Source organism: Bacteroides pyogenes DSM 20611 = JCM 6294, from assembly GCF_000428105.1.
Classification (GTDB): Bacteria; Bacteroidota; Bacteroidia; order Bacteroidales; family Bacteroidaceae; genus Bacteroides; species Bacteroides pyogenes.
Genome location: NZ_ATZH01000028.1, coordinates 1 through 57,671 on the forward strand (window position 1 = coordinate 1; position 57,671 = coordinate 57,671).

A 57,671-nucleotide genomic window follows, 5' to 3' on the forward strand; every position below is an offset into this window, starting at 1 on the left:
AATTGCCCGTATTCTTTCTTTTCCGGGGTTTTTCCTTTGGATTTATTTTACTCCCTTTTTGTTTGGTATATTCTTTTAGCCTCGTTTTTTTTCTTTTTTCTCATGTCATAACCTTTTTCAGGTGGTTATAGCGCGAGGGTTCCACCTCTTCCCATTCCGAACAGAGCCGTTAAGCCTCGCCGCGCCGATGGTACTGCGTCACAGTGGGAGAGTAGGTCGCCGCCTTTTTTTTCTTGTATTCCCCTCTTTTCCCCTCAGAAGGAAGAGAGGGGAATCTTTTTTTTTACCCACCTTTCACTGCCGGTCGCTGTATACAGGCTGTTGGCCCACCCGATATTTCGGGTGAGCGCCTGTTTTTGGCTCTGTCATTATTCTTGGGGATTTAATAATTCATGCAAATATCTTTGCGCTCCATCTTTTGCTCCACCAAAATCGGTAATATTCTGGGCTCACCCGACAAACTAGGGGGATTAAGCATATAGTTTTGTCAGTCTGAAAAGGAAACCTGATATCCGTCACTCCTCTTACTGAAGCTCCGAATGATTTGATCTTTGCGTTGAATGATTCGGAGAAACGGATTTGAAAGTTTGTTCTCTTTTATTGCTGTACGGTAACACTTTTTCTCCAATCCGTGTAAGGTACAACGGCTTAAACATGTTGATTTCTTATGTTATTCTGTTATCACCGCTCTTTGATTTTATTTCCTGCCAACAAGGATGTTGAAAGAAAACCGTGTAGTCGACAAATCTTACAGCCGGCTGTTCGGGCTGCGCTGTCATTTCATCCTTTCTTTTCCAATTAGTAGTTGGCCCGTTGGAGGGGGATCAGTCATCGATGACGGCTATCCCCATTTTCTTCATCAGGAAGCAGGCGTTCATGTTCTGCGCCACCCCTTCCCTCATTCGATACGAGAAAGTGAGTTCGTTGTTTGCAATGTCGGCTTCGAAGCAGTAATTCCGTATATTCTCCGGAAAGGCATCCGCCAAAGTGCTTAGGAGCAAGTCGTGCGTGGCGATGATTCCGTTCGCGTTCATCGATATGAGTTGCTTGATCAGCGCGAAAGAGCCTTTCTGCTTATCCGTCGAGTTGGTTCCTTTCAATATCTCGTCCAGAATGATGAAGAGCTTTTCTCCGTTCCGGAGCTTGTCGATAATCAGCTTCAGACGCTTAAGCTCGGCGAAGAAGTAAGACTCGTGATCGGTGAGCGAATCGCTCGTGCGCAAACTCGTGACGAGGCGCGCCGGGGTGAAGATCATCTTCCTCGCCCATACCGGCGAACCGATGCTTGCCAGCAGGTAATTCACGCCGACGGTGCGCAGATAAGTACTTTTGCCCGCCATGTTGGCCCCCGTGACGATGATAAACGAAGGGCGTTTCTCTATGTTTATGTCGTTACATACACACCGTTCGGGCGCCATCAACGGGTGTCCCAACGCTTCGGCTTCCAGTTCGAAGGGAAGTGTGGACACATCCGGATAGATGTAGTCCGGATGATTGTATGCAAAAGTGGCGAGCGAGCAGTACGCATCCATCTCGCCGATTGCCTCCAGCCATTGCGGAAGTTCCGCGCCGTTCTCTTCCTTCCACTGCTCTATGCGCATCACCTGCCGCAACTCCCAGAAGAAAAGTCCGTTGAGAATGGTGCTCACCAATATGTTGTTTCGCTGATCGAGCCCGTTGAGCAGGTGCGACAAGCGGTGAAGCGCTTGCGACGCTTTTTTCCCATGCGCCGTCAGTTCGTTTTGCAGAGCCCGCAGATTCTCGCTCCGCATTTCTTTGCGTTCGGTGAGCAGAATCTGGTCGGCATAGGCCGAAAGAATCTGCAACTTCTTGCCGTAGGTGATTTGCAGCTTGGTGATGCCTTGAGTGAACACGAAGCTGAATGTGACACAGCCTACGAATACGATGCCCGCAAGGGTGAAAGGAAGCGCGTCGGCAATGGCGGCTCCGATGAAGCACGCGTTCAGCAAGGCGATACAAGCGGGCAGAATCCGTAGCAGCAAGTGTTTGCGGTAGCGTATCGGAGCATTCGCCCACTCATAGATTTCGTTTGTTCTCGTGGCGTTCGCGCTGTTCAGAAGCCCGAAAAGCCGGAAGTTCTGGCGGTATTCCAACTCCTTCGAAAGTTCGCCGACGGCTTCCTGCCGTTTCACGATGCGCTCTTTCTCTTCCAGCGGATGTTTGAACCAATCTGCCAGATGCCGGCTCCCGATGTTTGTGGACGTGCGGTTGGCGGCTTGAAACAGCGACTTGTCTCCAAACACATCCAAATCGAAAGAGTACAGATGCGTCGGGTCGATGTATTCGTTTCCGGCGTCGAACGCCGTGAAGTCACCGTGCAGTGCCTTTAATTCCTGTCGGTTGATTTCTATCTTTTTCTTCAGGTAATCTTTCCGGTAAAACCAGCGATTGTGTATTTTCACCAGCCAGATGAAGACGAAAAAAGGAAGCACGGACAGCGGAAGTATATAATTCCATCCTCTGTTGTAGAAAAGAAAGAAAGAGACGACAGCTTCGGTGAAAAGAATAACGCGCAGAAAGCTGATCCGTGCAATATGTTTTCTTGCTTTTTGTAAATGTTGTTCAGATTCGCTTACAATCTTGCGGTATGTTTCTTCGATGCTTTTTATCTTGTTATTCATGGGATATTGCTGTTTACTATTGGTTGGCAAAGATAAATATTATTCTTTATAGAGACAATAGCGCGCGAGTGTGTAATGTTCGGAAGAGTCGGGGTGCACGGGGTGAATAAGCCGTCGTTTGCTTTCGGACGTTCTGTCGCCGGACGAAACAAGAACCCCCTTGCGGCACGTTTCATCAGTTGCTCGAACGAGGTAGGCTGTAAAGAGCGTTGTCGATCGTACGTTAACGACCTTCGTTATATGAGTCCTCGTGGAATGACTCCAATGGGGATCGACCTTGTGCCGGGGGGGAAGATTCATCAGGAACGCCCCAATTGTAGGGGAATTGCACTCAAGAACATGTGTGCTTGAGATAGAAACAGTATTGCCCGGAGACAGTTGCGCTTACGGATAATGCAGAAAAAGGTCCTACTGACAAAGTTAAATCACCGTTTCCTGCCAACGGGGCAAGGGTTCTGTTTTGATGAATCAGAGGTTTTCTTTCAATGGAGCCGAGATTTTCTTTCGATCAATCAAAAGCTCTTTTTCAATGAATCAGAGGTCTTGTTTTGATGAAACAGAGATTTCATTTTGATAAAATAGGGGCTTCTCTTTGAATGCTGCTAATAAGCCGGGAATCTTGCAAAAGTTTTCTTTTGATGGAGGAAGGGTTGCTTTTCGATAAATCAGAAGCTCTTTTTCAATGGGTCAGAGGCTCTGTTTTGATGAAACAGAGATTTCATTTTGATAAAATAGGGGCTTCTCTTTGAATGCTGCTAATAAGCCGGGAATCTTGCAACAGTTTTCTTTTGATGGAGGAGGGGTTGCTTTTCGATAAATCAGAAGCTCTTTTTCAATGAATCAAAGGTTCTGTTTTAATGAATCAGAGTTTTCATTTTGATGAAGCAGGAGCTTCTCTTTGAGTATAGCTAATAAGTGAGAATCCTGCAACAGTTTTCTTTTGATGGAGGAGGGGTTGCTTTTCGATAAATCAAAAGCTCTTTTTCAATGAATCAGAGATCTCATTTTGATAAAACAGGAGCTTCTCTTTGATGAACCGAAGGTTTTCTTTTAATGGAGTTGAGATTTTCTTTCGATAAATCAGAAGTTCTCTTTTGATGAAACAGAAGCTCTGTTTCGATGAATCAGAACTTCTCTTTTAATGAGTTAGGAGCTCTCTCTTGATGAAATAGAACTTTTCTTTTGATGAAACAGAAGCTCTGTTTTAATAAACCGGCCCTCCCCACTGATTAACCCAAACTTCCCCACTGATGCACCCAAAGTTTCCCACTGATGAAACAAAAGTTTCCCACCGGGGAAACAAAAGTTTCCATACGGGGAAAATAAAGTTTCCCCGGTGGGAAACTAATTATCTCTTACGATGTTTTCAACGGTGGATAACTATGTCGTCTATCGTCTCCCTTAATGATACGCCTTTGCTCTCATGCTGTGCGCGAAACTCCTATCTCCCGTTTTTTGATGAAATTCATTGCGCTTGACGACGTTCTTCTTGCTTTCGTGCTGCTTCGCGCCGGGTCCGGAATAAACCATTTGGCGGCTAAACAAAGTTTATCGACTTCGAAATGAAAACGCCCGAAGGTCCGGAATAAACCATTTCACGGGTAAACGTGTTGAATATATCGAATCGGCAGACGTTCATCCGTCTCTTACGAAGCGCGGCAGCAAAAAAGGATATTTCGGCAGATGGTGCGGGAATGTGCTGCGAGACAGGTCGCCGGGTCGCGGGAAAATAGTTTGATACACTGAAAAAATAAAGGATAAGTTTGCTTAATTCTGTCGAAATGAGTATTTTTCCACTCGAAAAGCATGAAATCTTTCAAAAAAGGGAAAGTATGAAGAAAGTATATCTTTTGGCATTGTTAATGAGTTTTCTGAGCCTTCCGTTATTGGCGCAACAGCATATTGTCTATGTGAACCTGAAGAATCTGCTTGCCCAGAAAGGCGATACTGTGACTACGTTGCGTATCGAAAAGCGTTCGAAGAGCCAGATACTGCTGACGGGCGGAGCCGATTACCGGATTACGGCGGGCGACAACGAACTCCTTTGCCATGTATTGAAGAAGCGCTGCTTTGCCGTGCTCAGCGATGAGGGCGATCTGTATCTCAACTGCCGCAAGCTGCGATACAAACGGCTGCGATTCGGCGGTTGGTTTGCCCCGGCTGTCCGTTTGGGAAACAACATTTATTTTTCCGCTATGCCCGTAGGCTCTGTTGTCGGAAGCCTGTTTGTCGGTGAAGAAGACCAGAAATTAGGCGGTCAGGTGGGAGACGCCCTCGCAACCTCCGGTTTGGTGAATAAACGGGTGTGTTACGAGCTTAACGGAGAAACCGGTAAAGTCGATTTCGTAGGCAAAGAACGGATGCTTCAGCTGCTTGAAGGATATCCGGAATGGCGGCAGGCATATTTGAAAGAGAACTGCCAGGAAACCAAAACCACGTTTAAATACATCATGATGCTGAAAGAAGTGAAAGAATAAAGCCGCTTTTTCTTGTATCACGCATGGAATCCTCTTGTTTTAGCTTTAATTTGTAACAATTCAGGGCTAAAACAAGAGGATTTTTTCAATTGCCGGGCGCAGGCGCCACAGACTTTCTTTCTTGCCGGATATCATTCCGATAATTGTTTTTTGCCTTTATGCCAATCTTTTTATCCCGATTCTTTTCTTTTTTCTTCTTTTTTCTCTATATTGCGGGAGTTATCAAGCGAAATTGCTTACAGTTTGCAATCTTAATTCTGAGTTATGATGAACAAGACTATTTGCGACACACTTCCCGTATACCCTGATTTTGCAGAAGGTATTCGGAGGGCTCCCGATCGCGGGTACACGCTTACCCCGTCGCAAACGGCTACAGCCCTGAAAAACGCATTGCGATACATTCCTACGGAATGGCACGAACAATTGGCTCCGGAATTTCTGGAAGAACTACGCACGCGCGGGCGGATCTACGGATACCGCTTCCGTCCCGCAGGCGATTTGAAAGCGAAACCCATCGATGAATATCGCGGACGCTGCATCGAGGGAAAAGCCTTTCAGGTGATGATCGACAACAACCTCTGCTTCGATATCGCCCTTTATCCCTACGAACTCGTCACTTACGGAGAAACCGGACAGGTTTGCCAGAACTGGATGCAATATCGTCTCATCATGCAATATCTGGAAGAGCTTACCCAAGACCAAACGCTGGTAATCGAATCGGGACATCCGCTGGGTTTGTTCCGTTCGCGTCCCGACGCGCCGAGGGTCATCATCACCAATTCGATGATGGTGGGCATGTTCGACAATCAGCACGACTGGCATGTCGCGGCTCAAATGGGTGTTGCCAATTACGGACAGATGACTGCCGGCGGATGGATGTATATCGGTCCGCAAGGCATCGTGCACGGTACATTCAATACGCTGCTGAATGCCGGAAGAATGAAATTGGGAATTCCGAAAGATAAAGATTTGCGCGGACATCTCTTCGTTTCTTCCGGGCTGGGTGGCATGAGCGGCGCGCAGCCCAAGGCGGCGGAAATCGCAGGAGCGGCATGTATCATTGCCGAAGTCGACTCGTCGCGCATCGAAACCCGTTATAATCAGGGCTGGGTGGGGCACGTCACAGAGAGTTTGCCGGAGGCTTTCCGGATGGCGCAAGCGGCTTTGGAAAAACGAGAGCCTTGTTCCATCGCTTATCATGGCAATGTGGTGGACCTGCTGGAGTATGCCGAACAGAAAGGCATTCATATCGAGCTGCTTTCCGACCAGACTTCCTGCCATGCCGTATATGAAGGCGGATACTGTCCCGCCGGACTGACATTCGACGAACGCACACGCTTGTTGCACGAGTCGCCGGAGGAGTTCAGAAAGCTGGTGGACATCTCCCTGCGCAGGCACTTTGAAGTGATTCGCAAGCTCGTGGCGCGCGGCACTTACTTCTTCGATTACGGCAATTCGTTCATGAAAGCCATGTACGATGCGGGCGTGAAGGAGATTTCGCGCAACGGCACAGACGAGAAAGACGGCTTTATCTGGCCCAGCTATGTAGAAGATATTATGGGGCCCGAGCTGTTCGACTACGGATACGGCCCCTTCCGTTGGGTTTGCCTGAGCGGAAAGCATGAAGACCTGATCAAGACCGACCGGGCGGCGATGGAGTGTATCGACGTGAACCGCCGCGGACAGGATAGGGATAACTATAACTGGATACGGGATGCCGAGAAGAACCGGCTGGTTGTCGGCACGCAGGCGCGCATCCTTTATCAGGATGCGGTAGGAAGAATGAACATCGCCTTGCGATTCAATGAGATGGTGCGCAAGGGCGAGGTAGGCCCCATCATGCTGGGCCGCGACCACCACGATGTGAGCGGCACGGACTCTCCCTTCCGCGAGACATCGAACATAAAAGACGGAAGCAACGTGATGGCGGATATGGCTGTGCAATGTTTCGCCGGCAATTGCGCGCGCGGAATGAGCCTCGTGGCTTTGCACAACGGTGGAGGCGTAGGCATCGGCAAGGCGGTGAACGGCGGGTTCGGCATGGTGTGCGACGGCAGCGAACGGGTAGACGAAATTCTCCGTTCGTCCATGTTGTGGGATGTGATGGGAGGAGTGGCGCGCCGTTCGTGGGCACGAAACGAACATGCGATGGAGACCATCGACGCTTTCAACCGTTCGCATTCCGAAGGCTACCGTATCACGATGCCTTATCTGGCGGATGAAAAATTGATAGAACGGCTAAACAAATTAAACTAATAACTTAAAGACATGAATTGGAATAAAATTGTAGAATGCGTGCCCAACTTCAGCGAGGGACGCGACTTGGCGAAAATAGATCAGATTGTATCTCCGTTCCGGGGAAAGAGCGGCGTGAAGTTGCTCGACTATAGCAACGACGAAGATCACAACCGGCTGGTGGTGACTCTGGTAGGCGAACCGGAAGCATTGCGCGATGCGGTGGTGGAAGCCATCGGCATAGCCGTTCGTCTGATAGACCTGAACAAGCATCAGGGACAGCATCCCCGCATGGGAGCGGTAGATGTAGTACCTTTTATTCCGATAAAAAACGTCACGATGGAAGAAGCCGTCGCTCTTTCGAAAGAGGTGGCGGAGCAGGTTGCCCGGCTTTATAATCTTCCGGTCTTCCTGTATGAGAAGTCGGCTTCGGCTCCTTACCGTGAAAATCTTGCCACAGTGCGCAAAGGGGAGTTCGAAGGCATGGCGGAGAAGATAAAGCTTCCCGAATGGGCGCCCGACTTCGGCCCCGCCGAACGGCATCCTACGGCAGGAACAGTAGCTATCGGGGCACGCATGCCGCTGGTGGCCTACAACATCAACCTGAATACTCCCGATCTGGAGATTGCCGGCCGTATTGCCAAAAACATCCGTCACATCAACGGCGGGTTGCGTTTTGTGAAAGCGATGGGGGTGGAACTGAAAGAGCGGAACATCACGCAGGTTTCCATCAACATGACCGACTATACCCGCACCGCGCTTTACCGGGCTTTCGAGCTTACACGCATCGAAGCCCGCCGCTACGGAGTGAGTATCGTGGGAAGCGAAATTATCGGACTGGTACCAATGGAGGCGTTGATCGACACGGCATCGTACTATCTCGGATTGGAGAACTTCTCCATGCAGCAGGTTCTCGAAGCACGTATCATGGAATAAAAAACGGCGTATGAGTGAAAACCTGATTATATTCAATGCCCGCATCGTGACACCGATAGGATTTACGGCGCGTCGCGGTGCGGAAATGTCGCAACTGCGCATTATCGAAAACGGAACGGTGGAGGTGACCGATGGTATCATCACTTACGTAGGGGAGAATCGCGGGGAGTCGCGCGACGGCTACTACCAGAACTACTGGCATTACAATGCCCGGGGGCATTGTGTGTTGCCCGGTTTTGTCGACTCGCATACGCATTTTGTATTTGGCGGCGAACGTTCCGAAGAATTCTCCTGGCGTTTGAAGGGCGAAAGCTACATGTCTATCATGCAGCGCGGAGGCGGAATTGCCAGTACCGTAAAGGCTACGCGCGCGCTTAACTTCCTCAAGCTCCGTTCCGCAGCCGAAGGCTTTCTGAAGAAGATGAGCGCCATGGGGGTGACCACGGTGGAAGGGAAAAGCGGATACGGCTTGGATCGCGACACCGAGCTGCTCCAGCTTAAAGTGATGCGCAGCCTGAACAACTCGGAGCATAAGCGGGTGGATATTGTGTCTACCTTTTTGGGCGCTCACGCCCTCCCCGAGGAGTATAAAGGCCGGGGCGACGAATACATCGACTTCCTGATCGATGAGATGCTTCCGCTTATCCGCAAAGATGACTTGGCGGAATGCTGCGATGTGTTCTGCGAGAAAGGGGTATTCTCTGTAGAGCAGTCGCGCCGCTTGCTTTCGGCCGCCAAAGAGGAAGGCTTCCTGCTGAAACTTCATGCCGACGAGATTGTCTCTTTTGGCGGAGCCGAGCTGGCTGCCGAACTGGGCGCTTTGTCGGCCGACCATTTGCTTCAGGCATCCGATGCCGGCATTCGGGCAATGGCGGAGGCGGGTGTGGTTGCCACGTTGTTGCCGCTGACTGCGTTCGCGCTGAAAGAACCCTATGCGCGTGGCCGCGAAATGATCGATGCCGGTTGTGCCGTAGCGCTTGCTACCGATCTGAATCCGGGAAGTTGCTTCTCCGGTTCCATACCGCTGACCATCGCGCTTGCTTGCATTTACATGAATCTCAGCATCGAAGAGACGATTACCGCCCTCACGCTCAACGGTGCCGCTGCTTTGAATCGCGCGCATCGCATCGGAAGTATCGAAGTGGGCAAACAGGGCGATTTCGTCGTTCTGAATTCGGACAACTACCACGTTCTACCTTATTATATAGGTATGAATTCCGTGGCGATGACAATAAAGGAAGGGGTGCTATATCCCGTAAATTGATTAACTAAAAACTTAATACTATGTTAGTAGAATTAACCGTAAAAGATTTCTTAGATAAAGTAGCCGGCAGCGATCCCGTTCCCGGAGGTGGAAGCGTCGCCGCCCTGAGCGGGGCATTGGCTTCGGCGCTTGCCACGATGGTAGCCAATCTGACAATCGGCAAGAAGGGCTATGAAGACCATGAGGAAATAATGTTGCACGCACGGGAAACCACCGCGCAGCGGTTGCAGGAGTTCGTCGGTCTGATTGATAAAGATTCGGAAGCGTATGATAAAGTGTTTGCTTGCTTCAAGATGCCCAAAAGCACCGACGAAGAGAAGGCGGCAAGGAGTGCTGCCATTCAGGAGGCAACGAAGCATGCAGCCCTTGTTCCCATGGAGGTGGCCCGCAAAGCTTTGGAAATGATGCCGGTGATAGCCGATGTGGCTCGTCTGGGAAACCGCAATGCCGTGACGGACGCTTGTGTGGCGATGATGTCTGCCCGCAATGCGGTGTTGGGCGCGTTACTTAATGTGCGCATCAATCTGGGCGGACTGAAAGATAAAGAGTTTGCGTCATCTTTGCAGGCAGAGGCCGACCGGATGGAGCAGACTGTTCGCGAACGGGAAAAAGAGTTGTTGGATGCCGTTAATCAAGATTTACGCGTATGAGTGCCAATGTCTATCAAGTCGGTTCCGGAGATCTGACCTTCGAGATCATCGAACGGATTGTCAATGAGAATTTAAAGCTCGAGCTGGCTCCCGAGGCCAAGCTCCGCATTCAGAAATGCCGTGATTACCTCGACCGGAAAACCGTTTCGTCGAAAGAGCCTTTGTATGGCATTACGACCGGATTCGGCTCGCTGTGCAACAAGAATATTTCGCCGGACGAACTGGGAACTCTTCAGGAGAACCTGATTAAAAGCCATGCTTGCAGCGTGGGTGAAGAGATCAGTCCGGTCATTATCAAGCTGATGATGCTGCTCAAGGCACATGCCCTTTCGCTGGGACACAGCGGTGTGCAGCTCATCACCGTTCAGCGCATTCTCGACTTTTTCAACAACGATGTGATGCCCATTGTCTACGATCGCGGTTCGCTCGGAGCTTCGGGCGATCTGGCTCCGCTTGCCAATCTGTTTCTGCCGTTGATCGGCGTAGGCGATGTATATTATAAAGGTAAGAAGCGCGAAGCCATCAGCGTGCTCGATGAGTTCGGGTGGGAACCCGTGAAACTGATGAGCAAGGAGGGGCTGGCTTTGCTCAACGGCACACAGTTTATGAGTGCCAACGGAGTGTTCGCCATGCTCAGAGCTTTCCGTCTGTCGCGCAAGGCCGATTTGATCGGAGCGCTTTCGCTGGAGGCTTTCGACGGGCGCATCGATCCGTTTATGGATTGCATTCAGCAGATGCGTCCCCATCAGGGGCAGATAGAAACAGGAGCGGCATTCCGTAAACTGCTCGAAGGGAGCGAAATCATCAAGCGTCCGAAGAAGCATGTGCAAGATCCGTACTCTTTCCGTTGCATCCCGCAGGTGCACGGAGCGACGAAAGACGCTATCCGCTACGTTTCGTCGGTATTGCTGACCGAGATTAATTCGGTGACGGACAATCCCACCATCTTCCCCGACGAAGATCTGATTATTTCCGGCGGCAACTTCCACGGGCAGCCGCTTGCCATTTCTTACGATTTCCTTGCCATCGCATTGGCGGAATTGGGAAACATCTCCGAACGAAGAGTGGCTCAATTGATTATGGGCCTTCGGGGGCTGCCTGAATTTCTGGTGGCGAATCCGGGATTGAACTCCGGCTTCATGATTCCTCAATATGCCGCAGCCTCCATGGTCAGCCAGAATAAGATGTACTGTTGTCCCGCTTCGAGCGATTCCATCGTTTCGTCCAACGGGCAGGAAGATCATGTCAGTATGGGTGCCAACGCAGCCACGAAGCTTTATAAAGTAATGGATAATCTCGAGCACATATTGGCTGTGGAACTGATGAATGCGGCACAAGGCATCGATTTTCGTCGTCCGCTGAAAACCTCTCCTGTGCTGGAACGCTTCCTGCATGCCTACCGCAAGGAAGTTCCTTTTGTGAAAGACGACATTGTAATGTACAAGGAAATACATAAGACCGTCGCTTTCCTGAAAAGGACTCAACTGGATTGTTGAGTTTTATAGGTACTCGAGGAGCATATTCCGTTATTCGATAGCCGGTTGTGCCGTAAGGGATAAGTCCGGTTTGCCGGAAACAGGCATATCGATATGATTGCGAGCGGCTATACGCATGGCGAGAATTTTATCGGATAGCATGAATCGTTTTCTTGTTTGCGGCGAGGTGAAGAATTGTTGCAAATGAATCGAAAGCGTTCTCTCAAAGGCCGAATCCCGGTCGGTTAACAACAGAATTTCGTGATTATGTTGTAAAAGTACCGCTTTACGCCTGTTCGGTCGGGCAGAAGCGGTACTTTTTAATTCTTTCTCTCAAAAATCGGTTATTACAAGAAGTTCTTTCTTCATTCCGTCAAGGAATCGCTCTTTGCATTGTCTTCTCTTTTATTAACAATTCTTTGAAATCTGATGCGCCGATTGGTAATTTTTATCAAACACGATAAAAATAGTTGGAAACTTAACTATTGATTTGAGTTTTCTATTTATCTTTGCCGTACTTTTCATACCCAAAAAGCAAATTAAATAAAGAGTCCAACAGATAATTAGCTATAACAGTAATGATAGAACACGAAAAAGATTTTTCGCAAAGAGCCGAATTAAGAGAGCGTATTATAATGACAGCGATGGAAGCCTTCTCTGCCAACGGAATCAAATGCATCACAATGGATGACGTGGCAGCCTCGTTGGGTATCTCCAAACGTACGCTTTATGAGGTTTTTTCAGATAAAGAATCGCTGCTGGAAGCATGTGTATTGAAGAAACAGGCTGAAGGAGATTGCTATGTGGAAGGAGTTTACGCCCAATCGGGTAATGTGTTGGAGGTGATACTGGCCGTATTTCAAAGGCATATAGAAATCTTTCACAAAACGAACAAGCGTTTTTTTGAGGACATGAAAAAATATCCGAAGATTTATGCCATGGTGAAAAACAGGCATGACAATGATTCGGAGAAAGTGCTCTCCTTTTTCAAGTCGGGTGTGGAACAGGGAATTTTCAGAGATGATGTTAATTTCGGGATAGTCAACCTGTTGGTGCGTAGCCAGTTTGATGTGCTGCTGGATACCGATATCTGCAATGAATATCCTTTCATCGAAGTGTATGAATCTATCATGTTCACTTATTTACGGGGTATTTCTACCGAAAAAGGCGCGAAAATGTTGGAAGGTTTTATACAGGAATATCGAAAGAGCCGAATCGGGTGAGCCGGAATAGTGGTCGCGAATAAACAATAATTAAAGTATTAATTTAGGTATGACTTTATGAATAAGATGAAAGTTTTGACAGGTAAAAGTATGCTTCTGATTGCGGCGATGCTTTGTACATTTTGTACGGCAAAGTCTCAGGAAACGCAAGTTGAACGGAATGTTTTGAGTTTGACGTTGGACAAGGCTTTGCAGATAGCGTTGGATGAGAATCCCACCATTAAAGTGGCGGACGAGGAGATTGCTTTGAAGAAGGTGGCCGCCAAGGAAGCTTGGCAGCATTTATTACCTGAAGTCGGCTTGGGCGGTGTTTTAGACCATACGATCAAAGCTGCCGAGATGAAACTGAACGATATGTCGTTTAAGATGGGAAAAGACGGGAGCAATACCGCTAATGCTGCTTTAAACATTAATTTGCCTTTGTTCGCTCCGGCTGTGTATAAAGCCATGTCGATGACGAAAGCCGATATCGAATTGGCGGTAGAGAAGTCGCGCGCCTCTCGGCTGAGCCTGGTAAATCAGGTGACCAAAGCCTTTTATCAGCTCATGCTGGCGCAAGACAGTTATGAGGTGCTTCAGGGCAGTTACAGACTGGCGGAAGAAAAGTTCGGTATCGTCGATGCCAAATATCGGCAAGGGGCTGTCAGCGAGTTCGACAAAATCAGTGCGGAGGTGCAGATGCGCAGTATAAAGCCGAATGTCATTGCAGCGGATAATGCGGTGACTTTGGCGAAATTGCAGTTGAAAGTATTGATGGGTATTACTACCGATGTGGACATAAAGATCGATGATAATCTGGCCAACTATGAAGCGGCGTTGTTTGCCGATCAGTTGAGCGAACCGCAAACAGGATTGGCGAATAATACAAACTTAAAACAGCTTGATTTGAATAAAAAATTGCTGCAAAGAAATATTCAGTCGTTGAAAACGAATTTCATGCCGTCTGTTTCGGTGAGTTTCTCATACAAGTATCAGTCTCTTTATAATTCGAATATCAACTTTTTCGATTACAACTGGACCAACAGTTCTTCTTTGATGTTCAATGTGAGCATTCCTTTGTATAAGGCCGCTAACTTCACCAAATTGAAGTCGGCACGCATTCAGATGCGTCAGCTCGACTGGAACCGGGTTGATACCGAACGGAAACTGAATATGCAGGCGACCGGCTATCGCAACAGTATGGCCGCCAGCTCCGAACAAGTGGTGAGCAACAAGGAGAATGTGCGGCAAGCGGAAAAGGCGGTGGAAATTGCCGGTAAACGCTACGAGGTTGGCAAGGGAACGGTGCTGGAACTGAACAGTTCGCAGGTTGCGCTCACTCAGGCGCAACTCACGTATAATCAGTCTATCTTCGACTATCTGAGTGCGAAGGCGGATTTGGATCAGGTTTTGGGAAAGGAATAAAACTATACACTAAAAACATACAATTGACAAAATATGAAAAGAAGTATTCAAATCGTAACCTTGCTGCTAACTGTATGGCTCGGTTCGTGTACAGGCGCAAAAGATAAAGTTGCTGTGAAAACAGACGGAGAGAAACCCAGAGTAAAGTTGGCAGCCGTGGCTGCCCGCCCCGTTGAGCAGATTCAGGAATATACCGCCACGGTAGAGGCCGAAGTGAAAAACAACATCGCGCCTTCTTCGCCTGTGCGTATCGACCGTATTTTGGTGGAAGTAGGTAACCGAGTGGTGAAAGGGCAAAAACTGGTGCAAATGGATCCTGCCAATCTGAAACAAGTGAGGTTGCAACTGGACAATCAGGAAACGGAATTCAAACGTATCGACGAGCTTTATAAAGTGGGCGGAGCTTCTAAGTCGGAATGGGATGCGGCAAAAATGCAACTCGATATAAAGCAAACCGCTTATAAGAATCTGCAAGACAATACTGCTCTGTTAAGCCCTATCAGCGGTGTGGTGACTGCCCGAAATTATGATAGCGGAGATATGTACGGCGGTGGTGTTCCGGTATTGGTGGTAGAGCAGATTACTCCGGTGAAACTGCTTATCAACGTGTCTGAAGCTTATTTCACACAAGTAAAGAAGGGAGAGCAGGTGGATGTAAAACTGGATGTATATGGAGACGAAATCTTTAAGGGAACGGTCAGTTTGGTATATCCTACCATCAACCCGTCGACTCGTACGTTTCAGGTAGAGATAAAGCTTAACAATCGTGATCAGCGTGTGCGCCCCGGAATGTTTGCCCGCGCTACGTTGAACTTTGCTACGGAGAATCGCGTTGTGGTGCCCGACTTGGCCATCATTAAGCAGGCCGGTTCAGGCGACCGGTATGTGTATGTTTACAAAGACGGTAAAGTCTCTTACAACAAAGTGGAGTTGGGCAGGCGTTTAGGAGCCGAGTATGAGTTGAAGTCGGGTGTGCCGGACAACTCCCTGGTTGTTGTTGCGGGCCAGTCTCGTTTGGTAAACGGTGCTGAGGTAGAGGTGGAAAAATAAAAGATCGACAATAAGTGATGAGAACCGAATAGCGATTGAGGCGGTTGCAATATCTTGTAGCCGACGTTGTCCAACGTCATTGCGTCGGACTGTCGAATCGCTGATAACTTATTGCTAACAATTTAATTCTAAAAAGAAATGAGTTTATACGAAGGTGCGGTTAAAAAGCCGATTATGACCTCGCTCTGCTTTCTGGCAGTGGTGATTTTTGGTCTTTTCTCTTTGTCTAAGTTGCCTATCGATTTGTATCCTGATATAGATACGAATACGATTATGGTGCTGACCGCTTATCCGGGGGCAAGCGCGTCTGATATAGAGAATAACGTGACTCGTCCGCTGGAAAACAGCTTGAATGCGGTGAGCAACCTGAAACATATTACTTCTCGTTCTTCCGAAAACATGTCGCTCATTATATTGGAGTTCGAGTTCGGAAACGATATCGATGTGATCACCAACGATGTGCGTGATAAGCTCGATATGGTAGGTTCGCAACTTCCTGACGCGGTAGAGAATCCGGTGATTTTCAAGTTTAGTACAGACATGATTCCGATTGTGATTCTATCGGTGCAAGCCAATGAAAGTCGGGCCGCTCTATACAAAATCCTGGACGATCGTGTCGTGAATCCGCTGGCACGTATACCGGGGATAGGAACAGTGTCTATCAGCGGTGCGCCAAAACGTGAGATTCAGGTATATTGCGATCCGAACAAGCTGGAAGCCTATCGGCTGACTATTGAATCGATCAGTGCCGTCATCGGCGCGGAGAATAAAAATATTCCGGGAGGTAACTTCGATATAGGAAGCGATACTTATTCGTTGCGTGTGGAAGGTGAGTTTAAAGATGCCCGTCAGTTGGAGAATGTTGTGGTAGGCACGCACAATGGGGCTAATGTTTTCCTGCGCGATGTGGCGAAAGTGATTGATACTTTGGAAGAGCGTGCGCAGGAGACTTATAATAATGGTGTGAAAGGAGCGATGATTGTTATTCAGAAACAGTCGGGAGCCAATTCCGTGGACATATCCAAGAAAGTGGCGGAAGCGTTGCCGCGTCTGCAGAAAAATTTGCCGAGCGATGTCAAACTGGGAATGATTGTCGATACGTCGGACAATATTCTGAATACCATCGACAGCCTTGCGGAAACGGTGATGTATGCGCTATTGTTTGTAGTATTGGTTGTTTTCCTTTTCTTGGGAAGGTGGAGGGCTACGCTGATTATCTCTATCACTATTCCGCTTTCGCTGATTGCCTCTTTCATCTATCTGGCAATTACCGGAAACTCGATCAACATCATTTCGCTTTCTTCGCTTTCCATTGCTATCGGTATGGTTGTGGACGATGCGATTGTGGTGCTCGAGAATGTAACTACGCATATCGAACGAGGATCGGATCCTAAACAAGCTGCCATACATGGTACGAACGAGGTGGCTATCTCCGTAGTCGCTTCCACATTGACCATGATTGCCGTATTCTTTCCCTTGACCATGGTCGGCGGAATGACGGGAGTGCTTTTTAAACAGTTGGGCTGGATGATGTGCGTCATTATGTTGGTTTCCACCATGTCGGCACTGTCGCTGACACCGATGCTTTGTTCGCAGTTGCTACGCCTGCAAAAGAAACAAACCAAATTCTTCACCTTGTTTTTTACGCCCGTAGAAAATGCGCTGGATAAGTTGGATGGCGGATATGCGAAAATGCTCAACTGGGCGGTGCGTCATCGGGCAATTGTTATTTTGGGTTGTATTGCTTTCTTCGTACTGAGTTTGTTCAGCATGAAAAACATTGGCACGGAGTTTTTCCCGGCTCAGGACAATGCTCGCATTGCCGTGAATCTGGAGCTGCCTGTCGGGGCACGCAAAGAGTTGGCCCAACAACTTGCCGAGAAACTGACGAAGCAATGGCTCACAAAGTATGAAGGTATATTGGTAGTCTGCAACTATACAGTGGGGCAGGCCGATTCGGATAATACATGGGCTTCGATGCAATCCAACGGCTCGCATATCATCTCTTTCAATATGCGTCTGGTTAATCCCGGTGAGCGCGACATCACTTTGGAACAAGTCTGTGATGAGATGCGTGAAGATTTGAAGGCCTATCCGGAGTTGAATAAAGCCCGGGTGATTCTGGGTGGAGCCAATTCGGGTATGGCTGCTCAGGCAAGCGCAGATTTCGAGGTGTATGGCTACGACATGGCTACGACGGACAGTGTGTCGGCAGCTTTGAAACGTGCATTGATGCAAGTAAAAGGTGTGTCCGAAGTAAATATCAGCCGGAGCGACTATCTGCCGGAATATCAGGTGGACTTTGACCGTGAAAAGTTGGCGATGCACGGATTGAATTTGTCGGTTGCCGGTATGGCGGTGCGCAACCGCATCAACGGGGCGGTGGCTTCGAAATACCGTGAAGACGGTGACGAGTATGATATTAAAGTACGCAATGCCCCCGAGTTCCGCACAAGTTTGGAAGACATTGAAAACATTCTTATTTACAACAGCAAGGGCGAGTCGGTCCGCGTGAAAGATTTGGGAAAAGTAGTCGAACGTTTTGCCCCGCCGACCATCGAGCGTAAAGACCGTGAGCGTATTGTGACTGTTTCCGCCATTATCTCCGGCGCTCCTTTAGGAAATGTCGTGAAAGCGGGAAAGGCTATCATCGATAAAATGGATATTCCGGCAGGGGTCAGCATTCAGGTGGCGGGTTCGTATGAAGACCAGCAGGACTCTTTCCGCGACCTGGGTACGTTGGGCCTTCTGATTATTATCCTTGTATTTATTGTAATGGCTGCCCAGTTCGAATCGCTGACCTATCCGTTCATTATCATGTTCTCTTTGCCCTTTGCGTTCAGCGGTGTACTCATGGCATTGCTCCTTACGGGAAGTACCTTGAGTGTGATGAGTTTGCTTGGGGCCATCATGCTCATCGGTATTGTGGTAAAGAACGGTATTGTGCTTATCGATTATATTTCGCTTTGTCGTGAACGGGGCATGGCGGTGCTGAACGCCGTGGTCACGGCGGGCAAGAGCCGTCTTCGTCCGGTATTGATGACTACCGCTACGACCGTGCTCGGTATGATACCGATGGCTGCCGGAGGCGGGCAGGGTTCCGAGATGTGGAGTCCGATGGCCATTGCCGTTATCGGTGGACTTACTGTATCTACGGTATTGACACTGATTCTTATTCCTACTTTATACTCTGTGTTTGCAGGAGTAGGCATTAAGAACAGGCGTCGCAAGCTGCGCAATAGGCAACTGCCGGAAGACGGGTACTTTAAAGCATAAGCATATTAATGAATAATGTTATAAAAAACAGAATAGAAAGATGAAATCAGTACTGATAACCTTCGATCAGGCTTACTACGAGCGTATCATCGCATTGCTCGACCGATTGAACTGTCGCGGATTCACTTATATGGAGAAGGTGCAGGGACGCGGTTCCCGCACCGGTGACCCGCACTTTGGCAGCCATGCATGGCCGAGCATGTGCTCGGCTATCCTCACGGTGGTAGATGATGAAAAAGTAGATCCGCTGCTCGATGTGTTGCATAAGATGGATTTGCAGACGGAGCAATTGGGGTTGCGCGCTTTTGTATGGAATATCGAACGGACTATTTGACTATTTCGTGGTCTGTCGCTTCCGGACACACAATGTTTTTCGTCGCTTTGTGAAATTTCTCTCTTTTGCCTATCTTTGCGCTCGCTTTCGCTTGCTTGCTTTTGTGAAGGCATGCATATAATCCGGGCTTATGAAGAATTATTTTACATATCCGATGTGGCTCACGCTCATTGTGTTGCTCTTTCTGCTTGCACTTCACTGGTTGCCCGCAGCCGAGATAGGAGGTTATCCGTTGAGGCGTGTCGACCTCTTAGGTGATTTGCGGTATCCCGATTCGGACGAAATGGCGTCCGACTCGGTCGCTATCGTTCTGCCTCCCGTTCCGAAACCCGCTTTTGTCGACACTTGTCGTTCGGGGATGACTTGTATCGAAGATTACAGCGACTCCGCCGGGCGGGGCATGAAGCCTTTTTATCAAGCAATCGACCGCTTATCGGAGGGTGACGGCCGGGTGCGGATAGCCGTTTTCGGCGACTCCTTTATCGAAGCGGATATCTTTACTGCCGATTTGAGAGAGATGCTTCAAAAACGTTTCGGCGGTTGCGGAGTAGGTTTTGTAACAATTACTTCTTCGGTCAACGGCTATCGGCCTACCGTGTGTCATTCGTTCGGCGGATGGCAGAGCCATGCCGTGACAGACACCACCTTTTTCGACAGAAAGAAACAAGGAGTTTCCGGACACTATTTCGTACCTCGCAAGGGAGCGTATGTGGAGTTGCGCGGTCAGAACAAATATGCCTCTTTATTGGATACGTGCAGGCAGGCTTCCATCTTCTTTTACAACAAAGATACGGTGGCTCTGAGTGTGCGTGTGAATCGCGATCGGAGCAAAGAGTACGTGTGCGCTCCTTCGGGAGAGTTGCGACAAGTGTCGGTAGAAGGGAATATCGGTTCCGTTCGCTGGTCGGTAGACCGTGCAGACTCTACGCTGTTCTACGGGCTTGCGATGGATGGCGAACGGGGAGTGATTTTGGACAACTTCTCGTTGCGCGGCAGTTCGGGGTTGTCGATACGTGGCATATCGGTGGAGATGTTGCGTCAGTTCAATCGCCGGCGTCCGTACGATTTGATTATTCTTGAATACGGACTGAATGTGGCTACCAAGCATGGGCGGAATTATGACAAATACCGGAAGGGATTACTTACCTCCATCGAGCATTTGAAAAACTGTTTCCCGCAGGCCGGCATTCTGCTGCTGAGCGTGGGCGACCGCGACTATAAGACCGAAACCGGCGACCTTCGCACCATGCCGGGAGTGAAGAATCTCGTCCGTTACCAGCAGAGCATCGCCGCCGAGAGCGGAGTGGCCTTCTGGAATATGTTCGAAGCGATGGGAGGGGAGGGAAGCATGGCGAAATTGGTGCATGCCAAACCTTCGATGGCGAATTACGACTACACGCATATCAACTTCCGTGGCGGGCGTCATTTGGCGGGCTTGCTTTATGAGGCCCTGATATACGGAAGGGAACAGTACGAAAGGAGGCGTGCTTATGAGAAGGGAGATTGAATGCGCCGGAAAGGCACGCAGGCTGTTGTTGCGAAGTTTGTTTCCGGCGATGTTGTTTTGTTTTTGCTTTCTTCCTTCCGAAGCGGCGGCTCAGGATCCTTTGCCGCAAATAGCCGCATCGGAGCATCCTTTGAGGAAGATGAAGCCTTTGCGAGAGATAATGAATCGTGAAGCCTTGAAGGTACCTGTACAAGTAATGTTTCCCGCTGCATTCCGCGGTACGGGACATAATGAGATTGCAGACAGCCTTGCTCTGTTATCCCCTTTTCTCGAGCGGTTGCGCCAAGTACATCTGGGGCTTTCCGAAGATACGGTACGCATTGTCCACATCGGCGACAGTCATGTTCGCGGGCATATTTATCCGCAGACTGCCGGCGCGCGGTTGGCTGAAACTTTCGGAGCTGTATCGTATGTGGACATGGGAGTAAACGGAGCCACTTCGCTTACGTTCACACATCCTACCCGTATCGCCGATATTGCCGCTTTGCGTCCGGAGTTGCTCATCGTCTCTTTCGGTACGAATGAAAGTCACAACCGGCGGTATAATGCCCATGTTCATTATCATCAGATGGGTGAGCTGATGGAATTATTGCGCCGGGCACTCCCTGATGTGCCCTTGTTGCTGACTACTCCTCCGGGCTCGTACGATAGTTTCCGTAAAAGAAAACGTAAACGGACGTACGCCGTCAATCCCCGTACCGCAATAGCGGCGGAGACCATCCGGCGATATGCGGGTAACCATCAGATGCCGGTTTGGGATATGTATGAGGTGGTAGGCGGGCGTCGCAGGGCTTGCCTCAACTGGACGGAAGCGAATCTGATGCGCCCCGATCATGTGCATTATCTGCCCGAAGGCTATGTTCTGCAGGGAGATTTATTGTTTCAAGCTATAATCCGCGCTTATAATGACTATGTTTCCAATTGATATGGGTTTCGGCAGAGTATGTGCGGCGGTATTCGCCGGATTAGAGTCGTTGCTTCCGTCCGGCGTAGATTTCAGCCGGCTGAAGGATATTTTTGTGTACGATCCCCAAGCGCCGATGATATTCAGCAGCGGTATCTTCTTGTGGCTGTTTGCGGCTTTTTTGCCGGTTTATGTGGCGTTGAGGCATAAGTATACGGCACGTATCCTTTTCGTTACGCTGTTCTCTTACTATTTCTATTATAAAAGCAGCGGCACGTATTTCTTTCTGCTTGCCATCGTCACGGTTTCCGACTTCTTTTTGGCGCAGCGTATGGAACGTACCGCTACGAGGTGGAAGCGTAAAGCTTTGGTGACGACAAGTCTGAGCATCAATCTGGGATTGCTTGCCTATTTCAAATACACCAACTTCTTGGGCGGAGTTATCGCTTCTCTCACCGGAGGCAGTTTCACTGCGCTCGATATCTTTTTGCCGGTGGGTATTTCATTTTTCACCTTCCAGTCGCTAAGCTATACCATCGATGTGTACCGGAAAGCTATCAAGCCGCTGTCGAACCTGCTTGATTACGCTTTTTACGTTTCTTTCTTCCCGCAACTGGTAGCCGGGCCTATTGTGCGTGCGCGGGATTTCATTCCGCAAATCCGGAAGCCGCTCTTTGTATCGCAGGAGATGTTCGGGCGGGGTGTCTTCCTCATTGTTTCCGGTCTTTTCAAGAAGGCGGTGATATCCGACTATATCAGTATCAACTTCGTAGAGCGCATCTTCGATAACCCTACGCTTTATTCGGGCGTAGAGAATCTGATGGGAGTGTATGGCTACGCCTTGCAGATCTATTGCGACTTTTCGGGCTATAGCGATATGGCTATCGGTATTGCCTTGTTGCTGGGTTTCCATTTCAATATCAATTTCGATTCTCCTTATAAGTCGGCTTCCATCACCGAATTCTGGCGGCGTTGGCACATCTCGTTGTCTACGTGGTTGCGCGACTACCTGTATATATCATTGGGGGGCAACCGGCGCGGGAAGTTCCGGCAATACCTGAATCTGATTATCACCATGTTTCTGGGCGGATTGTGGCACGGCGCTTCCTGGAACTTTATCTTTTGGGGAACGTTCCACGGTATAGCCTTGGCTCTGCACAAAGTATGGATGTCTGTCACCGGACGTGGAAAAGGTGAGCAAAGCCACGGATGGCGCCGTGCAGCAGGTGTCTTTATCACTTTCCATTTCGTTTGCTTCTGCTGGATATTCTTTCGTAATACCGATTTTCAACACTCCGTAAATATGCTGAACCAGATCTTTACGGCGTTCCGTCCGCAGTTGTTCCCGCAACTGATTGAAGGCTATTGGCGTGTGTTTGCCCTTATGTTGTTCGGATTCTTGCTTCATTTTGCGCCCGACAGTTGGGAGCGGGCCCTCTCGCGTGGAGTCGTTCGTTTGCCGTTGATTGGGAAAGCGATGGTCGTAGCGGCGTTGATTTATATCGTCATTCAGATGAAGAGTACCGAAATTCAGCCGTTCATTTATTTCCAGTTTTAACTTCTTGAAGCCGTCCAAAACTGTTGTTGTTCTCGTTTGCCGCTTTCCCTCTTACAGCTTCCTCCGGCTATTTCGGTTGCTCCATTCGACGAACCGTTCGATAATTGCCTTCGGTTGTAGCTTCCCGACTGTTGTCTTCAGGGGCCGGTTTGCGACGCTCTGTCCGATGGAACGTCAGGTAATTGCTGTGGGTTTGTTGCTTCAGCCATTCGCATGAAAGCGTGATATGACCGGAAAGGCGAATATCCCGCAAACAAACCGAAATCTTCATGTGGTAATTGAAAAGGCGGTATAAGAACTCCCAAGGGTTCTTTGGAAAACTGCGACGCTCGATTACCGACGTTAAAAAAAGGAAATCGAAGCCTTTTCTTTGTTTGCCCTTTGCTCAATATCCGTTTTTTCTTTTCTTTTGCAAGATAGAATAGACAGTACATACTTGGATGAATTTACTAAAACTATTTGCTTTATGGACTCTTCTCTAAGTAAGTTATCAACCGGCAGACAATCGATATGAGCAGATGCAATACCGGTATTGTGGTCGGAGCGGTTTGCAACTTCCGCTTATTTCTTTGGGGCTGTGGCATAACTTCGGCAGTGCGGACGACTTCGGGGTAGCTACTCAAATGATTAAATATGCTTTCGATCATGGAGTAACTCATTTTGATTTAGCGAATAATTACGGCCCTGTACCCGGAAGCGCAGAAACAAACTTCGGTCGTATTCTGAAAGCGAATTTCCGGGGTTATCGGGATGAAATGATTATCTCTTCGAAGGCTGGGCATGAGATGTGGGCAGGCCCTTATGGCGGCAACAGTTCACGCAAGAACATAATGGCGAGCGTCGACCGGAGTTTGCAGCGTACCGGTCTCGAATATTTCGACGTGTTCTACAGTCATCGCTACGATGGGGTTACTCCGGTCGAAGAGACCGTTCAGGCGCTTATTGACATTGTCCGACAAGGCAAAGCGCTTTACGCAGGCATTTCCAAATACCCGCCCCAAGAAGCTCGCGCGGCATACGTCATGCTCCGCGAGGCAGGGGTGCCTTGCCTGCTGAGCCAATATCGCTATAGCATGTTCGATCGTGCGGTCGAAGCGGAAAACCTTTCGACGGCTGCGGAATATGGTTCGGGCTTTATTGCTTTCTCCCCTTTGGCGCAGGGATTACTCACCGACAAATATCTGACGGGTATTCCGGAGGGCTCTCGTGCAGCCCGTACTTCCGGTTTTCTGCAACGCTCTCAAGTCACTCCGGAAAAGGTTGAAATGGCGCGCAGATTGAACGATCTTGCCGCTCTTCGCGGACAGACACTGGCCGAAATGGCTTTGGCTTGGGTGCTGAGAGACGAACGGGTGACATCGGTGATTGTCGGAGCCAGTTCGGTGGAACAGCTTGCCGACAATCTGCGCGCTTTGCAGCGTCTTGCATTTTCTCCCGACGAGCTGAAAAAGATTGATGACATCTTGCAGCTTTTTTGATTTGGATATTCGACAGTTAATAGAGAGAAAAGGGGGAGGTCTCGTTTACTGCTCCGATACATCTCGATATGCCTGTTTGTTAGCCTGAATGCAACGCAAAATAGTATATCCGGAAAATAAAAGCAAACAGCACGGTTTCTAAAGTTTATCGGCAAAAGCATACCGGATTTACTTTACTTTTCGTACTTTTGCAATAAATATCCTCATATCATGAAGAATGGATCGATATATAAATTGCTGAATTTTATTGATACTCCCGATGACCTGCGACGTCTCGATGTAGAAAAGCTGCCGGAAGTATGCGATGAACTCAGAAAAGACATCATCGCAGAAGTATCATGCAATCCCGGGCATTTTGCCGCCAGTCTGGGAACTGTGGAGCTGACCGTTGCCTTGCATTATGTCTTCAACACTCCTTACGACCGTATCGTATGGGACGTAGGCCATCAGGCATACGGACACAAGATACTGACAGGACGTCGCGAGGCTTTCTCCACCAACAGGAAACTCGGCGGAATCCGACCTTTCCCTTCACCGGAGGAGAGCGAATACGATACTTTCACCTGCGGGCATGCTTCGAATTCCATTTCGGCGGCTTTGGGCATGGCTGTGGCGGCAGCCGAGAAAGGAGAAAACGACCGCCATGTGGTGGCCGTCCTCGGTGACGGTTCGATGAGCGGAGGATTGGCTTTCGAGGGGTTGAACAATGCGTCGAGCACACCCAACAATCTGCTTATCATACTGAACGACAACGATATGTCTATCGACCGCAGCGTCGGCGGGATGAAACAATATCTGTTCAACCTCACCACTTCCAGCCCTTACAACCGGTTGCGGTTCAAGGCCTCGCAAGCTTTGTCGAAAATAGGCATACTGAACGAGGAAAGGCGCAAAGCGCTGATCCGCTTCGGCAACAGTCTCAAATCGATAGCCGCCCGCCAACAGAACATATTCGAAGGAATGAACATCCGCTACTTCGGGCCCATAGACGGGCATGACGTGAAGAATTTGGCACGGGTGCTGCATGATATCAAAGACATGCGCGGCCCGAAGATATTGCATCTGCATACCGTTAAAGGCAAAGGGTTCGCTCCGGCGGAGAAGCATGCCACCGAATGGCACGCGCCCGGCAAATTCAATCCGGCAACCGGAGAACGCCTGATCAGCAATACCGACGGTATGCCTCCGCTCTTTCAGGATGTGTTCGGAGATACGTTGGTAGAATTGGCGGAACTCAATCCGAATATTGTGGGCGTCACGCCCGCCATGCCTACCGGCTGCTCGATGAACATGCTCATGGAGAAAATGCCGCGAAGAGCTTTCGACGTCGGCATAGCCGAAGGTCATGCCGTCACATTTTCGGGGGGCATGGCGAAAGAAGGGCTACAGCCGTTCTGCAACATCTATTCCTCGTTCATGCAGCGGGCATACGATAATATCATACACGATGTAGCCATCCAAAAGTTGCCGGTGGTTTTCTGTCTCGACAGGGCCGGGCTGGTAGGCGAAGACGGACCCACCCACCACGGAGTGTTCGACATGGCCTATCTGCGGCCGATACCGAATCTGACTATCGCTTCGCCCATGGACGAGCACGAATTGCGAAGATTGATGTACACCGCCCAGCTTCCCGACAAGGGGCCTTTCGCAATTCGCTATCCGCGCGGACGCGGGGTGTTGGTCGACTGGAAATGTCCGCTGGAAGAGATTCCCGTAGGCACAGGCCGACGGCTGAAGGATGGGAAAGACCTCGCCGTTGTCACCATAGGCCCGATAGGGAACGCTGCCGGACGTGCCATCGCCCGTGCCGAAGAAGCGTCGGGAAAGTCGATAGCCCACTACGACCTCAGGTTCCTCAAACCGCTGGATGAGCATCTGCTGCATGAAGTCGGCAAACGGTTCAAGCGCATTATAACCATCGAAGACGGTGTTGTGAAAGGCGGAATGGGAAGCGCCCTTCTCGAGTTTATGGCGGAAAACGGCTATACTCCGTCGGTAAAACGCATGGGAATCCCCGACAGCTTCGTTGAGCACGGCGCCGTCGCCGAGTTGCACCGGCTTTGCGGGCTGGCTGAAGAAAGCCTCGTAAACGCATTTCTCGAAGAAGAAACCTGTCGGCAGGAAACAAAAAAACAGGTAGAGAAAGAAGCCTATATATAAACGTTTTCACCCGGTCGGGTTAGCGGTGGAAACGCGCAAGACTGCTTTTCGAAGCAAACGGAATTTCCGTTGAAGGCAAACAGAGCTTCCGTTGAAGGCAAACAGAACTTCTGTTGGAGGCAAACAGAGCTTCTGTTGGACGCAAACAGAGCTTCTGTTGAAGGCAAACAGAGCTTCCGTTGAAGGCAAACAGAACTTCTGTTCCGGAGCAATGGAATCGCTGTTTTTCTAACGCAGAGAGCTTGTTCCGGATAGGAAAGAATCTTTGCGTCAGGCTCAGCAAAGCCTGTGTCAGCCGCAGGTACGATACATGCGCTTTGCCTGACGCAGGTTGGGAAAAAGACAGAATGCCTGTTTCGGAGAAATAACCTCCCGGTTGCAAAGAAGCGGAACATGTGACTGCCGAGCTTTGTGAATGAAAATATGCGGCGATGAGTGAATATCGCAATTCGCCGAAGGTTGGTAAACTTGTAAACAGACCCAGAAATAACAAAAAGAGTAAAATGAAGATAATTATCGCAGGTGCCGGAAACGTAGGTACTCATTTGGCTAAATTGTTATCCCGCGAACGCCAAGACATCATATTGATCGATGACGACGAGGAAAAATTGAGCGCGATCGGTTCCAATTTCGACCTGCTGACAGTTGTTGCCTCCCCTTCTTCCATCTCCGGATTGAAAGAGGTGAAAGTGAAAGAAGCAGACCTTTTCATCGCAGTCACTCCGGACGAAAGCCGGAACATGACCGCCTGCATGATAGCCACCAACCTGGGAGCTAAAAAGACGGTAGCCCGCATCGACAACTACGAATACCTCGAACCTAAGAACAAAGAATTTTTCGAAAAGCTGGGGGTAGATTCGCTTATTTATCCCGAGATGCTCGCCGCCAAAGAAATCGTTTCGTCGATGCGCATGAGTTGGGTGCGCCAATGGTGGGAGTTCTGCGGAGGCGCGCTCATCCTGATCGGTACCAAAATGCGCGAGAAAGCCGAGATTTTGGACATTCCGCTGCATAAACTGGGAGAGCCTAACATCCCCTACCACATCGTAGCCATCAAGCGGGGAACGGAGACAATCATTCCTCGCGGCGAGGACGTGATCAAGCTTCATGATATCGTCTACTTCACTACCACCCGCAAGTATATACCTTATATCCGCAAGATTGCCGGTAAAGAAGATTATGTAGACGTGCGCAACGTGATGATCATGGGCGGCAGCCGCATAGCCGTGCGCACGGCACAAAACGTGCCCGACTACATGCAGGTGAAAATCATAGAGAGCGACCTCGCCCGCTGCGGGCGTCTGACCGAGATGCTCGACGACAAGACCATGATTATCAACGGCGACGGGCGAGACATGGATCTGCTGATGGATGAAGGATTGAAGACTACCGAGGCGTTCGTGGCTCTTACGGGCAATTCGGAAACGAATATTCTCGCTTGTCTCGCGGCCAAGCGCATGGGCGTAAGGAAAACGGTTGCCGAGGTGGAGAATATCGACTACATCGGCATGGCCGAAAGCCTCGATATCGGTACGGTCATTAACAAGAAGATGATTGCAGCCAGTCACATCTACCAGATGATGCTCGACGCCGATGTGAGCAATGTGAAATGCCTGACATTCGCCAATGCCGACGTGGCGGAGTTTACCGTTCCGCCGGGCGCCAAAATCACCAGACATCTCATCAAGGACTTGGGACTGCCGAAGGGTACCACCATCGGCGGCATGATACGCAACGGCGAAGGCGTTTTGGTGACCGGCGACACCCAGATACAGGCGGGCGACCATGTAGTCGTGTTCTGCCTCAGCATGATGATTAAAAAAATTGAGAAGTTCTTCCATTAACCACGCTATATATCGATGATCAACTCGAAGATGATATTCAGGATACTCGGTTTCTTGCTTTTGATAGAAACAGCCATGCTTATATGCTGCGGCGGGGTATCGCTTTTCTACGGAGAGAACGATTTGGACAGCTTTCTGCTTTCGTCGGCGGCAACCTCCTGTGTGGCCGTTGTAATGCTTATCCTCGGGCGGGGAGCCGAAAAATCGCTCAATCGTCGCGACGGGTATGTCATCGTCAGCTTCTCGTGGGTTGCCTTCTCTCTGTTCGGAATGCTTCCTTATTACATCGGAGGATATATCCCCGGCGTTACCGACGCGTTCTTCGAAACGATGTCGGGCTTCAGCAGTACGGGAGCCACCATTATGGACAACATCGAGTCGATGCCTCACGGGATACTCTTCTGGCGTGCCATGACTCAATGGATAGGGGGATTGGGAATCGTCTTCTTCACCATCGCCGTACTTCCTATCTTCGGTGTGGGAGGCATACAGGTGTTTGCCGCAGAGGCGAGCGGTCCCACCCACGATAAGGTTCATCCGCGCATCGGCGTCACCGCCAAGTGGATATGGAGCATTTACGCCGGAATGACGGGCACGCTCATCATACTGCTCATGATGGGCGGAATGAGTACTTTCGACAGTGTCTGCCATGCTTTCACCACTACCAGTACGGGCGGATTCTCCACCAGACAAGCCAGCATCGAGTACTACCGGTCGGCCTACATCGACTACGTGATATCGGTTTTCATGTTTTTTTCGGGAGTCAATTTCACGCTGTTGCTCATGCTTTTCAACGGCAAAATAAAGAAATTCATCCACGACATAGAGCTGAAGTTTTATTTCCTGTCCGTCGCTTTCTTCACGCTCTTCATCGCTTTCTGGCTCTACCGCACCACTCCGATGGAGGGTGAAGAGGCCTTTCGCAAGTCCTTGTTTCAAGTCATCTCCCTGCACACGTCCACCGGATTTGCTACCGCCGACTATATGCTGTGGCCCTCCGTCCTTTGGGGATGCCTTGTCATCGTGATGATTATGGGCGCTTGTGCGGGAAGCACTACGGGAGGAATGAAATGCATCCGGATGGTCATTCTTTTCAAGATAGCCAAGAACGAGTTCAAGCATATTCTGCATCCCAATGCCGTGTTGCCTGTGCGCATCAACAAACATGTCATCGCATCCGGCGTTCAGTCCACTGTGTTGGCGTTTACCTTTCTGTATGCGGTCATTGCCGTCATCAGCATTCTTGTGATGATGGGGCTGGGGGTAGGATTCATGGAGTCTGTGGGAACGGTGGTTTCGAGCATCGGAAACATGGGGCCTGGACTCGGGCAGTGCGGACCGGCTTATACATGGAGCGCCTTGCCCGACGCGGCAAAATGGCTGCACTCGTTCCTCATGCTCCTCGGGCGTCTGGAGTTGTTCACGGTACTGCTGCTGTTCGACTCTGATTTCTGGAGAAAGAACTAAAACGCCGCCTCGATTCTGTGGCAAAACATCCGTGAGTCATCCGCCGGTAAAAATTAAAAGCCTTCTGCAAAAGAAAGCACGTCCGGCTGAAAAGGATTTCGAGTTTATCTGAAAAGAAAGGGTCTGTTTTTCTAAACGCAAAATTCTTTTGAGGGAATCGGATATGCTTTTCAGGTAAACGCCGGTTTCACACATTCAGCAAACAATACGGGCATTCAGCAAAAGTTGGAGCTTACCTTCTGGCGTAACAATATCTATATGCCTTACAAAAAGAGCTGCCGCAAGAATTTGCAACCGGATACCCCCCGATGTTCGCCTCCGGAAATTGACTTAAATCAATTTGAGTGCTAAAAAACCTTTTTTTGCAACCTGCAGATTGCAAAAGGTAAAAATATTAATTCTATCTTTGCATCCGTTAAAGGGATAAAGGTAAAGATGAAACAATATTTTACATATGGGCTATTGTTGGCGCTCGCTTTGCTGACTCATTCCGTTGGAAGCAGAACAACGGGAAAAAGCGACAAAGGTGTGCCGCCGGTTTACCGTCAGGAGCAATGCTTCGTATCTGAAGAACATCCCGACCATAGTCTTTTCCAGCACCTTTATCATTTCTATTCCACTCAGGCTTGCGACATAAGCCATGCGGATATGACGCATGACTCCACAGACAAAAACCCGGAGCTGTTGCTTTCCGGTTTTCGGGGATATGACACGTTCGCCGTTCCGGCAGCTTCGCACATACCGCATGCGCATCCTTATTTCCGCCATCCGAACAACCATTATATATATGGTTTAAGGAAAATCGTCGTTTAGCCGACACCTATCGTCTGTATTTTACACCCGACTTTATCCGTCAATCAGTCTCTTCTCCGGTGGGCGAAGAATGAATTGGCTATTTCTTATCATATACCATCCAAACAACTGTTGAGATTATGAATTTTACATTATTAGTTGTTGTTTTACTGACAGCGATCGCTTTCGTGGGGGTTGTCATAGCGCTTTCACGCGCCATCTCTCCACGCTCGTACAACGCCCAGAAGTTCGAGGCTTACGAATGCGGCATACCGACACGCGGCAAATCGTGGATGCAATTCCGCGTAGGATACTACCTGTTTGCTATCCTGTTTCTGATGTTCGACGTAGAAACCGCCTTCCTCTTCCCTTGGGCGGTAGTGATGCGCGATTTAGGGCCTCAGGGCTTGGCGGGCATTCTTTTCTTTTTCGTCATTCTGGTTCTGGGCCTCGCTTATGCCTGGAGGAAAGGAGCGCTGGAATGGAAGTAAGCAAAAAACCGAAAATCAAATCGATTCCGTATGAAGAGTTTACTGACAACGAATCGTTGGAGAAGCTCGTCAAGGAACTCAATGCCGGAGGGGCGAATGTCGCTCTCGGCGTACTCGACGACTTTGTCAACTGGGGGCGCAGCAACTCGCTGTGGCCGCTTACGTTCGCAACAAGTTGTTGCGGCATCGAATTCATGGCATTGGGAGCTGCCCGTTACGACATGGCACGCTTCGGGTTCGAAGTAGCCCGTGCCAGTCCGCGGCAGGCGGATATGATTATGGTTTGCGGGACAATCACCAACAAAATGGCTCCGGTATTGAAACGCCTGTACGATCAGATGCCCGACCCGAAATACGTGATAGCCGTAGGCGGATGTGCCGTCAGCGGAGGACCCTTCAAGAAATCGTACCACGTAGTGAACGGAGTAGACAAGATTCTGCCCGTAGACGTCTACATTCCCGGCTGTCCGCCGCGCCCCGAAGCGTTTTACTACGGAATGATGCAGCTGCAACGCAAGGTGAAGATAGAGAAGTTCTTCGGCGGCACCAACAGAAAAGAAAAGAAACCGGAAGAATAAAAACAACAGTCACAATCATGCAAGAAATTACATATATATCCCCTGAGGCGCTGCACGATGAGATGCTGCGCTTGCGAAACGAGAGGCAGATGGACTTCCTCGAAAGTCTCACCGGTATGGATTGGGGAGTAGCGGACGAGAAAGACAATCCGGAGAAGCTCCGTGGGTTGGGCGTGGTTTACCATCTGGAATCGACAGCCACCGGCGAACGGATGGCTTTGAAAACGGCAACGGACAACCGCGAACTGCCGGAGCTTCCTTCCGTGAGCGACATTTGGAAAATCGCCGATTTCTACGAACGGGAGGTATTCGACTTCTACGGCATTCTTTTCATCGGCCATCCCGACATGCGTCGCCTCTACCTGCGCAACGACTGGGTGGGGTATCCCTTGCGTAAGGACAACGATCCGGAAAAAGAAAATCCGCTTCGTATGGACAATGAGGAGACGTTCGACACGACTCAGGAAATCGAACTGAATCCCGACGGAACGATCAAAGACATAGAGACGAAACTCTTCGGCGAGCAGGAATACGTGGTCAACATCGGTCCCCAGCACCCTGCCACGCATGGAGTGATGCGCTTTCGCGTATCGTTGGAAGGAGAAACCATCCGCAAGATCGACGCCAACTGCGGCTACATCCACCGGGGTATAGAGAAGATGAACGAAAGTCTCACTTACCCGCAAACGCTGGCTCTGACCGACCGCCTCGACTATCTGGGCGCTCACCAGAATCGTCATGCACTGTGCATGTGTATCGAGAAAGCGATGGGCATCGAGGTGAGCGACCGTGTACAGTACATCCGCACCATCATGGACGAGCTGCAACGCATCGACTCGCACCTGCTTTTCTACTCCTGTCTGGCAATGGACTTGGGTGCGCTGACCGCCTTCTTCTATGGTTTCCGCGACCGCGAGAAGATTCTCGACATTTTCGAAGAGACGTGCGGCGGACGGTTGATAATGAACTACAACACCATCGGCGGCGTGCAGGCCGACATCCATCCCAACTTTGTGAAACGGGTGAAGGAGTTTATTCCTTACTTGCGCGGTATCATTCACGAATATCACGAAATATTCACCGGAAACATCATCGCCCGTTCCCGCCTGAAAGGGGTCGGCGTATTAAGCCGTGAAGACGCCATCTCTTTCGGATGCACCGGAGGCACGGGACGCGCTTCGGGCTGGGCTTGCGATGTGCGCAAACGGATGCCTTACGGCGTATACGACAAGGTAGACTTCAAAGAAATCGTCTATTCCGAAGGCGACTCGTGGGCACGCTACAGGGTACGCATGGACGAAATAGAAGAAAGCATGCGCATCATCGAGCAGTTGATAGACAACATTCCGGATGGCGCTTATCAGGAAAAGACGAAACCTGTGATTCGCGTTCCCGAAGGAAGTTATTATGCTGCGGTAGAAGGCAGTCGCGGAGAGTTCGGCGTATTCCTCGAAAGCCAAGGGGATAAAATGCCTTACCGGCTTCATTACCGTTCTACGGGATTGCCGCTGGTGGCAGCCATCGATACCATTTGCAGGGAAGCCAAAATCGCCGACCTGATAGCCATTGGCGGAACGCTGGACTATGTAGTTCCCGATATAGACAGGTAATGCAACAATACAAATTCTAATCATTCAAACAAAAAGATGTTCGATTTTAGTATAATAACAAGCCGGATACATGGCTTATTGCTCTCTTTGATGCCTGAGGGAGCGGCTGTTTTTATAGAATGCGTGCTCATCGGCTTATGCATCGTCGCTTTGTATGCCATACTGGCCATCGTATTGATTTATATGGAACGAAAGGTGTGCGCGTTCTTCCAATGCCGCATCGGGCCCAACCGGGTCGGGAAGTGGGGCTCCATTCAAGTGCTTTGCGACGTGTTGAAGATGCTGACCAAAGAAATATTCACACCGAAAGAAGCCGACCGTTTTCTTTATAACCTCGCTCCATTCATGGTGATTGCCGCCTCTTTCCTAACCTTCTCGTGCATTCCTTTCAATAAAGGCGCCGAGGTGCTCGACTTCAACGTAGGGGTATTCTTTCTGCTGGCAGCCTCCGGCATAGGCGTTGTGGGTATTCTGCTTGCCGGATGGGGAAGCAACAACAAATTCTCGTTGATCGGCGCCATGCGCAGCGGCGCGCAAATCATCAGCTACGAGCTTTCCGCCGGAATGAGCATCATGACCATGGTGGTATTGATGGGAACGATGCAGTTTTCTCAAATCGTAGAGAATCAGGCCGACGGATGGTTTATCTTCAAAGGACATGTTCCTGCCGTGATTGCTTTTATCACATACCTCATTGCCGGAAACGCGGAATGCAATCGCGGACCGTTCGACCTCCCCGAAGCGGAGAGTGAGCTGACGGCGGGATATCACACCGAATACTCGGGCATGCATTTCGGGTTCTTTTATCTGGCGGAATATCTGAACCTTTTTATCGTAGCCGCCGTTGCCACCACCGTTTTTCTGGGCGGATGGATGCCGCTGCACGTATCCGGGCTCAACGGATTCAACAGTGTGATGGACTGCATTCCCGGTTTCATCTGGTTCTTCGCCAAGGCTTTCTTCGTGGTATTCCTGCTGATGTGGGTCAAATGGACATTCCCCCGTTTGCGAATCGACCAGATTCTGAGTCTGGAATGGAAATATCTGGTTCCTATCTCGATGGTCAATTTATTATTGATGGCATGTTGCGTGGCCTTCGGCTTTCACTTTTAACAAACGAATATAACAGCAATTGATTATTATGGAATATAAAGAAGAGAAAGACTCCTATTTCGGCAACCTGACACGGGCCGTCGGCAGCCTGACTGCCGGGATGAAGACAAGCATCAGGGTGTTCTTCCGCAAAAAAATAACCGAGCAATATCCGGAAAACCGGAAAGAGCTGCGGATGTTCGACCGCTTTCGCGGAACACTGACCATGCCGCACAATGAAAACAACGAGCACCGCTGTGTAGCCTGCGGGCTATGCCAGATGGCTTGCCCCAACGGCACCATCAGCGTAACCGGTGAAATGGTTGAAACCGAAGAAGGCAAGAAGAAAAAGATTCTGGCCGCATACGAGTACGACTTAGGCTCGTGCATTTTCTGCCAGTTGTGCGTCAATGCCTGCCCGCACGATGCCATCACGTTCGACCGGAACTTCGAGCATGCTGTTTTCGACCGCTCGAAACTCGTAATGCGACTCAACCGCGAAGGCAGCAAAGTCGTACAAAAGTGATGCGGCACCAAGCACCGGTTGCCACTATAAAATGCCGGATGCGGAAACAATCCGGCAACACGAATCAGTAAACATTAAAACATAAGTAAGAAATGGGAGCAACACTCGAAACTGTAATATTTTACTTTTTAGCCGCATTCATCATCGTCATGTCCGTGATGACGGTCACCACCCGGCGCATCGTACGCTCGGCCACCTATTTGCTTTTCGTACTTTTCGGAACGGCAGGCATTTACTTCCTGCTGGGCTATACTTTTCTGGGGTCTGTACAGATTATGGTTTACGCCGGAGGTGTCGTCGTACTCTATGTATTCTCCATTCTGCTCACCAGCGGAGAAGGCGATCGCGCCGAACGTCTGAAACGAAGCCGTTTTCTTGCAGGATTCTTCTCTATGATTGCCGGGGCGGCTATCGTCCTGTTCATCACACTGAAGCATAAATTCTTGCAGACCAAAGACCTTGCCCCGCTGGAGATAGATATCCACGATATCGGGCACGCTTTGCTCAGCAGCGATAAATACGGCTATGTATTGCCTTTCGAGGCAGTCAGCATCTTGCTGCTGGCTTGCATCATCGGCGGCATCATGATTGCCCGCAAACGATAAGAGAGACCCGATATGAATCTTCAAAACGCAAAAAACATTGATTTATGATACACATGGAATATTATCTGGTGGTTTCCACCGTCATGATGTTCGCGGGAATTTACGGATTCCTCACCCGCCGGAACACGTTGGCCATCCTCATCTCGATAGAGCTCATGCTGAATGCCACCGACATCAACTTCGCCGTGTTCAACCGTTTCCTTTTTCCCGAAGACACCGAAGGATACTTCTTCGCTCTGTTCTCGATTGCCATTTCGGCGGCGGAAACGGCGATAGCCATCGCTATCATGATTAACATCTACCGCAATATACGGAGCATTCAGGTTCGCAGTCTGGATGAAATGAAATGGTAACTAACTAAAAACAAACAACAGATATGGAATTAACGATTCTCATACTTCTCCTTCCCTTTCTCTCTTTCCTCATCACAGGCATCGGGGGAAAGCGGATGTCACACCGGACGGCGGGCACAATCGGCACACTGGTGTTGGGTGCGGTAACGCTTCTTTCGTACCTCACCGCTTTCCAATACTTCACCGCTCCGCGTCTCGGCGACGGCACATTGGCCACCATGATACCTTATAATGTCACATGGCTTCCTTTCACCGAGACGCTGCATTTCGATTTGGGCATTCTGCTCGATCCGATTTCCGTGATGATGCTCATCGTCATCTCCACCGTATCGCTCATGGTACACATCTACTCATTCGGCTATATGAAAGGCGAAAAGGGATTTCAGCGTTATTACGCCTTCCTTTCGCTGTTCACCATGTCGATGCTCGGACTGGTTGTTGCCACAAACATCTTCCAGATGTATCTCTTCTGGGAACTGGTAGGAGTCAGCTCCTACCTGCTGATCGGTTTCTACTACACAAAGGCCGCTGCGATTTCCGCCTCCAAGAAAGCGTTCATCGTTACACGCTTCGCCGATCTGGGGTTCCTTATCGGTATCCTGATTTACGGATACTACGGCGGTACCTTCGGTTTCACGCCCGATACAGTCTCACTAATCGGCGGAGGAGCGGCAATGCTTCCTCTGGCATTGGGACTGATGTTCATCGGCGGTGCGGGCAAGAGCGCCATGTTTCCTTTGCACATCTGGTTGCCCGATGCAATGGAAGGCCCCACACCCGTCAGTGCCCTGATACATGCCGCCACAATGGTAGTGGCGGGAGTATATCTGGTAGCCCGCATGTTTCCGCTCTTCATCGCCTATGCGCCCGACACGCTGCACATCGTAGCTTGGGTAGGAGCGTTCACCGCTTTCTATGCGGCGAGCGTAGCCTGTGTCCAGTCGGACATCAAACGCGTACTGGCCTTTTCCACCATTTCCCAAATCGGATTTATGATGGTGGCTTTGGGCGTTTGCACCTCTGCCGACCCTCATCACGGAGGGTTGGGATACATGGCCTCCATGTTCCACCTCTTCACCCATGCCATGTTCAAGGCATTGCTCTTTCTCGGTGCGGGAAGCATCATCCATGCCGTACACTCCAACGAGATGTCGGCAATGGGCGGATTGCGCAAATACATGCCCGTCACCCATTGGACATTCCTGATTGCCTGTCTTGCCATCGCAGGCATCCCGCCGTTCTCGGGATTTTTCTCGAAAGACGAAATTCTTGCGGCATGCTTTGGGTACAGCCCGACAATGGGTTGGGTAATGACGGTTATCGCCGCCATGACGGCCTTCTATATGTTCCGTCTCTACTACGGCATCTTCTGGGGCAAGACGCAACAGCCCGCCGCCGACTCGCCATGCGAACAACGGCACGCTCCGCATGAAAGTCCGCTGACGATGACTTTCCCCCTTCTGTTCCTTGCAGGCGTGACTTGTGTGGCCGGCTTCATCCCTTTCGGACACTTTATCAACGCCGACGGATCGGTTTATGACATCCACCTCGACCGGACGGTAGCCGTAACAAGCATCCTCGTTGCCCTGCTGTCGATAGCTCTGGCAACCTATATGTATAAAGGAGAAAAGCAATCCTTAGCGAATGCCCTTGCCGGACGCTTCGGCAGGTTGCATCGGGCTGCCTATCGCCGCTTCTACATCGACGAGGTTTACCGGTTTATCACTCACCGTATCATTTTCCGCTGCATCTCCGCTCCCATCGCATGGTGGGACCGCCATGTGGTAGACGGCTTCTTCGATTTCCTCGCATGGGCTACCGAAGCTGTGAGCGACGAGATACGCGGATTCCAGAGCGGACAAGTGCAACAATACGCTTATGTATTCTTCTGCGGGGCGCTGGCGCTGATCCTGCTGTTAATTCTTTAATTTGTAAATAGCTAAACAGTAAATAAAACAAGATGAATTTCTTATCTATCTTTGTACTCATCCCCTTATTGATGCTTGCCGCACTATGGGCTGCACGGGGGATTAAAGCGATTCGGGGAGTGATGGTCGCCGGCGCATCGGCACTGCTCGCCGCTTCCATCATTCTGACATTCCTTTATCTGGAAGAACGCCATGCCGGGAATACGGCGGAGATGCTTTTCCGTGCCGACACGCTTTGGTACGCACCGCTTCACATCGCCTATTCGGTAGGGGTCGACGGCATTTCGGTAGCCATGCTGCTGCTTTCTTCCATTATCGTCTTCACCGGAACATTCGCTTCATGGCGCCTGCAACCGCTCACCAAAGAGTATTTCCTATGGTTTACGTTATTGTCGCTGGGCGTATTCGGATTCTTTATTTCCGTCGATCTCTTCACCATGTTCATGTTCTACGAAATAGCGTTGATCCCCATGTATCTGCTCATCGGTGTCTGGGGATCGGGGCGGAAGGAATATGCCGCCATGAAGCTGACGCTCATGCTGATGGGCGGTTCCGCTTTTCTGCTGATCGGTATTCTCGGCATCTTTTCCGGTTCGGGGGCAACAACGATGAATATCCTCGAGATTGCGCAGTTGCACAACATACCCTTCGAGCAGCAATGCATCTGGTTTCCGCTCACGTTCCTCGGCTTCGGAGTATTGGGAGCTCTTTTCCCGTTCCATACATGGAGTCCCGACGGCCATGCTTCGGCCCCGACGGCAGTCTCCATGCTCCATGCCGGCGTGCTGATGAAGCTGGGAGGCTACGGATGTTTCCGCATAGCCATGTTCCTTCTGCCCGAAGCTGCTCAAGAACTTGCGTGGATATTCCTGATACTCACAGGCATCTCTGTGGTTTACGGAGCATTTTCCGCATGCGTGCAGACAGACCTGAAATACATCAATGCCTACTCTTCGGTTTCACATTGCGGACTGGTGCTGTTTGCCATCCTGATGCTGAACCGTACGGCGGCGACGGGTGCTATCCTTCAGATGTTGAGCCACGGACTGATGACCGCTTTGTTCTTTGCCTTGATCGGCATGATTTACGGACGCACACATACGCGCGATGTTCGCCAACTTTCGGGTCTGATGAAGGTGATGCCTTTTCTCAGCGTCTGCTACGTCATTGCCGGGCTTGCCAATCTGGGGCTTCCCGGACTGAGCGGCTTCGTTGCCGAAATGACCATTTTCGTAGGTTCGTTCCAGAATGCCGACGTATTCCACCGCACACTGACGGTTCTCGCCTGCTCATCGATCGTCATCACTGCCGTCTACATTCTGAGGCTGGTGGGAAAGATACTCTACGGAACCTGCACCGACAAGCATCATCTTGAACTGACCGACGCCACATGGGATGAACGCGTAGCGGTGATCTGTCTCATTGTCTGTGTAGCCGGATTGGGACTCGCGCCTTTCTGGGTGAGCCGGATGATCGGCGAAAGCGTGATTCCCGTCGTTTCGCAGCTGATGCCGTAAAACAGCCAATCAATCAATCGTTATTCTATAAACAGTAAACAAAAAGATGGATTATTCACAATTTCTATACATGCGGGAAGAACTTTCGCTCATCGTTGTCCTGCTCGTTCTTCTCCTCGCCGACTTGTTCATGAGTCCGGACGCCCACAAGCAAACCGGAACTCCGGTTCTCAATACGGTACTCCCCGTAACGCTGATGACCCTCCACACCCTTATCAATCTGATACCGGGACAGACGGCCGACGCTTTCGGCGGAATGTATCACTACGTGCCCATGCACACCATCGTAAAGTCGGTTCTGAACATAGGCACACTCATCGTTTTCCTGATGGCGCACGAATGGATGAAGCGCGAAGACACGGCATTTAAGCAAGGAGAGTTCTACGTACTCACAGTTTCCACCCTGTTCGGGATGTATCTGATGATTTCCGCCGGGCACTTTCTGATGTTCTTCATCGGTCTGGAGACAGCTTCCATCCCGATGGCGGCACTGATCGCTTTCGACAAATACCGCCACCACTCGGCCGAAGCCGGTGCAAAGTACATCCTGACCGCCCTGTTCTCCAGCGCACTGCTGCTTTTCGGCCTGTCGATGATATACGGTTCGACGGGAACGCTTTACTTCGACGACCTTCCCGGACGTATCGACGGAAACCCTTTGCAGATTATGGCATTCGTGTTCTTCTTCACAGGCATGGCGTTCAAACTCTCGCTTGTTCCGTTCCATTTGTGGACGGCGGACGTGTACGAAGGCGCTCCGAGTGCGGTGACCGCCTATCTGAGCGTCGTCTCGAAAGGGTCTGCCGCCTTCGTGCTGATGACGGTTCTCATCAAAGTCTTTGCGCCGATGACAGACGACTGGCAAACGGTGCTTTACTGGGTAACGATTGTCACCATCACCATTGCCAACCTCTTTGCCATCCGCCAGCAGAACCTGAAACGCCTGATGGCATTCTCCAGTGTCTCGCAAGCAGGTTATATCATGCTGGGAGTTATCGGCGGAACCGCTCAGGGAATGACGGCATTGGTATACTACGTATTGGTATATGCCGTGGCCAACCTCAGCGTATTCGCAGTAATCACCATCATAGCCCTGCGCAGCCATAAGTTCACGTTAGAGGAATATGCGGGGCTTTATCGCACCAATCCGAAAATCGCCCTGCTGATGACGCTGTCTCTCTTCTCGCTGGCAGGCATTCCGCCTTTCGCAGGTTTCTTCTCGAAGTTCTTTATCTTCATGTCCGCATTCAATGCCGGATTCCATCTGCCGGTGTTCATTGCACTCGTCAACACGGTGGTTTCGCTTTATTATTATCTGCTTATCGTGAAGGCAATGTATATCACTCCATCAGACAATCCCGTCCCGACGTTCCGCAGCGACGCTTTCACCCGATGGGCATTGGCGCTTTGTGTCATCGGCATCGTAGGGCTGGGCATTGCAAGCATTGTCTATCAGACCATCGACAAGTTTGCTTTCGGCATATAGAAATGCTGCTGTCGGTAATCTTTAAAGAGCTTTGGAAATCCAATACTCTTTGGTAGGTATCAAAATTCCATAAATAAAAAAATCCCGGGAAAACCACATGGTCATTCCCGAGATTTTTAATTGTCTTTTATCAATTAATCGGTGATCTTTTTGTTGATAACGATATAGGATATAAGTCCTAATATAACGAGTACCATAGAGCCACCTAGAATGGAATTGTTGTTTACATTTCCTGTTAAGGAACAAATCAACAGAATAGCCACTCCAATCAAGATTAATATCAGTCCCAGATTCTTTAATAAGCCTTTCATGTGTGTGTATTTTAATAGATTATTATTTTCCAGTCACAAATTAAAGCATAATTCTTTAACGGGCGAAATAAATTAGGTGAAAAAACTATTATGAGAATAGATTTCATTCATTTTATGAATCGCATTCCTTTTTCTTTCGTTTAATCTTTGGTGTTATAGAATATTTTTTTCAAAACTTCCTGTCCTACGCTTAATTCTTCCATTGTGATTCCTTGCAACGCCTCTCTTAATGTTTGGTTGGCTATAATACGCGTTTTTTCTTCCAGTTCTTTTCCGTCTCTGGTTAAATGAATGAGGTTTGTACGGCGGTCTTTTTTGTCGGAAATACGTACGACCAGGTGTTGCTTTTCCATGTTGTCGATAAGACGTGTCATGCTGGGTTTGTCTTTAAAAGTTGCATTGCACAACTCTTGTTGGGTAATGCCGTCTTTTTCCCACAGGAAAATCAGTACGGTCCATTGCTCCGGACTGATTTCCAATCCGTTTTGTCGGAAGTTTCGATTTAACTTCCGATTGATCGCAGCAGAAACTTTGCCGTTTAAAATGGCAAATATAAGTCGGATATCAAAATTGAATTGCTCTATCATGAAATGATTGTTTAAACAACCTTGCAAATATACTTTACTTTTGGGATAATTCCTATTTATAGGATATAAAAAATCACTAAGGATTTGTTTCTTTTTTCCTTTTTATCTGTTATACTGCTTATAATAAATGCGTTTTTGGCCTTTTTTTCGTCTTTACTCGTCAGAATGCCGCATTTTGTATGCCTGTCATATTTATAAAGAAAGAATGATTATTGAAGGATACCGTTTCTTAAAAAACATTTTCCTGAATCATTGAAACAAACGATTTATACGTATAAACCCTTTTTTAACCATTTGCGGCAATAAAAAGTATATTTAAATGGTTGTAAATGTTGGCAGTTCCGAATAAAATATCTAACTTTGCACCCGCATTTAAAATAAAATAAACTATTTATTAATTAAAACGAGTATGAATCAATACGAAACCGTTTTCATTTTAACTCCCGTTTTATCTGATGTTCAGATGAAGGAAGCGGTAGAGAAATTCAAAGGTATTCTTCAGGAAGAAGGTGCTGAGATTATCAATGAAGAAAACTGGGGATTGAAGAAATTGGCTTATCCAATTCAGAAAAAATCTACAGGTTTCTATCAACTGATCGAGTTCAATGCAGAGCCTACTGTAATTGATAAGTTGGAAATAAACTTCCGTCGTGACGAACGAGTTATCCGTTTCTTGACTTTCAAGATGGATAAATATGCAGCAGAATATGCCGCTAAGAGAAGAAGTGTAAAATCAAACAAAAAGGAGGATTAATCATGGCACAACAAAATCAATCGGAAATCAGATATTTAACTCCGCCTTCAGTAGACGTTAAGAAGAAAAAGTACTGCCGTTTCAAAAAGAATGGCATCAAGTACATCGATTACAAAGATCCCGAATTCTTGAAGAAGTTCTTGAACGAACAGGGAAAAATCCTTCCGCGTCGTATTACAGGCACTTCTTTGAAGTTCCAACGTCGTATCGCGCAGGCTGTGAAGAGAGCCCGTCACTTGGCATTGTTGCCTTATGTAACTGACATGATGAAATAAGGAGGAGGAATAGTATGGAAATTATATTGAAAGAAGACATCGCAAACTTGGGTTACAAGAATGATATCGTAAACGTGAAATCGGGTTACGGTCGTAATTATTTGATCCCGACCGGAAAAGCTGTCATTGCTTCTCCTTCTGCAAAGAAAGTGCTGGCTGAAGAGCTGAAGCAGCGCGCTCATAAACTTGAGAAAATCAAGAAAGACGCTGAAGCAGTAGCTGCAAAATTGGAGGGCGTTTCTTTGACTATTGCAACAAAGGTAAGTTCAACCGGTACTATCTTCGGTTCTGTCGGAAATATCCAGATTGCTGAGGCTTTGGCTAAACTGGGTCATGAAATCGACAGAAAGATTATTGTTGTAAAAGATGCAGTGAAAGAAGTAGGAAGCTACAAGGCAATTGTAAAACTTCACAAAGAGGTTTCTGTAGAAGTGCCTTTTGAAGTAGTAGCTGAATAAGAAAACGAAGTTTTTCTAGATAAGGCAATGGCGGTTCATTCAACGTGAATCGCCATTGTTGTTTTCACATCGTTCTGATGAAATTACCGATATCGGCAATGTATGTAGATTGTGACACGAGATCGATATGCGTGGCGGTTGAAAAATTATTATTATTTTGGGGGAGGAACGGCAAGTTGTAATTTATATTACAACTGTATGGTAAGTATATATCGAATCATGCATCGTTAGAAAGAGAGAACGTCTTTGGATTATGAAAAGGCATAAAAAAAAGTCTGTCATGCTTTCGCATGGGCAGACTTTCAATTCTCTCCAGAGTTGTTGTTCTGAATTATTCAGCTACTACAACTTCTACGCTATCAGCTGTAAGAGTATCAACCATTTCGGCTGCTGCTTCAGCTGCTGCTGCTTCTACTGCTGCGATTGAATCAGCGATGCGGATTGAATCTGCAGTTGCTTTTGCTGCGTCTGCTGCTTTGTTACCACAAGATGCGAATGATACTGCTACGATAGCTACAGCCATCAAAACTAATTTTTTCATTTTCTTTGCTTTTAAATTAATACAATCAATTGCTTTATTAAAACGTTGCAAAGGTATACACTTTTTCAATAGGTTGTTCTTTAAAAGACGACTTTTTTTAAAAAAAAGGATAAAAAGCATATCTTTTACCCTTTTTTAGTCCTTTTAGAATCGATTAATCTACTGCTATACTGTCGTATAAGTATCGTTTGATACTTCTTTTGGGTGTCTTTTCGAACTCTGTGGGGTAAAGTTGGATCTTGCTGATTTTCTCGTATGCCGCTACACTTCCGTTCAGGCTCTTTAAGTTCTCATTCATAATGGTTTCCAAATTGGCCGGATTGTTGAGTCCGAGCGAATCTAACGCTTCATAATCGGCATATACCAATGCGACAAGTTTCTTGTTACGTTCGATGACAAGACTTTCGAGGATGAACGGCATGTTGTTCAGCTTGCTTTCCAGTTCCTCAGGAAAAATATTCTGTCCGTTCGAGCTCAATATCATGCTCTTTAGGCGTCCGCGGATAAATATGTTACCGTTGGCATCCATCGTACCGAGGTCTCCGGTGCGCAGCCATCCGTCTTCGCTGAACACTTCGCGTGTCGCTTCTTCATTCTTATAATATCCTACCATCACATTCTCGCCGCGCACTTGGATTTCTCCGAGTTCCGCATCCGGATTCTCCTTGTAAACACGGGCCTCCATGATGTCGAGTATTTTTCCTGAAGAACCCAATACGAATTCATTCCATGGAGAATAGCTGATGAGCGGCCCGCATTCGGTCATTCCGTAGCCGATGGTGAAAGGGAACTTGATTTTGTGGAAAAACTCTTCCACCTCTTTGTCCATGGCTGCACCACCGATGATGATTTCTTTAAACCGCCCTCCCAAGGCATCGATGAGTTTTTTCTTGATCTGACCGTAAATCTGGGCATCGAGCAGAGGGATATTCAACGCCCACTTCATACCTTTCTTATTGATAAGAGGCTGGATGATGTTCCGGTAGATCTTTTCGATAACCAACGGAACGGTGATGATGAGGTTGGGTTTCACTTCTTCAAAAGCCTTCATGATAATTTTGGGCGAAGGCGCCTTTCCGAGCAGCGTGACATGCGTGCCGACCGCCGTTGCCGTAAGAAAGTCGAAAGCGCATCCGTAAGCGTGAGCTAGCGGAAGGAACGAAAGCACTTTGTCGCCTCTTTTAAGCAATTCGGTCCGGATGCCGAAAGTTACGTTTCCCGCCAGATTATTTCCGGTAAGCATTACGCCCTTGCTGAATCCGGTGGTTCCCGAAGTATAGTTCAGCAACATCACTTTGTCGTTCGACAGAGTTGTGTACTGTACATCCTCGCGGGTGAAGCCCTTCGGATAGGCACGGCGCATTTCCTTATCATGGTTTTTCAGAAATTTCTGTATCGTTTCCCCGTCGCGCTGGTAAAGGCAGCGAAAATCGCTCAAAGAAAATACGCCTCTTATTCCGGTCAACTTTTCTTCTTCCAGATTTTCCCAGATGGTATCGCTGGTAAACAGGAAAACTGATTCGGAATGATTGACGATGTGGTGGACATCGTTGGGGGTAAAGTCTTGCAGAATGGGAACAATGATGCCTCCGTAGGTGATGGTTGCCATATAGGCGATGCACCAATGAGCGTTGTTTTTGCCGATCACCGCAATCTTGTCGCCTCTGCGCAGACTGCAATGTTTGAATATTAAATGCAGCCGGGCTATTTTTTCGGCCACTTCGCCATACGAATATTGTGTATCTTCACCGTAGTCGGTGTAACAGGGCAAATCCCAATTTTCACGAAAACTGTTTTCGTATAGTTTGATAAAATTCTCTTTAATCATTGCACGTTTTTTGATAAACTGTGCAAAAGTAGGAATAAACTTTCGTATCCTAAAGTGTTTTACTGATAAATAGTGTAACTTTGCATAAAATATGCATCATTGAAAAGATTTATGATAGATACCACTGTGTTTCAGGATAAGACAGCCGTTTATTATACTTTGGGCTGCAAATTGAATTTTTCGGAGACTTCGACAATCGGTAAAACCCTGCGTGAGGCAGGAGTCCGTACCGCACGCAAAGGAGAAAAAGCGGATATTTGTGTAGTGAACACCTGCTCGGTGACGGAAATGGCCGACAAGAAGTGCCGGCAAGCCATTCACCGGCTGGTGAAGCAACATCCCGACGCTTTTGTTGTGGTGACCGGATGTTACGCACAGCTGAAACCCGGCGATGTGGCGAAAATCAAAGGCGTGGATGTGGTATTGGGAGCCGAACAGAAGAAAGACCTGCTCCAATATCTGGGCGATTTGCAGAAACATGAAGAGGGAGAAGCGTTTACTACGACTACCAAGGACATTCGTTCGTTCGCGCCTTCGTGTTCCCGGGGCGACCGTACGCGTTTTTTCTTGAAAGTGCAGGATGGATGCGACTATTTTTGTTCGTACTGCACCATTCCTTTTGCGCGCGGACGCAGCCGTAACGGCACGATTGCCTCGCTGGTGGAACAAGCCCGCCAGGCTGCCGCCGAAGGTGGAAAAGAGATTGTGCTGACAGGAGTGAACATCGGCGATTTCGGGAAAACGACCGGAGAGACTTTTTTCGATCTGGTAAAAGCGCTGGATGAGGTCGAAGGCATCGAACGTTATCGCATCTCTTCCATCGAACCCAATCTGCTGACGGATGAAATTATTGAGTTCGTATCCCGTTCCCGTCGCTTCATGCCTCATTTCCATATCCCGTTACAATCGGGGTCCGATGAAGTGCTGAAGCTGATGCGCCGCCGGTACGACACGGCTCTTTTCGCTTCCAAAATAAAAAAAATCAAAGAAGTCATGCCCGATTCGTTTATCGGTGTCGATGTGATTGTGGGCACGAGGGGAGAAACGGACGAATACTTCGAACAAGCTTATCGCTTTATCGAAAGTCTGGACATCACCCAACTGCACGTGTTCAGCTATTCCGAACGTCCCGGTACGCAGGCTCTGAAAATAGAACATGTGGTTTTGCCCGACGAAAAGCACCGGCGAAGCCAACGTCTGCTGGCTCTTTCGGACGAAAAGACGCAAGCGTTTTATGCCCGCCATATCGGACAGGTGATGCCGGTATTGATGGAAAAAGCGAAAGCGGGTTCTCCGATGCACGGATTTACCGAAAATTATATCCGTGTGGAAGTGGAAAACGACGCATCGCTCGATAATCAGGTGATAGCCGTTCGCCTGGGCGGCTTCAATGAAGATAAAACTGCGCTTAAAGGCACAATTCTGACGGATTATGAAGTCTAAACTGATTTATTATTTGGTGTATGCGGGAATGTGGCTCTTATCGTCTCTTCCTTTTCGTGTGTTGTATTTTCTCTCCGATGTGAATTATCTGCTGATGTATTATGTTGCGAGATACCGGAGAAAGGTGGTTCGCGACAATCTGAACCGCTCTTTCCCGGAGAAAAGCAAGGATGAAATCAAACGGATAGAGAAACGCTTCTATCGCTATCTGTCCGACTATCTGATGGAAGACCTGAAGCTTCTGCACATGTCTGTCGGAGACCTTCGCCGGCGGATGACGTATAAGAATACCGAACAATATCTGGATTTTATCGCCCGATACGGAGGAATTGTGCTGATGATTCCGCATTATGCCAACTATGAGTGGATTACCGGCATGGGAACCGTGATGGAGCCGGGCGATGTTCCCATTCAAGTGTACAAACCGCTGAAAGACCCTTATCTCGATCGGCTGTTCAAACGCATCAGGTCGCGGTTCGGCGGATACAATATCCCGAAACATTCCACCGCGCGTGAGATTGTCAGGCTGAAACGCGACGGAAAGAAAATGGCGGTAGGGCTGATAACCGACCAGTGGCCCAGCAGCGACGATAAATACTGGACTCGCTTTCTGGGACGAGAGACGGCTTTTCTGACCGGAGCGGAACGGATTGCGAAGATGATGAATTTCCCGGTTTTTTATTGCGAACTCATCAAAACCCGCAGAGGCTATTGTGAAGTGGAATTTAAGTTGATGACGGAGAAGCCGAAGGAGACGGCAGACGGTGAAATCACCGAGGCGTTTGCCCGTTGTCTCGAACAGACTATTCGTCGCGAACCGGCTTATTGGCTTTGGTCGCACAAACGTTGGAAAGCTTCGCAGGCGGAATGTCGATAAAGAAAAGAATCTCGGCACTTATGTCGTCTGTTTCCTTATTGTCGGAAACGGATTTTAAAATACAAACCGGAGAATAAACCGGAAAAACGGATTGAATATGAAAGTATCGGTTGTTATCTTAAATTGGAACGGACGCGACATGCTCCGTACCTTTCTGCCTTCGGTGCTTCGGCATTCGGAAGCTGAAAACGTAGAGGTCTGTGTGGCCGACAACGGATCGACGGACGATTCTGTGGACATGCTGCGCAATGAGTTCCCGGCTGTCCGCCTGATTCTTCTGGATCGCAATTACGGATTTGCCGACGGATACAACCGGGCTTTGCAACAGGTGGAGGCGGAATATGCGGTGTTGCTCAACTCGGATGTGGAAGTGACGGAGCGTTGGCTCGAGCCGTTGACGGATTATCTCGATACACACCCCGAGGTGGCTGCCTGCCAACCCAAAATACGCAGCTACCGCCGCAAAGAGCTGTTCGAATATGCCGGAGCGGCAGGCGGATTTATCGACAGATACGGCTATCCGTTCTGCCGGGGGCGGCTGATGTCGGCGGTGGAGAAGGACGAAGGACAGTATGATACGGTTTCTTCGGTTTTTTGGGCTACGGGGGCGGCGCTCTTCATCCGGCTCGAAGATTACCGTCGGGCAGGCGGGCTGGACGGACGGTTTTTCGCTCACATGGAAGAGATCGACTTGTGCTGGCGGTTGCGTTCACGCGGACGCGGCATTGTCTGCATCCCTCAAAGCACGGTCTATCACGTAGGCGCCGCTACCTTGAAAAAAGAGAATCCCCGCAAAACTTTCCTCAACTTCCGCAACAACCTGTTGATGCTGTATAAAAACCTTCCGCGGCAAGAGCTGTCGAGAGTGATGGCTGTACGCGCCGTGTTGGACTATGTGGCGGCATTCGCTTTTCTGCTGAAAGGGCAGGGGAGCAATGCCCGCGAGGTGATACGCGCGCGCAGGGAGTACAAACGGCTTCGCGCGTCTTTTGCACCTTCCCGTGAGGAGAACGTGCGAAAGGCTTCATTGCAGGAGATTCCCGAACGTATAAAAAACAGTATTTTGTGGCAGTTTTACGCGAAAGGGCGCAAGCGTTTCTCGCAACTGCCCCATTTAAAAAACTAAATAATATGAAACAAGTAAGCAGAGGCATCGGGCTGGTAGCTCACGATGCGATGAAAAAAGACCTGATCGAATGGGTTTTGTGGAATTCGGAATTATTGATGGGACATAAATTCTACTGCACAGGCACTACGGGTACGCTGATTCTCGAAGCCTTGACCAAGAAACATCCCGAAGTGGAGTGGGACTTCACCATTTTGAAATCGGGACCGTTGGGAGGCGACCAACAGATGGGGTCACGCATTGTAGAAGGTCAGATCGATTATCTTTTCTTTTTCACCGATCCGATGACATTACAGCCTCACGACACCGACGTGAAGGCGCTGACCCGTCTGGCGGGTGTGGAAAACATCGTTTTCTGTTGCAACCGCTCTACGGCCGATCATATCATTTCCAGTCCGTTGTTCATGGATCCTGAGTATGAACGTATTCATCCCGACTATTCCGGTTATACGAAACGCTTTGAGGACAAGTCGGTCGTTACCGAAGCAGTGGAGTCGGTGGACAAGAGAAAGAAACGGCAAAAGTAAGTCGGTCAATCAATGGTTTGCGGGCTTTGGAATCAAACATCACAATGTTTGATTCCAAAGCCCGCCGTCTTTTTTCCAAAGCCCGCCGTCTTTTTTCCAAAGATCAGCGAGGGCGAGCAGAGTTTTATTATATTTTATTCATCCCCGGCAACACTTCATTTCTATCGCCGCAGTGTCGATGTCCGCTCCCATAGGAGGATTTCGTTTCGACAGTTTGATTTCTATTTCTTCTACCGACGGGAAATCGGCGAAAAGCCTTCCGACGATTCGTCCGCACACGTGTTCCAGAAGTTTCGACGGAATGCTCATTTCTTCTTTTACGGCTTCGTACACATCCGCATAGCTCACCGTGTCCGCCACTTCGTCCGTTTCTACCGCCCGCCCGATGTCGACTTTCAGCCTCAAGGCGATGAGGTATTCATTGCCTACGAGATTTTCCTGCGGCATTACGCCATGATAGGCATAGCAGCGCACTCCTTCTAAAACGATGTAACTATGTCGGATATTCATATGCGTGTCGATATGTCGGTAAGAGGATACTTATGCCAATGAGCAAACCTTTTTGGTTCCTAAAAACAGCAAGACGATTGCTGCGATCAGGAGCGATTTCGGATCCAGTTGGGCGGCTCCCTGTTGAACCATACCTGTGAATACTTCGCGCAATGTGCTCCAGATTATTTGCAGTCCGTCCATGCGGATGAAAAGCACGGCAGCTATGGCTACAACGAGTGCCGGCCATAGGTTCGCCCATCGGCTCTTCCGACCGGATAATTGGTGCATCACACGCCGGCTGAAACCATTGTCGGGTATTTCCTGCTTGTTCTCCTGAAAGAATTGGCGCAGGAGTTTGTCGTTATCTATTTCCATCATAACCGTTTCGTTTTAAATAATTTGCCAGTTTTTCCTTTCCCCTCGACAGGTGGCTCTTCACCGTTCCTGCCGGCATTCCCGTAATTCCTGCAATTTTGTCGATGCTGACATCTTCCATGTAGAAGAGCGTGATGCAGGTTCGTTCCACTTCTTTCAGCGTCTTGAGCGACTGATAGATATCCATCCGCTGTCCCACGTTCATCGGTTCGGCGCAGTTGATGGCATCTATCTCTTTGGTGTCCAGATCAGCCGTCTCTTTCCGACTGCGAATATAGTCATAAAAAACATTATAAGCAATTCGGTACAACCAGGTGGAGAAGCTTGATAAGTTCCGGAAAGAGGCGAGATTGGTATACGCCTTTATAAACGTATCTTGCGCCAGGTCGTCACTCAATTCGCTGTCACCGCAGGTGAGGTGCAGAAAGAAGCGCCGCACGGGCGACTGGTACTTCTGCACCAAAGGCTCGAATGCTCTTTTGTTTTTGAGCACTACCACCTGGGCGACTAACGATAATTCATTGAGTTGGCTCATCTCGTTTCGTCGTTCCGGTGATTGTCATTTTCTGGTTCATTCTCTTCGAATCTGCCGGAGTTGCGGTCGGTGAACCGACCGTTTGCCGTACGGCCTCGATAGGAGGCTTCTTCTTTTTTCTCTTTTTGGCGTTCGATAATCCATTGCCCGATGCCCATGAACATGATAAGCAGGCCGATGGCTCCGATGCCGAAACTGCCGGTTATCGCCCATAAGAAGATGAACAGTCCGATTCCGGTGAAAGTGTTCTTAATCCCTTGAGCCTGCCGGTCCTTTTGCTTTTGGTCGTAGATGAACTCTTCGGGAAGCGGTTGCCCGGCTGCCACCGCCTTTTCCGCAAGCCGGTAGCGGGCTTTCCGGTTTTTGTAGCGGAAGAAGAAGACGATGAAAACAATGAATACCGGCAACCCGAACACTGCTATGATAGACACGATGGCAACGGTTATCCCTTTTCTAATAGGCTTGTCGAAATCGTTGAACGGGAAACCGTCATCGTCACTGTCGAAGGTGAAGCTCGTGTACTTTTCCTCCGTCAGGCTGTCGTCTGCGGCTGTTAAGCCCGTTTCGGCGGTATCCACCCCTACGACGGTGATGCCGGACTGATTGTTTTTCGCTTTTTTCGTTTGAGATACGGTGATTTTTACTTTCCCGATGGAGTCTTGTATTACGGTTGTTTTTTTCTGGGCGTTAGCCGGCAGCATGCAGAAGGTCAGTGCGACCATCATGGCTATAAATATCCGTTTCATATTCTTATGTTTTTTAATTTTGTTTCTTTGCCTGTTAGACGTAGTTAGTACTTTATAAAGTTGCAAAGAGACGAAATATTTTTGATATTTGCACGAATTAATCATCGAAAATGAATTTACCTGCTTCTTTTATAAACGATATCCGTTCTTTGCTGGGCGACGGAGAATTTGAGCATTTTGCCGCAGCCTTGCGGGAGACACCTCCGGCGAGCATTCGTATAAATAGAGATAAACCGTTCTGCGATAGCGAGCAGGCGGAGAGTCGGGAACAGGTTCCTTGGGCGGCTCACGGTTATTATCTCGACGAGCGGCTTACGTTTACTTTCGACCCTTTGTTTCATGCGGGCGTTTATTATGTGCAGGAAGCTTCGTCTATGTTTGTCGGGCAGGCATTGCGGCAATATGTCACGAAGCCTGTGGTGATGCTCGACCTTTGCGCTGCTCCGGGCGGCAAATCCACTCATGCGCGCAGCGTGCTTCCCGAAGGAAGTCTTTTGGTGGCCAACGAAGTGATTCGCAACCGCTCGCAGGTGCTGGCGGAAAATCTGACAAAGTGGGGGCATCCCGATATGGTGGTGACCAATAACGATCCTGCGGACTTCTCTGCGTTACCGCATTTTTTCGATGTGATTCTTGCCGATGTGCCTTGTTCGGGCGAAGGGATGTTCCGCAAAGATGCGGCGGCTGTCGACGAATGGAGTTCTGAAAATGTAGAAATCTGCCGGCAACGCCAGCAACGCATCGTGGCGGATATCTGGCCGTGCCTGAAGCCCGGAGGATTGCTCGTTTACAGTACGTGCACCTACAATACCAAAGAGGACGAGGAAAACGTTCGCTGGATTCGCCGGGAGCTGGGAGCGGAATCATTGCCTTTGGATATCTGTCCCGAATGGGGGATTACCGGCAATCTGTTGCCGGGCGATGAGGCTCCCGTATTTCGTTTTCTTCCTCATCGGACGAAAGGGGAGGGATTCTTTCTGGCTGTTCTCCGCAAACCTGCGGAAGAAGCAGAGAGCGACCGGCACTTCTTTCCGCAGGCTAAAGCAAAGAAGAAAGAGAAGAAAGGGGCGGCAACGGGAGCTTCTCTTGTTTCCAAAGAAAATCTGACAAGGGCAGCGAGGTGGTTGCAAGAAACCGTTTCCGCTAAGTATGCCTTGGCTGTGGAAGGCGCCGGGGTATATGCTTTTCCGCATGCGTATGCCGGTGAATTGGCGGAGATGAAGCAGGTGTTGAGGGTGATACAGGCAGGTGTGGATGTGGCTGAAGTGAAGGGAAAAGACATCGTTCCGGCACATTCGCTGGCCATGAGCAGCCAACTTCTCAGCAGGGATGTGTTCCCGTCGGAAGAGATCGGTTACCAGCAAGCCATTGCCTATTTGCGGAAAGAGGCGATTATGCTTCCGCCATCGGTTCCCCGTGGCTTTGTGCTGCTCACCTACCGGCATGTCCCTTTAGGCTTTGTAAAGAATATCGGCAATCGTGCCAACAATCTCTATCCGCAAGAGTGGCGCATCCGCAGCGGATACATGCCCGAGGAGATTAGAACATTGTAAATCCTCGTCAGCGTACCCTGCCTCCACAGATCCAATGCTTCCGGTAATACGGTTCGTCCAGACTGCTGATAATCACTCCGCGGCCGGTGCTGGCATGGATGAACTTCCGGTCTTTGAGGTAAATGCCTACATGTCCTACTCTTTTTGAAGAGCGGTGGTTGGAGAAGAATACAAGGTCGCCTTCCTGCAGGTTGCTTTTCGATACTTTCCGGCTTTGGGCTTTCAGTTGTTCGGAACTCCGGCTAACTTGTGTGCGGTACGCTTTCCGGTAGATGCGATATACCAGCCCCGAACAATCCGTGCCTTGTTTCGAATTGCCGCCTCCGCGATAAGGAACTCCTATCCATTCGGCTGCTTCCAGATAAAGGGGGTGATGGTCTTCCATCCGAATGTCCATTCCCAATACGATGGAAGCTCGTGCCAAAGCGGTATAATCGAACTGCGGAGCTGTGGTACGGCACGAGGCGAAAACCAATATGGTTCCGATGAATCCTATGTATGTGAGACTTCTACGCATCGGCGAGATTTATTCCTCCACGTTGAAATAGTCTTCCAGCTCCTGTTCGGCGGAATTGTTTTCATTGGTGATGTCGCGGATGATGATTCCGTTCTCCAATAATGCGATACGCGGACACACGTCTACCGTGTGATTCAGGTTGTGGCTGGAAATGATGATTGTGGCCCGGTGGTCTTCGTTATACTTCTTCAGCAAGTGCTTGATAATAGATTGTGAACTGGGATCGAGGAAATTGAAAGGTTCGTCCAAGATGAGCAATTGGGGATCGTGGAGCATGGCGGAGATGATTCCGATCTTCTGCTTATTTCCGGCGGAGTAGTTTCTGATCAGCTTTTTCTGCCCGGTCACTTCCCCGTTCATGAACCGTTGGAATGTTTGCAGGCGTTCATCCACTTGCTCTTTATCCATTCCGTACATTTTGCCGATGAAATAGAAGTACTCTTCGGGCGTCAGGTAGTCGATGAGGAAACCGTCGTCGATATAAGCGCCGGTAAACTTTTTCCAGTCTTCATTGGTACTCACGTCTATTCCGTCGATGCTTACTTTTCCGTTGTCGGCTTTCAGCAAGTCCAGTATCAGTCGGAAAAGCGTTGTTTTTCCCGCCCCGTTGTTTCCTACCAGTCCGAGCATTTCGCCCCGGTTGATTTCGTATTGTTCGATGTCTACGGCAACCTTCTCGCCGAATTTCTTTTTAAGTTGGTTTATGGTAATCACAATCTGTAATGTTTAAACGGTTGATGATTCGTCTTTCTTATTGCCGGCTGTCTCTGAATCCCGCCATGTTCTCGTAGCGTCGCTGCATGAAACGCAGATATACATTCCTGATCCAAAGCGGAGAGGCAAGCGTGAATGCCATACCTGTCAGCAATAAAATAATATAAGTGGTATTCGGACTTAGAAAAGCGGTCAGTACGCTGTACAGAATCAACGGTATGCCGAAAGAGCCGAAATTAATCACCATTTGTATGGCGCTATTGCTCTGTCTTCCGGTGAGCTTTTCGTTCAGCGGAATCGTCTGTTTGTTGTAGACAGCGAGCTGGAAGAAACAGAAATAGATAACTCCTATGGTATAGAAAAACCATGCGAATGCGCCCAATAAAGAAAGTTTGTTCATGGCGATGGCGGGAATCATCAGTATAAAAGGAATGATTTCGCCGATGGTATATACATAATACTTGGCTTTCAGCAGGTTCATGATAGATTCTTTGCGAGACATCAGCCCGTCGAGGTAATTGCCTTCGAACGACATGAGTTGCGAAAGGATAATCATGCCGAATGCGGCAAAATTGTATACGCAGATAAATGTTGTCATGAATTTCCCGTCGTAAACGCTCGAGAAACTGAGCGCCAGAGAGAAAGCGACCACGATAATGGCGATGCTGCGCAGCGAACTCTTACAGCGGCGGTTGCGTAACAGCATTTTCAGCTCCAGACGCATATATTCGCCTATTTCGCCGTAACGTTCAAAGAATTTGTATTCCGATACATGTTTAATCCGGACATCGTCCACTTTCGCCAGCTCGACATAGATGAGTCCGGACATGATTCTGCGGTTCATATACCACAAAAGGACGATAACGAGCAATGTACCGATAAAATAAAGGATGCTTCCTTCGATATATCCGTCTCCCAAGTCCATGAAGAAATAGAAAAGAAAGCTGTCTTTGGGAATGAAGAGCAGACAGCCGATGCCTGCATATACGACAATAGGAAGAAGTGTCCACCATATGCGTTCGTTGATTAAGGTGCGGCAGAGCAGATACCAATAATTGTTAACCAGTATCAGGAGCCAGATTCCGATGAGATAGGTCAGCGCTCCCCATAATCCGAAAAACTTGGTAATTGTAAGAAAAGAGAAAGGAACGAACAGGAACATCCAGACTAAGTTGAAAAGACTGAGTCCGGAACGTATCAGCAGAAAGTCGATGATCCGATTCCGTTTCACCGGCAGCAGGAGGTAAGGTTTTACCTCCTGAGTCGGTGTTTTCTGAAACGGAATACGCAGCAGGAAGTCTATCGCCAGGATAAAGACCAGCGCACCCGCGTTCATTACCTGATAAGGCTCCCGGTTGGGAGCCATATCGGCAAATGCGAACGCAAACGTTATACCGAAGAATATCAGGTAGCCTGCCCAAAATACTGCCATTATGTATCCGAGCGCTTTGGCAATCTTGTTTTTCTCATACATCGGATGCCGGCGGGCAGCCAGTTTTCCGTGCTTGCGTAATTCGTTAAATATCAGCATGACATTAGTCTACTAAAAATATCAGTCTTTCTTTTCCTCTTCTTCGGGCGAAGTCATGATCACCCGTATCTCATTCTTCTGTTCCATAAGCTGAGCGAGGAATTCCTGTACGTCTTTTGCGGTAATGCTGCTTACCAGAGCTTCATAATCTTTGGTATAATCAACCCCGGTATAGAAATACTCGTCAAGATTATTCAGCCAATAGCTGTTTTCTTTCTGAGCATCCTTATATTTCTTCAGCATATATTCCTTGATTTTCTGCATGTGCTCGGCAGACGGACCTTCCTGCGCCATTTTGTTCAGCTGTTCCAAAACGATTTCCGAGAGTTTGTTTCTCTTTGCCGGGTCGGTCTGGAACACAATTTGCAGTGTCAGCCGTTCTTTCGGATATTTGCTCAGTCCTCCTCTGCAGCTTACTCCGTATGTACCTCCTTCTTTTTCGCGGATCTCTTCGGTGTATACCATATCCAGCGCCTGATCGAGGAAGCTCAGTAGCAGGTTGTTGCGCAAGTTGTATTTGCATTCTCCGTTGAAAAAGAATAAGATGGTAGCCATCGGTGTCTCCTGCTTCTTCGTGAACTCGTTTTTGTACAATCCTTTACGGATGTCCATGTGAGTGTCTCTGAAAGTCTCCTGACGTTTGATTGCGGGAAGTCCTCCGAGGTATTTCGCGATGAGCGGTTTCATATTCTCAAGATCCACATTCCCTACCAGATAGAATGTAAAGTCGCTCGCATCCTTATAGCGGTCTTTATACATTTCGATGATTCGGTCGTAATCGATGTTTTCCACCATGTGCTCTTTCAGGTTGATGGCACGCGGATGATTGTTGTACAGAGCGTACGTCATGGTATCCCCGAATGCTCTCATCGGGTTGGCGTCGGCATTCTGAAGCTGTGCTTTCAGCCGGTTCTTGTACGATTCGAAAGCCTCGTTGTCTTTACGCGGAGCGGTGAAGCTGAGGTAGGTCAGTTGCATCATTGTCTCGAAGTCTTTCGGAGAGCAGTTTCCTGATATATTTTCCGTATTTCCGCCGATAGATGCGCTTACTGAGGCGCGTTTACCTGCCAAAGCCTTTGTCAGATCCACTTTACTGAAGTTTCCGACTCCTCCTACACCGGCAACGCTGTTCAGCTGGCTGATGTTCAGCGCTTCGTTGTCGGCAAATAAACTGCTTCCTCCCAAGCTTGTTCCTTTCATGAGAATCTGGTCGGCCTTGAAGTCTGTCACCTTTACGTATACTTTCACTCCGTTCGAGAGCACCAGCTTGGTTGTTCCGTAAATGTCTTCCGCCTTTTCCGAAACGATCTTTCCGCCTTCGGGTTCCTTCGAAATTAGCGGTTCGTTGGAAACCTTGTCTTCATGCGGTTTTAAGTCGAATGATTTGAGTTGTTTCAGAAGTGCTTCGATTTCCTCTTTCGTAGGATATTTGATTCCTTCTTTTTCGGGACCGGCAATCAGAGCCACCTGATTGTTGTCGGTAAGCAATTGTTGCATAACCTGATTAATGGCTTGTACCGGAATATTCGGGGCCATCTGGTTCATAATGGCATAGTCGTATTCGATGCCCGGTATCGGTTCGTTGTCGAGGAAGTGGTTGATGTATTCTCCGACATAAG

52 protein-coding genes and 1 rRNA gene (1 of these 53 running past the window's edge) are annotated in these 57,671 nt (G+C 48.9%); 40 read left to right on the forward strand and 13 right to left on the reverse strand.

Features of this window, described 5'->3' with window-relative positions:
* The first annotated feature begins 117 nt into the window (after nt 1–117).
* Nucleotides 118–228, forward strand: a 5S ribosomal RNA gene (gene rrf, locus C234_RS0107875).
* Nucleotides 229–824: 596 nt separating this feature from the next.
* Here rrf and C234_RS0107880 read toward each other — a convergent pair.
* The gene (locus tag C234_RS0107880; protein WP_027325313.1) at nt 825–2,642 is read right to left on the reverse strand and encodes a MutS family DNA mismatch repair protein; all 1,818 of its coding nucleotides are present in this window, start codon (nt 2,640–2,642) and stop codon (nt 825–827) included.
* A gap of 75 nt (nt 2,643–2,717) precedes the next feature.
* On the opposite strand from C234_RS0107880, the gene C234_RS17425 reads away from it, so the two are divergent.
* The 15 genes from C234_RS17425 (at nt 2,718) to C234_RS0107970 (ending at nt 22,935) form a co-directional block, all read left to right on the forward strand.
* Entirely contained in the window at nt 2,718–2,993 is a 276-nt protein-coding gene (locus C234_RS17425; RefSeq protein ID WP_148295159.1) for a hypothetical protein, read from the forward strand.
* A gap of 1,481 nt (nt 2,994–4,474) precedes the next feature.
* On the forward strand, nt 4,475–5,119 hold the full coding sequence (locus tag C234_RS0107900; protein WP_027325314.1) for a DUF6563 family protein: 645 nt from the start codon (nt 4,475–4,477) through the stop codon (nt 5,117–5,119).
* Between the two features lie 267 nt (nt 5,120–5,386).
* Entirely contained in the window at nt 5,387–7,375 is a 1,989-nt protein-coding gene (hutU, locus tag C234_RS0107905; RefSeq protein WP_027325315.1) for a urocanate hydratase, read from the forward strand.
* Nucleotides 7,376–7,387: 12 nt separating this feature from the next.
* Nucleotides 7,388–8,290, forward strand: coding sequence for a glutamate formimidoyltransferase (gene ftcD / locus C234_RS0107910; protein ID WP_027325316.1), 903 nt, complete (start codon nt 7,388–7,390; stop codon nt 8,288–8,290).
* A gap of 10 nt (nt 8,291–8,300) precedes the next feature.
* The gene (hutI, locus tag C234_RS0107915; protein WP_027325317.1) at nt 8,301–9,554 is read left to right on the forward strand and encodes an imidazolonepropionase; all 1,254 of its coding nucleotides are present in this window, start codon (nt 8,301–8,303) and stop codon (nt 9,552–9,554) included.
* 20 nt (nt 9,555–9,574) lie between these two features.
* Nucleotides 9,575–10,204: a cyclodeaminase/cyclohydrolase family protein gene (locus C234_RS0107920; RefSeq protein ID WP_027325318.1), complete on the forward strand. Its 630-nt coding sequence runs from the start codon at nt 9,575–9,577 to the stop codon at nt 10,202–10,204.
* Nucleotides 10,201–11,700 (forward strand): histidine ammonia-lyase, encoded by a 1,500-nt coding sequence (gene hutH, locus C234_RS0107925; RefSeq protein WP_027325319.1) that lies wholly within the window; start codon nt 10,201–10,203, stop codon nt 11,698–11,700. Before C234_RS0107920 ends, hutH begins: the two co-directional genes overlap by 4 nt.
* Before the next feature lie 557 nt (nt 11,701–12,257).
* Nucleotides 12,258–12,902 (forward strand): TetR/AcrR family transcriptional regulator, encoded by a 645-nt coding sequence (locus C234_RS0107935; protein WP_027325321.1) that lies wholly within the window; start codon nt 12,258–12,260, stop codon nt 12,900–12,902.
* Nucleotides 12,903–12,959: 57 nt separating this feature from the next.
* Nucleotides 12,960–14,306, forward strand: coding sequence for a TolC family protein (locus C234_RS0107940; RefSeq protein WP_027325322.1), 1,347 nt, complete (start codon nt 12,960–12,962; stop codon nt 14,304–14,306).
* Nucleotides 14,307–14,339: 33 nt separating this feature from the next.
* On the forward strand, nt 14,340–15,356 hold the full coding sequence (locus C234_RS0107945) for an efflux RND transporter periplasmic adaptor subunit (protein WP_027325323.1): 1,017 nt from the start codon (nt 14,340–14,342) through the stop codon (nt 15,354–15,356).
* Nucleotides 15,357–15,494: 138 nt separating this feature from the next.
* Entirely contained in the window at nt 15,495–18,632 is a 3,138-nt protein-coding gene (locus tag C234_RS0107950) for an efflux RND transporter permease subunit (RefSeq protein WP_027325324.1), read from the forward strand.
* Nucleotides 18,633–18,672: 40 nt separating this feature from the next.
* Complete coding sequence (locus C234_RS0107955) at nt 18,673–18,966, forward strand: PG0541 family transporter-associated protein (protein ID WP_027325325.1); 294 nt, start codon at nt 18,673–18,675, stop codon at nt 18,964–18,966.
* Between the two features lie 130 nt (nt 18,967–19,096).
* Nucleotides 19,097–20,473: an SGNH/GDSL hydrolase family protein gene (locus tag C234_RS0107960; protein WP_027325326.1), complete on the forward strand. Its 1,377-nt coding sequence runs from the start codon at nt 19,097–19,099 to the stop codon at nt 20,471–20,473.
* Between the two features lie 49 nt (nt 20,474–20,522).
* Nucleotides 20,523–21,398, forward strand: coding sequence for an SGNH/GDSL hydrolase family protein (locus C234_RS0107965; protein WP_152532483.1), 876 nt, complete (start codon nt 20,523–20,525; stop codon nt 21,396–21,398).
* Between the two features lie 115 nt (nt 21,399–21,513).
* Entirely contained in the window at nt 21,514–22,935 is a 1,422-nt protein-coding gene (locus C234_RS0107970) for an MBOAT family O-acyltransferase (protein ID WP_392387616.1), read from the forward strand.
* Nucleotides 22,936–23,002: 67 nt separating this feature from the next.
* Here C234_RS0107970 and C234_RS0107975 read toward each other — a convergent pair whose 3' ends face one another.
* Nucleotides 23,003–23,206 carry a hypothetical protein gene (locus tag C234_RS0107975; protein WP_027325329.1) on the reverse strand — a complete coding sequence of 68 codons (204 nt, stop codon included), beginning with the start codon at nt 23,204–23,206 and terminating at the stop codon, nt 23,003–23,005.
* A gap of 247 nt (nt 23,207–23,453) precedes the next feature.
* Between C234_RS0107975 and C234_RS16120 the strand changes: the two genes are divergently transcribed.
* The 16 genes from C234_RS16120 (at nt 23,454) to C234_RS0108060 (ending at nt 40,862) form a co-directional block, all read left to right on the forward strand.
* Nucleotides 23,454–24,413 carry an aldo/keto reductase gene (locus tag C234_RS16120; RefSeq protein WP_051290202.1) on the forward strand — a complete coding sequence of 320 codons (960 nt, stop codon included), beginning with the start codon at nt 23,454–23,456 and terminating at the stop codon, nt 24,411–24,413.
* A gap of 210 nt (nt 24,414–24,623) precedes the next feature.
* Nucleotides 24,624–26,573: a 1-deoxy-D-xylulose-5-phosphate synthase gene (dxs, locus tag C234_RS0107985; RefSeq protein WP_027325330.1), complete on the forward strand. Its 1,950-nt coding sequence runs from the start codon at nt 24,624–24,626 to the stop codon at nt 26,571–26,573.
* A 179-nt stretch (nt 26,574–26,752) separates the two neighbouring features.
* Nucleotides 26,753–26,941, forward strand: coding sequence for a hypothetical protein (locus tag C234_RS17430; RefSeq protein WP_148295158.1), 189 nt, complete (start codon nt 26,753–26,755; stop codon nt 26,939–26,941).
* A 135-nt stretch (nt 26,942–27,076) separates the two neighbouring features.
* Nucleotides 27,077–28,417, forward strand: coding sequence for a Trk system potassium transporter TrkA (trkA, locus tag C234_RS0107995; RefSeq protein ID WP_027325332.1), 1,341 nt, complete (start codon nt 27,077–27,079; stop codon nt 28,415–28,417).
* Nucleotides 28,418–28,432: 15 nt separating this feature from the next.
* Nucleotides 28,433–29,884, forward strand: coding sequence for a TrkH family potassium uptake protein (locus C234_RS0108000; protein ID WP_027325333.1), 1,452 nt, complete (start codon nt 28,433–28,435; stop codon nt 29,882–29,884).
* A 435-nt stretch (nt 29,885–30,319) separates the two neighbouring features.
* Nucleotides 30,320–30,697 (forward strand): hypothetical protein, encoded by a 378-nt coding sequence (locus C234_RS0108010; protein WP_027325334.1) that lies wholly within the window; start codon nt 30,320–30,322, stop codon nt 30,695–30,697.
* 119 nt (nt 30,698–30,816) lie between these two features.
* Entirely contained in the window at nt 30,817–31,167 is a 351-nt protein-coding gene (locus C234_RS0108015; protein ID WP_021645930.1) for an NADH-quinone oxidoreductase subunit A, read from the forward strand.
* Nucleotides 31,158–31,745 (forward strand): NADH-quinone oxidoreductase subunit B, encoded by a 588-nt coding sequence (locus C234_RS0108020; RefSeq protein ID WP_021645929.1) that lies wholly within the window; start codon nt 31,158–31,160, stop codon nt 31,743–31,745. Before C234_RS0108015 ends, C234_RS0108020 begins: the two co-directional genes overlap by 10 nt.
* Nucleotides 31,746–31,762: 17 nt before the next feature.
* Nucleotides 31,763–33,355 carry an NADH-quinone oxidoreductase subunit D gene (locus tag C234_RS0108025; RefSeq protein ID WP_027325335.1) on the forward strand — a complete coding sequence of 531 codons (1,593 nt, stop codon included), beginning with the start codon at nt 31,763–31,765 and terminating at the stop codon, nt 33,353–33,355.
* Nucleotides 33,356–33,391: 36 nt separating this feature from the next.
* The gene (gene nuoH, locus C234_RS0108030) at nt 33,392–34,468 is read left to right on the forward strand and encodes an NADH-quinone oxidoreductase subunit NuoH (protein WP_027325336.1); all 1,077 of its coding nucleotides are present in this window, start codon (nt 33,392–33,394) and stop codon (nt 34,466–34,468) included.
* Between the two features lie 28 nt (nt 34,469–34,496).
* Nucleotides 34,497–34,973, forward strand: coding sequence for a 4Fe-4S dicluster domain-containing protein (locus tag C234_RS0108035; RefSeq protein WP_027325337.1), 477 nt, complete (start codon nt 34,497–34,499; stop codon nt 34,971–34,973).
* 92 nt (nt 34,974–35,065) lie between these two features.
* Nucleotides 35,066–35,578, forward strand: a complete 513-nt coding sequence (locus tag C234_RS0108040; RefSeq protein ID WP_027325338.1) for an NADH-quinone oxidoreductase subunit J family protein — start codon at nt 35,066–35,068, stop codon at nt 35,576–35,578.
* A 44-nt stretch (nt 35,579–35,622) separates the two neighbouring features.
* A complete protein-coding gene (nuoK, locus tag C234_RS0108045) occupies nt 35,623–35,931 on the forward strand; it encodes an NADH-quinone oxidoreductase subunit NuoK (protein ID WP_021645924.1) in 309 nt (102 codons plus the stop codon).
* Between the two features lie 23 nt (nt 35,932–35,954).
* On the forward strand, nt 35,955–37,859 hold the full coding sequence (gene nuoL / locus C234_RS0108050) for an NADH-quinone oxidoreductase subunit L (RefSeq protein ID WP_027325339.1): 1,905 nt from the start codon (nt 35,955–35,957) through the stop codon (nt 37,857–37,859).
* 32 nt (nt 37,860–37,891) lie between these two features.
* A complete protein-coding gene (locus C234_RS0108055; protein ID WP_027325340.1) occupies nt 37,892–39,376 on the forward strand; it encodes a complex I subunit 4 family protein in 1,485 nt (494 codons plus the stop codon).
* Nucleotides 39,377–39,422: 46 nt separating this feature from the next.
* Nucleotides 39,423–40,862, forward strand: coding sequence for an NADH-quinone oxidoreductase subunit N (locus tag C234_RS0108060; RefSeq protein ID WP_027325341.1), 1,440 nt, complete (start codon nt 39,423–39,425; stop codon nt 40,860–40,862).
* A 451-nt stretch (nt 40,863–41,313) separates the two neighbouring features.
* On the opposite strand, the gene C234_RS0108065 is transcribed toward C234_RS0108060, so the two are convergent.
* A complete protein-coding gene (locus C234_RS0108065) occupies nt 41,314–41,760 on the reverse strand; it encodes a MarR family winged helix-turn-helix transcriptional regulator (RefSeq protein WP_027325342.1) in 447 nt (148 codons plus the stop codon).
* A 409-nt stretch (nt 41,761–42,169) separates the two neighbouring features.
* On the opposite strand from C234_RS0108065, the gene rpsF reads away from it, so the two are divergent.
* Genes rpsF through rplI form a run of 3 tightly spaced genes read left to right on the forward strand, consistent with a single transcriptional unit; the run spans nt 42,170 to nt 43,247 of the window.
* The gene (rpsF, locus tag C234_RS0108075; RefSeq protein ID WP_027325343.1) at nt 42,170–42,514 is read left to right on the forward strand and encodes a 30S ribosomal protein S6; all 345 of its coding nucleotides are present in this window, start codon (nt 42,170–42,172) and stop codon (nt 42,512–42,514) included.
* A gap of 2 nt (nt 42,515–42,516) precedes the next feature.
* The gene (gene rpsR, locus C234_RS0108080; RefSeq protein ID WP_021643922.1) at nt 42,517–42,789 is read left to right on the forward strand and encodes a 30S ribosomal protein S18; all 273 of its coding nucleotides are present in this window, start codon (nt 42,517–42,519) and stop codon (nt 42,787–42,789) included.
* Between the two features lie 14 nt (nt 42,790–42,803).
* Nucleotides 42,804–43,247, forward strand: coding sequence for a 50S ribosomal protein L9 (rplI, locus tag C234_RS0108085; RefSeq protein WP_027325344.1), 444 nt, complete (start codon nt 42,804–42,806; stop codon nt 43,245–43,247).
* A 331-nt stretch (nt 43,248–43,578) separates the two neighbouring features.
* Here the strand turns inward: rplI and C234_RS0108090 are convergent, their stop codons facing one another.
* Nucleotides 43,579–43,788, reverse strand: a complete 210-nt coding sequence (locus tag C234_RS0108090; protein WP_027325345.1) for a hypothetical protein — start codon at nt 43,786–43,788, stop codon at nt 43,579–43,581.
* 154 nt (nt 43,789–43,942) lie between these two features.
* A complete protein-coding gene (locus tag C234_RS0108095; RefSeq protein ID WP_027325346.1) occupies nt 43,943–45,616 on the reverse strand; it encodes a long-chain fatty acid--CoA ligase in 1,674 nt (557 codons plus the stop codon).
* A 111-nt stretch (nt 45,617–45,727) separates the two neighbouring features.
* On the opposite strand from C234_RS0108095, the gene mtaB reads away from it, so the two are divergent.
* The 4 genes from mtaB (at nt 45,728) to C234_RS0108115 (ending at nt 49,589) form a co-directional block, all read left to right on the forward strand.
* The gene (gene mtaB, locus C234_RS0108100; RefSeq protein ID WP_027325347.1) at nt 45,728–47,059 is read left to right on the forward strand and encodes a tRNA (N(6)-L-threonylcarbamoyladenosine(37)-C(2))-methylthiotransferase MtaB; all 1,332 of its coding nucleotides are present in this window, start codon (nt 45,728–45,730) and stop codon (nt 47,057–47,059) included.
* Complete coding sequence (locus C234_RS0108105; RefSeq protein ID WP_027325348.1) at nt 47,049–47,936, forward strand: lysophospholipid acyltransferase family protein; 888 nt, start codon at nt 47,049–47,051, stop codon at nt 47,934–47,936. Before mtaB ends, C234_RS0108105 begins: the two co-directional genes overlap by 11 nt.
* Nucleotides 47,937–48,033: 97 nt before the next feature.
* A complete protein-coding gene (locus C234_RS0108110) occupies nt 48,034–49,062 on the forward strand; it encodes a glycosyltransferase family 2 protein (RefSeq protein ID WP_027325349.1) in 1,029 nt (342 codons plus the stop codon).
* Nucleotides 49,063–49,067: 5 nt separating this feature from the next.
* Nucleotides 49,068–49,589 carry a methylglyoxal synthase gene (locus C234_RS0108115; RefSeq protein ID WP_027325350.1) on the forward strand — a complete coding sequence of 174 codons (522 nt, stop codon included), beginning with the start codon at nt 49,068–49,070 and terminating at the stop codon, nt 49,587–49,589.
* Between the two features lie 138 nt (nt 49,590–49,727).
* Here the strand turns inward: C234_RS0108115 and folB are convergent, their stop codons facing one another.
* The 4 genes from folB to C234_RS0108135 are packed head-to-tail and all read right to left on the reverse strand — an operon-like array spanning nt 49,728 to nt 51,737.
* On the reverse strand, nt 49,728–50,099 hold the full coding sequence (gene folB / locus C234_RS0108120; RefSeq protein WP_027325351.1) for a dihydroneopterin aldolase: 372 nt from the start codon (nt 50,097–50,099) through the stop codon (nt 49,728–49,730).
* 30 nt (nt 50,100–50,129) lie between these two features.
* Nucleotides 50,130–50,459, reverse strand: a complete 330-nt coding sequence (locus C234_RS0108125) for a DUF5056 domain-containing protein (protein WP_027325352.1) — start codon at nt 50,457–50,459, stop codon at nt 50,130–50,132.
* Nucleotides 50,443–50,991, reverse strand: a complete 549-nt coding sequence (locus tag C234_RS0108130; protein ID WP_027325353.1) for an RNA polymerase sigma factor — start codon at nt 50,989–50,991, stop codon at nt 50,443–50,445. The genes C234_RS0108125 and C234_RS0108130 overlap by 17 nt, the downstream gene beginning before the upstream one ends.
* On the reverse strand, nt 50,988–51,737 hold the full coding sequence (locus C234_RS0108135; RefSeq protein WP_027325354.1) for a DUF6249 domain-containing protein: 750 nt from the start codon (nt 51,735–51,737) through the stop codon (nt 50,988–50,990). The genes C234_RS0108130 and C234_RS0108135 overlap by 4 nt, the downstream gene beginning before the upstream one ends.
* A gap of 110 nt (nt 51,738–51,847) precedes the next feature.
* Between C234_RS0108135 and C234_RS0108140 the strand changes: the two genes are divergently transcribed.
* Nucleotides 51,848–53,290 carry a methyltransferase RsmF C-terminal domain-like protein gene (locus C234_RS0108140; RefSeq protein ID WP_027325355.1) on the forward strand — a complete coding sequence of 481 codons (1,443 nt, stop codon included), beginning with the start codon at nt 51,848–51,850 and terminating at the stop codon, nt 53,288–53,290.
* A gap of 7 nt (nt 53,291–53,297) precedes the next feature.
* Here the strand turns inward: C234_RS0108140 and C234_RS0108145 are convergent, their stop codons facing one another.
* The 4 genes in view from C234_RS0108145 to C234_RS0108160 are tightly spaced (at most 37 nt apart) and all read right to left on the reverse strand, a layout consistent with a single transcriptional unit that may run on beyond the window.
* Entirely contained in the window at nt 53,298–53,807 is a 510-nt protein-coding gene (locus C234_RS0108145; protein WP_027325356.1) for a C40 family peptidase, read from the reverse strand.
* Between the two features lie 9 nt (nt 53,808–53,816).
* Nucleotides 53,817–54,521 (reverse strand): ABC transporter ATP-binding protein, encoded by a 705-nt coding sequence (locus C234_RS0108150; protein WP_027325357.1) that lies wholly within the window; start codon nt 54,519–54,521, stop codon nt 53,817–53,819.
* A gap of 37 nt (nt 54,522–54,558) precedes the next feature.
* A complete protein-coding gene (locus C234_RS0108155; protein ID WP_027325358.1) occupies nt 54,559–56,052 on the reverse strand; it encodes a DUF5687 family protein in 1,494 nt (497 codons plus the stop codon).
* Nucleotides 56,053–56,073: 21 nt separating this feature from the next.
* A protein-coding gene (locus tag C234_RS0108160; protein WP_027325359.1) for a M16 family metallopeptidase crosses the window boundary here: on the reverse strand, nt 56,074–57,671 show its 3' portion. It continues 1,249 nt past the right edge of the window; 1,598 of the gene's 2,847 nt are visible here — the last part of the coding sequence; its start codon lies off the right edge, out of view; it ends in the stop codon at nt 56,074–56,076.

Bases quoted from the DNA above. Each gene is read 5' to 3' on its own strand.
- C234_RS0107920 (WP_027325318.1), top strand. From the start codon at position 9,575: ATGTTAGTAGAATTAACCGTAAAAGATTTCTTAGATAAAGTAGCCGGC.
- hutH (WP_027325319.1), top strand. From the start codon at position 10,201: ATGAGTGCCAATGTCTATCAAGTCGGTTCCGGAGATCTGACCTTCGAG.
- nuoK (WP_021645924.1), top strand. From the start codon at position 35,623: ATGATACACATGGAATATTATCTGGTGGTTTCCACCGTCATGATGTTC.
- C234_RS0108140 (WP_027325355.1), top strand. From the start codon at position 51,848: ATGAATTTACCTGCTTCTTTTATAAACGATATCCGTTCTTTGCTGGGC.
- C234_RS16120 (WP_051290202.1), top strand. From the start codon at position 23,454: ATGCAATACCGGTATTGTGGTCGGAGCGGTTTGCAACTTCCGCTTATT.
- C234_RS0107955 (WP_027325325.1), top strand. From the start codon at position 18,673: ATGAAATCAGTACTGATAACCTTCGATCAGGCTTACTACGAGCGTATC.
- C234_RS0108090 (WP_027325345.1), bottom strand. From the start codon at position 43,788: ATGAAAAAATTAGTTTTGATGGCTGTAGCTATCGTAGCAGTATCATTC.
- C234_RS0108060 (WP_027325341.1), top strand. From the start codon at position 39,423: ATGGATTATTCACAATTTCTATACATGCGGGAAGAACTTTCGCTCATC.
- C234_RS0108015 (WP_021645930.1), top strand. From the start codon at position 30,817: ATGAATTTTACATTATTAGTTGTTGTTTTACTGACAGCGATCGCTTTC.
- C234_RS0107935 (WP_027325321.1), top strand. From the start codon at position 12,258: ATGATAGAACACGAAAAAGATTTTTCGCAAAGAGCCGAATTAAGAGAG.
- folB (WP_027325351.1), bottom strand. From the start codon at position 50,099: ATGAATATCCGACATAGTTACATCGTTTTAGAAGGAGTGCGCTGCTAT.
- C234_RS0108135 (WP_027325354.1), bottom strand. From the start codon at position 51,737: ATGAAACGGATATTTATAGCCATGATGGTCGCACTGACCTTCTGCATG.
- C234_RS0108035 (WP_027325337.1), top strand. From the start codon at position 34,497: ATGGAATATAAAGAAGAGAAAGACTCCTATTTCGGCAACCTGACACGG.
- C234_RS0108040 (WP_027325338.1), top strand. From the start codon at position 35,066: ATGGGAGCAACACTCGAAACTGTAATATTTTACTTTTTAGCCGCATTC.
- C234_RS0108095 (WP_027325346.1), bottom strand. From the start codon at position 45,616: ATGATTAAAGAGAATTTTATCAAACTATACGAAAACAGTTTTCGTGAA.
- C234_RS0107960 (WP_027325326.1), top strand. From the start codon at position 19,097: ATGAAGAATTATTTTACATATCCGATGTGGCTCACGCTCATTGTGTTG.
- C234_RS0108115 (WP_027325350.1), top strand. From the start codon at position 49,068: ATGAAACAAGTAAGCAGAGGCATCGGGCTGGTAGCTCACGATGCGATG.
- C234_RS0107945 (WP_027325323.1), top strand. From the start codon at position 14,340: ATGAAAAGAAGTATTCAAATCGTAACCTTGCTGCTAACTGTATGGCTC.
- C234_RS0108000 (WP_027325333.1), top strand. From the start codon at position 28,433: ATGATCAACTCGAAGATGATATTCAGGATACTCGGTTTCTTGCTTTTG.
- C234_RS0108130 (WP_027325353.1), bottom strand. From the start codon at position 50,991: ATGAGCCAACTCAATGAATTATCGTTAGTCGCCCAGGTGGTAGTGCTC.
- C234_RS0107970 (WP_392387616.1), top strand. From the start codon at position 21,514: ATGATATTCAGCAGCGGTATCTTCTTGTGGCTGTTTGCGGCTTTTTTG.
- C234_RS0108155 (WP_027325358.1), bottom strand. From the start codon at position 56,052: ATGCTGATATTTAACGAATTACGCAAGCACGGAAAACTGGCTGCCCGC.
- trkA (WP_027325332.1), top strand. From the start codon at position 27,077: ATGAAGATAATTATCGCAGGTGCCGGAAACGTAGGTACTCATTTGGCT.
- hutI (WP_027325317.1), top strand. From the start codon at position 8,301: ATGAGTGAAAACCTGATTATATTCAATGCCCGCATCGTGACACCGATA.
- C234_RS0107950 (WP_027325324.1), top strand. From the start codon at position 15,495: ATGAGTTTATACGAAGGTGCGGTTAAAAAGCCGATTATGACCTCGCTC.
- C234_RS0108010 (WP_027325334.1), top strand. From the start codon at position 30,320: ATGAAACAATATTTTACATATGGGCTATTGTTGGCGCTCGCTTTGCTG.
- rpsF (WP_027325343.1), top strand. From the start codon at position 42,170: ATGAATCAATACGAAACCGTTTTCATTTTAACTCCCGTTTTATCTGAT.
- C234_RS0108025 (WP_027325335.1), top strand. From the start codon at position 31,763: ATGCAAGAAATTACATATATATCCCCTGAGGCGCTGCACGATGAGATG.
- hutU (WP_027325315.1), top strand. From the start codon at position 5,387: ATGAACAAGACTATTTGCGACACACTTCCCGTATACCCTGATTTTGCA.
- C234_RS0108055 (WP_027325340.1), top strand. From the start codon at position 37,892: ATGAATTTCTTATCTATCTTTGTACTCATCCCCTTATTGATGCTTGCC.
- C234_RS0107880 (WP_027325313.1), bottom strand. From the start codon at position 2,642: ATGAATAACAAGATAAAAAGCATCGAAGAAACATACCGCAAGATTGTA.
- C234_RS0107900 (WP_027325314.1), top strand. From the start codon at position 4,475: ATGAAGAAAGTATATCTTTTGGCATTGTTAATGAGTTTTCTGAGCCTT.
- C234_RS0107975 (WP_027325329.1), bottom strand. From the start codon at position 23,206: ATGAAGATTTCGGTTTGTTTGCGGGATATTCGCCTTTCCGGTCATATC.
- C234_RS0108020 (WP_021645929.1), top strand. From the start codon at position 31,158: ATGGAAGTAAGCAAAAAACCGAAAATCAAATCGATTCCGTATGAAGAG.
- rpsR (WP_021643922.1), top strand. From the start codon at position 42,517: ATGGCACAACAAAATCAATCGGAAATCAGATATTTAACTCCGCCTTCA.
- ftcD (WP_027325316.1), top strand. From the start codon at position 7,388: ATGAATTGGAATAAAATTGTAGAATGCGTGCCCAACTTCAGCGAGGGA.
- C234_RS0108145 (WP_027325356.1), bottom strand. From the start codon at position 53,807: ATGCGTAGAAGTCTCACATACATAGGATTCATCGGAACCATATTGGTT.
- rplI (WP_027325344.1), top strand. From the start codon at position 42,804: ATGGAAATTATATTGAAAGAAGACATCGCAAACTTGGGTTACAAGAAT.
- C234_RS0108065 (WP_027325342.1), bottom strand. From the start codon at position 41,760: ATGATAGAGCAATTCAATTTTGATATCCGACTTATATTTGCCATTTTA.
- C234_RS0107940 (WP_027325322.1), top strand. From the start codon at position 12,960: ATGAATAAGATGAAAGTTTTGACAGGTAAAAGTATGCTTCTGATTGCG.
- nuoH (WP_027325336.1), top strand. From the start codon at position 33,392: ATGTTCGATTTTAGTATAATAACAAGCCGGATACATGGCTTATTGCTC.
- mtaB (WP_027325347.1), top strand. From the start codon at position 45,728: ATGATAGATACCACTGTGTTTCAGGATAAGACAGCCGTTTATTATACT.
- C234_RS0108125 (WP_027325352.1), bottom strand. From the start codon at position 50,459: ATGATGGAAATAGATAACGACAAACTCCTGCGCCAATTCTTTCAGGAG.
- nuoL (WP_027325339.1), top strand. From the start codon at position 35,955: ATGGAATTAACGATTCTCATACTTCTCCTTCCCTTTCTCTCTTTCCTC.
- dxs (WP_027325330.1), top strand. From the start codon at position 24,624: ATGAAGAATGGATCGATATATAAATTGCTGAATTTTATTGATACTCCC.
- C234_RS17425 (WP_148295159.1), top strand. From the start codon at position 2,718: ATGTTCGGAAGAGTCGGGGTGCACGGGGTGAATAAGCCGTCGTTTGCT.
- C234_RS0107965 (WP_152532483.1), top strand. From the start codon at position 20,523: ATGTTGTTTTGTTTTTGCTTTCTTCCTTCCGAAGCGGCGGCTCAGGAT.
- C234_RS0108105 (WP_027325348.1), top strand. From the start codon at position 47,049: ATGAAGTCTAAACTGATTTATTATTTGGTGTATGCGGGAATGTGGCTC.
- C234_RS0108110 (WP_027325349.1), top strand. From the start codon at position 48,034: ATGAAAGTATCGGTTGTTATCTTAAATTGGAACGGACGCGACATGCTC.